Source organism: Pseudarthrobacter oxydans (assembly GCF_030812335.1).
GTDB lineage: Bacteria > Actinomycetota > Actinomycetes > Actinomycetales > Micrococcaceae > Arthrobacter > Arthrobacter oxydans_B.
The window spans coordinates 1-57671 of record NZ_JAUSSN010000006.1 but is presented as its reverse complement, the minus strand read 5'-3'; the positions used below and the strand labels follow the sequence as shown (position 1 = coordinate 57671).

44 protein-coding genes and 3 tRNA genes (1 of these 47 running past the window's edge) are annotated in these 57671 nt (G+C 67.1%); 8 read left to right on the top strand and 39 right to left on the bottom strand.

Annotation, left to right across the window (positions count from 1 at the left end):
- From J2W14_RS11320 to J2W14_RS11275, 10 genes are all read right to left on the bottom strand, one after another.
- Positions 1-2399: the 5' portion of a fibronectin type III domain-containing protein gene (locus J2W14_RS11320; RefSeq protein ID WP_307462465.1), read on the bottom strand. It extends 148 nt beyond the left edge of the window; only the first 2399 of its 2547 coding nucleotides appear in the window; it begins with the start codon at positions 2397-2399; its stop codon lies beyond the left edge, outside the window.
- A gap of 262 nt (positions 2400-2661) precedes the next feature.
- Positions 2662-4179 carry a glycosyltransferase gene (locus J2W14_RS11315; RefSeq protein WP_307462463.1) on the bottom strand — a complete coding sequence of 506 codons (1518 nt, stop codon included), beginning with the start codon at positions 4177-4179 and terminating at the stop codon, positions 2662-2664.
- A 16-nt stretch (positions 4180-4195) separates the two neighbouring features.
- Positions 4196-5989, bottom strand: coding sequence for a glycosyltransferase (locus tag J2W14_RS11310; protein WP_307462461.1), 1794 nt, complete (start codon positions 5987-5989; stop codon positions 4196-4198).
- A gap of 187 nt (positions 5990-6176) precedes the next feature.
- The gene (gene wecC, locus J2W14_RS11305; RefSeq protein WP_307462460.1) at positions 6177-7451 is read right to left on the bottom strand and encodes a UDP-N-acetyl-D-mannosamine dehydrogenase; all 1275 of its coding nucleotides are present in this window, start codon (positions 7449-7451) and stop codon (positions 6177-6179) included.
- Positions 7438-9345 carry a glycosyltransferase family protein gene (locus tag J2W14_RS11300; RefSeq protein ID WP_307462459.1) on the bottom strand — a complete coding sequence of 636 codons (1908 nt, stop codon included), beginning with the start codon at positions 9343-9345 and terminating at the stop codon, positions 7438-7440. The genes wecC and J2W14_RS11300 overlap by 14 nt, the downstream gene beginning before the upstream one ends.
- Positions 9345-10232 carry an ABC transporter ATP-binding protein gene (locus J2W14_RS11295; protein ID WP_307462457.1) on the bottom strand — a complete coding sequence of 296 codons (888 nt, stop codon included), beginning with the start codon at positions 10230-10232 and terminating at the stop codon, positions 9345-9347. Before J2W14_RS11295 ends, J2W14_RS11300 begins: the two co-directional genes overlap by 1 nt.
- Positions 10219-11106 (bottom strand): ABC transporter permease, encoded by an 888-nt coding sequence (locus J2W14_RS11290; RefSeq protein WP_307462455.1) that lies wholly within the window; start codon positions 11104-11106, stop codon positions 10219-10221. Before J2W14_RS11290 ends, J2W14_RS11295 begins: the two co-directional genes overlap by 14 nt.
- Positions 11106-12857, bottom strand: coding sequence for a glycosyltransferase family 4 protein (locus tag J2W14_RS11285; protein ID WP_307462454.1), 1752 nt, complete (start codon positions 12855-12857; stop codon positions 11106-11108). The genes J2W14_RS11290 and J2W14_RS11285 overlap by 1 nt, the downstream gene beginning before the upstream one ends.
- The gene (locus J2W14_RS11280; RefSeq protein ID WP_307462453.1) at positions 12854-14116 is read right to left on the bottom strand and encodes a glycosyltransferase family 4 protein; all 1263 of its coding nucleotides are present in this window, start codon (positions 14114-14116) and stop codon (positions 12854-12856) included. Before J2W14_RS11280 ends, J2W14_RS11285 begins: the two co-directional genes overlap by 4 nt.
- Positions 14117-14124: 8 nt before the next feature.
- Positions 14125-14658, bottom strand: coding sequence for a hypothetical protein (locus J2W14_RS11275; protein WP_307462451.1), 534 nt, complete (start codon positions 14656-14658; stop codon positions 14125-14127).
- Positions 14659-14969: 311 nt separating this feature from the next.
- On the opposite strand from J2W14_RS11275, the gene J2W14_RS11270 reads away from it, so the two are divergent.
- Entirely contained in the window at positions 14970-15473 is a 504-nt protein-coding gene (locus J2W14_RS11270; protein ID WP_307462449.1) for a DUF3515 family protein, read from the top strand.
- Between the two features lie 4 nt (positions 15474-15477).
- Here J2W14_RS11270 and J2W14_RS11265 read toward each other — a convergent pair whose 3' ends face one another.
- The 4 genes from J2W14_RS11265 to murA are packed head-to-tail and all read right to left on the bottom strand — an operon-like array spanning position 15478 to position 19805.
- Positions 15478-16623 (bottom strand): D-alanine--D-alanine ligase family protein, encoded by a 1146-nt coding sequence (locus tag J2W14_RS11265; protein ID WP_307462448.1) that lies wholly within the window; start codon positions 16621-16623, stop codon positions 15478-15480.
- 2 nt (positions 16624-16625) lie between these two features.
- Positions 16626-17678 carry an NAD(P)H-dependent glycerol-3-phosphate dehydrogenase gene (locus J2W14_RS11260; RefSeq protein WP_307462446.1) on the bottom strand — a complete coding sequence of 351 codons (1053 nt, stop codon included), beginning with the start codon at positions 17676-17678 and terminating at the stop codon, positions 16626-16628.
- Positions 17675-18469 carry a lysophospholipid acyltransferase family protein gene (locus tag J2W14_RS11255; RefSeq protein WP_307462445.1) on the bottom strand — a complete coding sequence of 265 codons (795 nt, stop codon included), beginning with the start codon at positions 18467-18469 and terminating at the stop codon, positions 17675-17677. Before J2W14_RS11255 ends, J2W14_RS11260 begins: the two co-directional genes overlap by 4 nt.
- A gap of 10 nt (positions 18470-18479) precedes the next feature.
- Positions 18480-19805, bottom strand: coding sequence for a UDP-N-acetylglucosamine 1-carboxyvinyltransferase (murA, locus tag J2W14_RS11250; RefSeq protein ID WP_307462443.1), 1326 nt, complete (start codon positions 19803-19805; stop codon positions 18480-18482).
- A gap of 489 nt (positions 19806-20294) precedes the next feature.
- Here murA and J2W14_RS11245 point away from each other — a divergent pair, with 489 nt between their 5' ends.
- Positions 20295-22409, top strand: coding sequence for a PIG-L family deacetylase (locus J2W14_RS11245; RefSeq protein WP_307462441.1), 2115 nt, complete (start codon positions 20295-20297; stop codon positions 22407-22409).
- Positions 22410-22509: 100 nt separating this feature from the next.
- Here the strand turns inward: J2W14_RS11245 and leuD are convergent, their stop codons facing one another.
- Together leuD and leuC are read right to left on the bottom strand one after the other, a co-directional pair.
- On the bottom strand, positions 22510-23112 hold the full coding sequence (gene leuD, locus J2W14_RS11240; RefSeq protein WP_307462439.1) for a 3-isopropylmalate dehydratase small subunit: 603 nt from the start codon (positions 23110-23112) through the stop codon (positions 22510-22512).
- Between the two features lie 9 nt (positions 23113-23121).
- Complete coding sequence (leuC, locus tag J2W14_RS11235; RefSeq protein WP_307462438.1) at positions 23122-24576, bottom strand: 3-isopropylmalate dehydratase large subunit; 1455 nt, start codon at positions 24574-24576, stop codon at positions 23122-23124.
- Positions 24577-24700: 124 nt separating this feature from the next.
- Here leuC and J2W14_RS11230 point away from each other — a divergent pair, with 124 nt between their 5' ends.
- Positions 24701-25420 (top strand): IclR family transcriptional regulator, encoded by a 720-nt coding sequence (locus tag J2W14_RS11230; RefSeq protein ID WP_124092291.1) that lies wholly within the window; start codon positions 24701-24703, stop codon positions 25418-25420.
- A 17-nt stretch (positions 25421-25437) separates the two neighbouring features.
- Positions 25438-25974, top strand: a complete 537-nt coding sequence (locus tag J2W14_RS11225) for a DUF1697 domain-containing protein (protein WP_307462437.1) — start codon at positions 25438-25440, stop codon at positions 25972-25974.
- Positions 25975-26085: 111 nt separating this feature from the next.
- On the opposite strand, the gene J2W14_RS11220 is transcribed toward J2W14_RS11225, so the two are convergent.
- From J2W14_RS11220 to J2W14_RS11110, 23 genes are all read right to left on the bottom strand, one after another.
- Entirely contained in the window at positions 26086-27702 is a 1617-nt protein-coding gene (locus J2W14_RS11220; RefSeq protein WP_307462436.1) for a GTPase, read from the bottom strand.
- On the bottom strand, positions 27699-29444 hold the full coding sequence (locus J2W14_RS11215) for a dynamin family protein (protein WP_307462435.1): 1746 nt from the start codon (positions 29442-29444) through the stop codon (positions 27699-27701). Before J2W14_RS11215 ends, J2W14_RS11220 begins: the two co-directional genes overlap by 4 nt.
- A 96-nt stretch (positions 29445-29540) precedes the next feature.
- Positions 29541-29613: transfer RNA gene (locus tag J2W14_RS11210), tRNA-Glu, on the bottom strand.
- A gap of 130 nt (positions 29614-29743) precedes the next feature.
- Positions 29744-29815 (bottom strand) — tRNA-Gln (locus J2W14_RS11205).
- A 158-nt stretch (positions 29816-29973) separates the two neighbouring features.
- Positions 29974-30720, bottom strand: a complete 747-nt coding sequence (locus tag J2W14_RS11200) for an HAD family hydrolase (protein ID WP_307462434.1) — start codon at positions 30718-30720, stop codon at positions 29974-29976.
- A gap of 2 nt (positions 30721-30722) precedes the next feature.
- Complete coding sequence (gene gltX / locus J2W14_RS11195; RefSeq protein ID WP_307462433.1) at positions 30723-32255, bottom strand: glutamate--tRNA ligase; 1533 nt, start codon at positions 32253-32255, stop codon at positions 30723-30725.
- Positions 32256-32290: 35 nt separating this feature from the next.
- Positions 32291-32530 carry a hypothetical protein gene (locus tag J2W14_RS11190; RefSeq protein WP_307462431.1) on the bottom strand — a complete coding sequence of 80 codons (240 nt, stop codon included), beginning with the start codon at positions 32528-32530 and terminating at the stop codon, positions 32291-32293.
- A gap of 12 nt (positions 32531-32542) precedes the next feature.
- On the bottom strand, positions 32543-33319 hold the full coding sequence (locus J2W14_RS11185) for a fumarylacetoacetate hydrolase family protein (protein WP_307462429.1): 777 nt from the start codon (positions 33317-33319) through the stop codon (positions 32543-32545).
- Positions 33320-33346: 27 nt separating this feature from the next.
- Positions 33347-34120 (bottom strand): MBL fold metallo-hydrolase, encoded by a 774-nt coding sequence (locus J2W14_RS11180; RefSeq protein WP_307462827.1) that lies wholly within the window; start codon positions 34118-34120, stop codon positions 33347-33349.
- Between the two features lie 66 nt (positions 34121-34186).
- Positions 34187-34561: a DUF1304 family protein gene (locus J2W14_RS11175; RefSeq protein ID WP_307462428.1), complete on the bottom strand. Its 375-nt coding sequence runs from the start codon at positions 34559-34561 to the stop codon at positions 34187-34189.
- 173 nt (positions 34562-34734) lie between these two features.
- Positions 34735-35847 (bottom strand): branched-chain amino acid aminotransferase, encoded by a 1113-nt coding sequence (locus J2W14_RS11170; protein ID WP_307462426.1) that lies wholly within the window; start codon positions 35845-35847, stop codon positions 34735-34737.
- 124 nt (positions 35848-35971) lie between these two features.
- Positions 35972-37024: a 3-isopropylmalate dehydrogenase gene (locus tag J2W14_RS11165; protein ID WP_307462425.1), complete on the bottom strand. Its 1053-nt coding sequence runs from the start codon at positions 37022-37024 to the stop codon at positions 35972-35974.
- Positions 37025-37109: 85 nt separating this feature from the next.
- Positions 37110-37871, bottom strand: a complete 762-nt coding sequence (locus tag J2W14_RS11160; protein ID WP_307462424.1) for a class F sortase — start codon at positions 37869-37871, stop codon at positions 37110-37112.
- Positions 37872-37967: 96 nt separating this feature from the next.
- Positions 37968-38612: a hypothetical protein gene (locus tag J2W14_RS11155; RefSeq protein WP_307462422.1), complete on the bottom strand. Its 645-nt coding sequence runs from the start codon at positions 38610-38612 to the stop codon at positions 37968-37970.
- A gap of 475 nt (positions 38613-39087) precedes the next feature.
- The gene (gene metG, locus J2W14_RS11150; RefSeq protein WP_307462421.1) at positions 39088-40647 is read right to left on the bottom strand and encodes a methionine--tRNA ligase; all 1560 of its coding nucleotides are present in this window, start codon (positions 40645-40647) and stop codon (positions 39088-39090) included.
- A gap of 9 nt (positions 40648-40656) precedes the next feature.
- Positions 40657-41424, bottom strand: a complete 768-nt coding sequence (locus J2W14_RS11145) for an ABC transporter ATP-binding protein (RefSeq protein WP_370871262.1) — start codon at positions 41422-41424, stop codon at positions 40657-40659.
- Entirely contained in the window at positions 41421-44210 is a 2790-nt protein-coding gene (locus J2W14_RS11140; protein ID WP_307462419.1) for an ABC transporter permease, read from the bottom strand. The genes J2W14_RS11145 and J2W14_RS11140 overlap by 4 nt, the downstream gene beginning before the upstream one ends.
- Positions 44211-44412: 202 nt before the next feature.
- Positions 44413-46008, bottom strand: coding sequence for a phosphoglycerate dehydrogenase (gene serA, locus J2W14_RS11135; RefSeq protein ID WP_307462417.1), 1596 nt, complete (start codon positions 46006-46008; stop codon positions 44413-44415).
- A 126-nt stretch (positions 46009-46134) separates the two neighbouring features.
- Positions 46135-47160 carry a ketol-acid reductoisomerase gene (gene ilvC, locus J2W14_RS11130; RefSeq protein WP_307462416.1) on the bottom strand — a complete coding sequence of 342 codons (1026 nt, stop codon included), beginning with the start codon at positions 47158-47160 and terminating at the stop codon, positions 46135-46137.
- A gap of 78 nt (positions 47161-47238) precedes the next feature.
- A complete protein-coding gene (gene ilvN, locus J2W14_RS11125) occupies positions 47239-47751 on the bottom strand; it encodes an acetolactate synthase small subunit (RefSeq protein ID WP_307462414.1) in 513 nt (170 codons plus the stop codon).
- 2 nt (positions 47752-47753) lie between these two features.
- A complete protein-coding gene (locus J2W14_RS11120; RefSeq protein WP_307462412.1) occupies positions 47754-49652 on the bottom strand; it encodes an acetolactate synthase large subunit in 1899 nt (632 codons plus the stop codon).
- 406 nt (positions 49653-50058) lie between these two features.
- Positions 50059-51780: a dihydroxy-acid dehydratase gene (gene ilvD, locus J2W14_RS11115; RefSeq protein WP_307462411.1), complete on the bottom strand. Its 1722-nt coding sequence runs from the start codon at positions 51778-51780 to the stop codon at positions 50059-50061.
- Between the two features lie 129 nt (positions 51781-51909).
- The gene (locus tag J2W14_RS11110) at positions 51910-52848 is read right to left on the bottom strand and encodes a LysR family transcriptional regulator (RefSeq protein WP_307462408.1); all 939 of its coding nucleotides are present in this window, start codon (positions 52846-52848) and stop codon (positions 51910-51912) included.
- A gap of 104 nt (positions 52849-52952) precedes the next feature.
- On the opposite strand from J2W14_RS11110, the gene J2W14_RS11105 reads away from it, so the two are divergent.
- The 4 genes from J2W14_RS11105 to J2W14_RS11090 all read left to right on the top strand — a co-directional run bounded on the left by J2W14_RS11105 (position 52953) and on the right by J2W14_RS11090 (position 57319).
- Positions 52953-54035 (top strand): sunset domain-containing protein, encoded by a 1083-nt coding sequence (locus J2W14_RS11105; protein WP_307462404.1) that lies wholly within the window; start codon positions 52953-52955, stop codon positions 54033-54035.
- A 48-nt stretch (positions 54036-54083) separates the two neighbouring features.
- The gene (locus J2W14_RS11100) at positions 54084-55238 is read left to right on the top strand and encodes a PQQ-dependent sugar dehydrogenase (protein ID WP_370871260.1); all 1155 of its coding nucleotides are present in this window, start codon (positions 54084-54086) and stop codon (positions 55236-55238) included.
- Between the two features lie 116 nt (positions 55239-55354).
- Positions 55355-55430, top strand: a tRNA-Lys gene (locus J2W14_RS11095).
- A gap of 194 nt (positions 55431-55624) precedes the next feature.
- Positions 55625-57319 (top strand): family 16 glycosylhydrolase, encoded by a 1695-nt coding sequence (locus tag J2W14_RS11090; protein ID WP_307462400.1) that lies wholly within the window; start codon positions 55625-55627, stop codon positions 57317-57319.
- Positions 57320-57671: the final 352 nt, after the last annotated feature.

Here is a 57671-nt window from a genome sequence, read left to right as displayed (position 1 = left end):
GCCGACTTGTTGTCCACACCCGGTGCGAGGGTCGCAAAACCGTTCCAGCTGTCGAGGTGCGCGTTGATCCGTTTCTCCGCAGTGGCCGCCATGCTCGGGAAGTCCTCCCAGTAGTCATTTCCCAGGGGATCGACGAGTCCGAAGGCCGTGAAGACGTCGTACGGGGCGTTGGACGGCTTCTGCCACTTGCTCGAATTGAGGTCGCCGGTCATCACGACCGGTAGGCCAGCGGTGTTTTCCTGCTTGATGACGCTGACAATAGCGTCCGCCTGTTGCTTCCGGAGGTCATAGAATCCGTCGGCTTTGCTGGTGGAAAGGTGCGTGTCGCCGAAGAAGAAGAGTTTTCCCGTGGATTTCTGCTTGGCAATGGCCCAGGCGAAAAACCGGGGATTTTCCGGGACGCTGGCGAGCGGAAGTGCTTTGCTGCCCGTCCTGACGAGCTCGACGGTCGCCGCGTTGTAGAAGATCCGGGTCCCCTGGGAAGCTCCCTGGTCTGCATAGACGCAATTGGTGGGGGTTGTGGGGTCGATGCAGTTATTCCGCTTGGTGTTGCTGAGCGCGTAGTTGGCTCCGGTGTTGTTGAGTCGCTGCTGAAGATCCTCGAACTGCGACAGCCCGCCTGCCTGGCCCGGCTCATTCAGCCAGCCCTGGGAGGCCTCCTGCGCGCCAATAATGTCCGGCATCCGTGACTTGATGTTGTTGACGACGGCGGTGCGCCGCTCGGACCACGGAAGGGCATTGGTGGTGGTGTCGCTTTCGGCACTGCAGTTTGCACACATTACGTTGTAGCTTGCCACCGTCAACGGGTTGCTGAGGGCGGGCGGGGCTGGCGGTTCTGCCTTCGTGGTCAGGTTAAGCACCGGGGTGTAAGCGCTGAGGCTGGTTCCGGCCTCGTCAATCACCCTGACCTGGAAGTAGTAGGCGGTGAGCGCGTTCAGCCCACGGAGTTCCGCAGTGTTGGTCCCGTAATAGCGGTGCCATGCGGCATCGGACATATCAGCCTTGGTTGCGACTGCGAGCCGGTATCCCGGCGCGTTGGGGACAGGGTTCCAGCTCAGGTCCACTGTCCGGTGGGTTGAAGTCCCGGTGAAACCCGTGGGGGTCGTAGGGGCTGCTGGGACCGTTGGGGAAACAGGCGGCGTGGTGAACGTGACAGCCGGGGAATAGGAAGTGAGGTTCTCCCCCGCAGTACCAATGACCCTGACCCTGGCGAAATAGACCGTCGTGGGAGTCAGCCCGGTCATGACACCGGAGACCTCCGTGAAGCGCTTATAGACCGAGTCGCTCATGTCGGACTTGCTGTAAACCTGCACCCGGTATCCCGGAGCACTGGCCACGGGGTTCCAGGACACTGCGAGGGCGTCCGGACCCGTAGCCGTTGCCTGCAGCCCTGTCGGCACCGTGTAGGCGGCCGCGGGCGCGGCGGCAGTAGTTGCGGTGATCGCTGCGGAGTACGCCGTGAGGGATACCAGTCCGTCGGCAGTGATCCCGCGCACCCGGAACTTGTACTGCGTGCTGTTCACCAGATCGGGTATCACCACAGCCGACTCGGTGAACCGGTAATACACGGAATCACTCATGTCCGCTTTCGTGTACACCTGCACCCGGTACCGCGGCAGATTCGCCGACTTGTCCCAGGACAGACTCACCGTCGTATCCGTCTGCGCCGTGCTCTTCAATCCCGTCGGCACGGTGTAGGCAGGCGCAGCTGTGGTGGACGCGGTGATTGCCGCGGAGTACGCCGTGAGGGATACCAGTCCGTCGGCACTGATCCCGCGCACCCGGAACTTGTACTGCGTGCTCTTCACAAGACCGGGTATCACCACAGCCGACTCGGTGAACCGGTAATACACGGAATCACTCATGTCCGCTTTCGTGTACACCTGCACCCGGTACCGCGGCACGTTCGCCGACTTGTCCCAGGACAAACTCACCGTCGTGTCCGTCTGCCCCGTGGACTTCAATCCCGTCGGCACCGCATAGGTCGGCGCAGTGTAGACCGGTGCGGCCGCAGTCGTTGCGGTGACCGCCGCGGAGTATGCCGTCAGTGATATCAGCCCGTCGGCAGTGATCCCGCGCACCCGGAACTTGTACTGCGTGCTCTTCACCAGATCGGGTATCACCACCGCCGACTCGGTGAACCGGTAGTACACGGAATCACTCATGTCCGCTTTCGTGTACACCTGCACCCGGTACCGTGGCACATTTGCCGACTTGTCCCAGGACAAACTCACCGTCGCGTCCGTCTGCCCCGTGCTCTTCAATCCGGTCGGCACAGCGTACGCAGGATCGTAGGCAACGGATGCGGGGGCGACCGCGAGGCTGGCGAGGAGCAGGAGCGCTGTGAGTACCGCGGTAGCGGACTTCCGAAGCCCGTGGGTCAAGCCTTTGGTCTGCATCCGACACCCTTAAATAGGGGATCACCGTCACCGGAATTCTGTTCCGAAGCGATCCATCGTCCAACTTCCGGCGACGATTCAGAAAGAACCTGGCAGGTACTTTCTAACCAACCGTCGGCAGGCAGCGAGATGATGGTATCGACCCAAGGCCCAGAGGAGACGCAGGGTAGGCGCAAATTTGGCGCAGGCTAGTGTGAGGGCAGGCCGGCCGCCGTCCGGCCATCACGGACGGCGGCGCCGGCCAGCCGCGGGCCGTTAGTGCCTAGCTGGAGACCTTTGCAGCAGGAGTGACCGGCATGGCCCACAGCTTTCGTTCTATCGCATCCCGCATGGCGGCGCCCCACTTCGAGACGACCATCGCGTCATTGAAGGCATGAGCCCGGGCGACGGCCGCGCGGCGCATGTCTTTGAGATCTTCCTCGCCCATGGTGCTGAGTTGACGGATCCGCTCCGACATCGCCGAGATATCGCCCGCCTTCACGAGGAACCCGTTGACGCCGTCCTGGATGATGTCAGCAGGACCATACGGAACGTCATAGGAGATGGGGATGCATCCGGCACTCATGGCCTCGATCAGGACGAGCCCCTGCCCTTCGAGTTTGCTGGTCAGGAGAGTGAATGAAGCACGTTCGAATTCCTGCCGGGCATCGATGGAGTAACCCCGCAAGGCGACGTGGTCCCCCATGCCGATCGAGTCGATCAGCTTCGCAAGCGCGGCCTGTTCCGAGCCTTGGCCGTAGATCTCCAGCAGGTACCCGACGTCAGAGGACTTTCGCGCCTCTGCCACGGCGCGGATGGCGTGGTCAAGTCTCTTGCGGCCGGTCAGGCTCCCCAGGATGATGCCCAACTCAGGAGTGTGGCCCTCTTCCGGGTCCGACACCGCGGGAAGTGATCTGCTGTTCGGGATAACGCAGGTGTTCCGGGGATTATCGAAGACCAGGTCCACGTCCTTCTTCTGGCTTTCGGTCAGGAAGACCACGGCGTCGAAGGAACTCAGACGCTCGAACACATACCGCCGGGTCGGGCTGAGCTCCCCGTACGGGGGAAGGGCGCCGCTGGCCATGTGGGAGTTGTGCACCAAGTGCATGGTGACGACGTTGTCTCGACGGTACCGGGTCATGAAATTGGCGGTCGACTTGCTGTCAACAATCATGAAGGATTCGCGGCCTTCGACCACGCAGTCGAGCCAGAAAAGGTAGAGCGGCCAGATCTGGTTCCACGAGGCCACGGGACGGCCGTCGAAACCGCACAGGGTTACCAGCCGCCCGCCTTCAACTCCCCTGACGGAGACGTCCCGGCGGTCGGAGGCCACGACGGTTCCATCCGACCGGAAATAGTCCACTTGGAGGACCGTCTTCCCGTCGGAGCCATAGCGGACCCGGCGGCGGAGGACCCCGCCGCTGGCTTCGTCCGTGGCCTCCTCCTCCGCGCCGATCGCCGAAAACTCGCCGACGACGTTCTTGCCGGGTTTCGACGACGCCAACTGGCTCTCCGTGAGCTGGCCCAGTTCATCCCAGAGGTTCCGCAGCCGCAGCCCCGGTATCAGCTCACCGGCGGCTTCGAGCTCGCAACGGATATCGCCGTAGTCCAGTGACCAGGCAAAAGTCAGGACATCCACGGGCACACCGGCTTCCTGCATAAACGCCCGCGAACGGTGCAGGAGGGCATTCGTCATGCCGCCGTACTCCGTGGGTATCCCCCAGGTGATGGCACAGTGGTACCCCGCGGGCAGGGTCGGAAGGCCGCGGGCCTGGTCGTCGCGCACGTCCTGCTGATTCATAACGATCTCCGAAAACTCAGACTGCATTGGCTGTGGATGTTGAGGGTGCGGGTGCGGGCCTCAACGGGCGAAGGCTTAGGTTGCCGTGCACGGTTCCATAGACATCCATGGGACTCGGGACCGGGGCCCGGAAGGGCAGCCGGGACGACACGCGGCGGCCCAGCAGTTGGGTCTCGAGGGTGGCGTCGACGACATATTCGCTCAGGGCCTGCATGACGTCCGGGCCGAAGCGGAAGACGCTGGAAAATTCGCCCTCGGCTGTGTGTCCGGTCACCTCGCCGGACGCCCTGAAGAAGGACTCGGTGCCCCGGATTCTCAGTCGGCACAGGAAACGCGGCGTATCCGCGTCGAGGCTATCGCTCTCGGCGGTCAGCCGGGCGGTTACCCGCAACTCGAGGGCCCCGTCCGACCAAGTTCCCCAGACGGTGTCCGTGACTGCCACTTGGAGTTCCGGGGCGGGGATGGCCTTGCTGGCCGCCGCGGCCGTCAATGCTTCGGACCACATGGAGACCACGGGGGCGTCGGAGAAGTCGACGGCCCTGGAAATCGCGGCTTCCCGCATGGTGGCCTTTTGTTCGGCCGGCAACCCCAGAAATGCTGCCACGCACTCGGCCAGTGCCTGCTCATTCCCGTATTCAACGATGTAGCCGTTGACGCCGTGCGTGATGATCGACGACGGGCCGTAGTGGATGTCGTAGGCGATGGGCACACAGCCGGCGGACATGCTCTCCAGAATCACCAGGCCAAAGGATTCGGACGAACTCGTCAGCAGCGAAAAAGAGGATTCGCCGAACACCCTGGCCGGCGAATGGGTGTGGCCCTTGAGCTGGACCAAGGAGGAAACGCCCAGCCGCTGGATGAGGCTTTCCAACCTGGCGCCCTCGTCCCCCTCGCCGTAGATGCCCAGGGTAGCGGTTGTCTGAAGGCGGTGGTTCACGTCGGTGACCGCCCGGATGGCGTGATCTATCTGCTTGAGGGGCCGCAACTGGGCCAGCAACACACCGGCCGTCGGGTCGCGGTCGCCTTCCACGGGCTGGACGGGCAGCGCTCGGCTGTTGGGTATGACATGGATGTTGCCGATGTCCCCGACGCGTGCCCTGATGTCCTCTGCCTGCATCCGGGTCAGGATTGCCACGCCGTCGAAGTTGTCGAAGCGGGGCACGACCACGTCGCCGGAACCCGAGAGCGGCGAGGCCGGCCCGTCTACCGCGGTGGCGAGGTGGGAATCATGGACCATCAGAAAGACGGTCGCCGACGGCCGCCGGTAGGTCTTCATGAACGTCGCGGCGTGCTTGTTATCCACGATGAAGAACGAGTCGTGGCCGTCAGTCAAGTGATCCAGCCAGGACCGGTACATTTCCCACGATGAACGCCACTGCTCCACCGGCAGACCCTGGGCATTGCAGAGAGTGAGCGACCTGCCCCCGTGCTGGCCCGGGGTATCGACATCGTTGCGGTCCGAAAGGAAGAGAGATCCGTCCTCACGCAGGTAGTCCGTCTGCAGCAGCGTCGTGCCGTCAGCAGCAAATCTCTGGGTCCGCCCGCTCGGGCCGCCTTCCACCGAGGTGACGGGCGTTCCCGTCTCGCCGAGCGGAGTGAAGCCGGTAAGTTCCTCCGCCGGGAGAACGGGAGCGTCTCCGGCAAGGGAGGCAAGGTCTTCCCAAATGTTGCGAAGAGTGACCCCGCCGGTCAGTTTCCCCTGTTCGGTGAGTGTCTTCCGGATGTCCGGGTAGTCGCGGAAATTGTCGAAGGTGAGAATTTCCACCGGCGCCCCGCCCTCGGCGGCGAAGGCCCGGGAGCGGTGCAGCATGGAGTTTGTCCTACCGCCGTGCACCACAGGCACGCTCCAGGTGACGGCAAAATGCTTGCCGGCGGGCAGCCGCGATGATGTGTCACTTCGGTTATGCATTAATCTCCCCTGGGCCGGCCGCCGTGAGCGGCCCGACCCTCATCATTCGTTTACTTACAAAGCGCCGTTGACGCCTGCGCCGACTGCTTCAGCGCCAGAAACCGCGGGTGTCGATGATCTTCTTGCCCTCAAGGCTCGACGGTTCAATCTCACGGAACTTGTCGTGATCGACCAATAGCACCACGACGTCGGCCGCCTCGATCGCCTTGTCGGTTTCCGTCAGCCGGACGTTGGCACACTCAGCCAACTCCTTCGGCAGCTGATTCTTGTGCGGCGCCGCGACAAGAATATCCGCATCGGGCTGCAACGTTGCCACCCGCCGGACGATCTCCACCGCCGGTGACTCCCGGACGTCATCAATGTTGGCTTTGAAGGCCAGGCCCAGGCACGCAATCACCGGACGGCTGATACCGCTGGCAGCCTTCCGGACCTGTTCCACTACGTGGCCGGGCTTGCGGTCGTTGACTTCGCGGGCTGTACGGATCAGGACGGAGTTATCTGGGTCCGCGGCCACAATGAACCAGGGGTCCACGGCAATGCAGTGGCCGCCGACGCCGGGTCCGGGCTGAAGAATGTTGACCCGGGGATGGTGGTTGGCCAGCCGGATGAGCTCCCAGACGTCGATGTCCAGACTTTCGCTGATGACGGACAGTTCGTTCGCGAACGCGATATTCACGTCGCGGTAGGCGTTCTCCACCAGTTTTGACATCTCGGCCGTCGCAGCGTCCGTAAGGTGGATTTCGCCCTGGCAGAACACCCCGTACAGCGCAGCCGCGGCCTCGGCAGCCTCCGCAGTGAGGCCGCCCACCACACGGTCGTTCGTTACCAGCTCGACCATGATCCGGCCCGGCAGCACCCGTTCGGGACAGTGCGCCACCAGAAGGGCAGGCTGGCCGTCCCGGCCGTCAAGGCTCAGGTCCGGGCGGATCCCGAGAATCAGTTCCGCGAGCCGGCGGGTGCTCCCGGGCGGTGAGGTCGACTCCAGAATCACCAGCTCGCCGCCGCTCAGCTGGGGCGCGATGGCCCGGGCGGCGGCGGCGATGTAGGACATGTCCGCGGACTTGTCGGCATTGAACGGCGTCGGCACGGCAACGATGTAGGCATCCGCGCTGGGAGTTTCGCGTTGGGCCCGAAGCCTTCCCTGGCTGACCGCGCCCGCGACGTGGATGCCCAGGTCAGGTTCCACAAACGGCACGTCACCGTTGTTGACGGCGTCCACGGTGTCCTGGTTCAGATCGACCCCGATGACCTCCAGACCGTTGGTGGCCAGGATGGCTGCCGTGGGCAGCCCGATGTAGCCCAGGCCGACGACGGCGACCGTCCTGATGCCCGTCCCGGTCTCGGCGGTTCTAGATGTCAACATGTCCATGTAGCTTTCCGTAGAATTTAATGTCGCCCGAAGCAAGCAGCTCGGCATCCTCCACCTGCCAAGTGTGTCCGTCTCCCGTGCGTACCTGGAAGTAGTTGAAGCGGTCCGACGAATAGATGACCTTACCTGCGGCATGGACGGCGCGGAGAAATCCGGTGTCCTCGCCGACCGTGACGGGCTGGAACGGATGGTCGGTGAAGACGTCCCGGCGGGCCATAATGGTCGGTCCCATCACGAAGTCCGTGAACCGGTGCTCCCTGGCTGCGAACCTCAGGATGGCGGCGTTGGACGTCTCGAGGTGCATGTAGTGTGCCTGCTTACCCACAACGTCCGCACCCGAGTACGACAACGCGTGCAGCTGGTCACTCAGGTAGTGCGGGCCGTAATGGTCGTCGTCGTCCATCTTGGTGAGGACCTCGCCACCGGACGCGGCGACGCACCTGTTCAGGCACTCCCCCAGCGAAACCTCCCGCGACGCCTCCAGGAGCACCACGTTCCGGAGCCCGGACTGGCCGGAGAGCTCCGCCAGCCGTTCGGTGGAGAGTCGGAAGCCGTGGGTGAGCAGCACCAGTTCCGGTTCCACGCCGTGCTGTCCTGCGAGGGTTCGGAAGACACGCTCAAGGTTCTGCGGCCTGATGGTGGGCAACAACACCGAAAGCGACGGCCGCCGCACGCCGGCTTGTAGGCGAGGGAGTGCGTGCTGCAGGACGGTCTCCGCCCGGTGGGCGTAGGTGTGGCCCGCCCAGATGGTGCGCTGGGCCAGGTGCGCGGTGCGGTCGTTCAGCTCCGGGTTGGAGACCAGCGCGCGGGTCAGGTGTTCGGCATCCTTGCGGGTGGCGGCGACGGGCACCGCCGCGGGGGTGAAGAACTGCTCCATGGCCAGGCTGGGCGCGGTCACGACAGGCGTGCCGGATGCCGTGATCTCAAAGATCCGGCGGGCACACATGCTGGGCGAGTCAACCACCGAATTGACGTTGAGGAAGACCTTGTACGCCTTGTACGCGGACAGCGTCTGCGGGTAGCTCAGCGAACCGACAACGCGCGTATCCAGCGGCGCCGGGAACTGGTACTCGGCGTTGCCGCCGAGCTGGCGCGAGAAGATTTCCAGGCCCGTCCGCATCCTGGCGGACGCGTCCAGCGCGCCGCCGAGGAGGAAGTCCATCTGGGCCCTGCGCTCGGGATACTTGTGGGCAAAGTACATCCCCGCGAAGGCAACATCCCTGCTGTGCCGGCCGTGTCCGGGCCTGACCGGGTTATGGATGGCGGGCTGGGCGGCGAACGGAAGGGAACTGACTCGGTCGTGGCCCAGATCCACCCGGTACTGCGGAATGCGGCCCGAATCGGAGGTGAACACCCGGTCAAAGAGCCGGGCGGCGGGGAGGAAGTCGTCATAGTGGGGCGGGTCTTCCTTGTTCCAGAAGACGGTCGCGATGCCCTGCTCCCGGCACCAGCCGACGAGTTCGCGGAACTCGGCACTCGGACCGTTCGGGCCTGCCAGTTTGCCGCGCCACAGTCCGCTGTTCCCCGCCCACGCCGATTCCACGAACAGCAGGTCGACAGCGGCGGCTGCCAGGTCGGTGCGCCAGGTGTGCGGATGGACCGGGACGGTGGACCATTCGTAGCCGAAGGCCAGCGCCGAAAAATCGTCCAGGATGACTGCTGCACGCACATCCGGCCGGGATGGCTGCTGCAGGGGCAGGATCGCCGGCAGGAGCGAGAGCCGCCGCTTGTGTCCGCGGCCGGTCCAGGCCGCCTCGACGCCCTGGACGTTGCGCGGCGCGGCGAAGCCCTGTTCAATCCGCCGGCGGGACCGCCAGGACTTGAACTGCGCCGGCCCGCCCCTCCGCAGATGCCACAGTCCTGTCCGGATCTCCCGGAGACCCGCCATCAGCCCCGGCTCCGGCGTGAGGACCGCCCGCGGACCTCGGTGGCCACGAGATTCGCCTTGGCCTCGTCGAGGATCCTGGTGGCCGAAATGTTGTTGCCCTTGGAGAGGTGACGGGTGAACTCCTGGTAGGCCTTGATGGCTGCCTCAGGATCACCGTCCATGATCAGGTCGCCCTTGTCGAGCCAGATCACCCGGGTGCACATGTCCTTGATCGTGTCCAGGCTGTGGCTGACCAGGAACACGCAGCCCGCCTGTTCACGGAGCTCATCCATCCGCAGCTTGCTGCGGTCCGCGAACTGGGCATCACCGGTGTTGAGTGCCTCATCCACCAGGAGGATCTCCGGGTCGACGCTCGCCGCGATAGCAAAGCGCAGGCGGGATGCCATGCCTGAGGAGTAGGACTTCATCGGCAGGTGGATGGACTTCTCGAGTCCGGACAGTTCCACGATGCTGTTGAACTTCTCGTCCACCTCGGCCCGGCTCATGCCCATGGCGAGACACCCGAGGATCACGTTCTGGTCGCCGGACAGGTCCTGCACGAGAGCCGCATTGACGCCGAGCATGATGGGGGTGCTGGAGGCGAATACGGCGCCCTTGGACGGCTTGGACTGGCCGCTGATGATCTTCATCAGCGTGCTCTTGCCCGAGCCGTTCCGGCCGATGATGCCCACCGACTCGCCGCGCTCGACGACGAGCGACAGCCTGTTCAGGGCATGCACGGTCACCATGTTGGGTTTGCGGACCGCGCGGCGGAAGAGGCGCGGGGTTGCCTCTTCCGCGTCAGCGTCAGAAGCCGCGCTGGAGGCCACGCGGTACCGCATCTCCACGCTGTCCACCACCACGCAGGGGTGACCCTCGATGTAGAGCTCCTGGTCATCCGCGTCCATAGGATTCCTCCCCCTTCCAGAAGTAGACCAGGCCCACGCCCAGCGCCCCGAGGGCCCAGACAGCAAGAATGGCCCATGACTGCCACTGGGGAACCCTGGCGTAGAGGACACAGTCCCGGACGATGTCGATCACATTGAACAAGGGATTGAGCTTGATGACCGCCAGGACTTCGGGATGCGTGACGAACCGGTCGTAGGAAAAGAAGATGGCGGAACCGTACATCCAGGCCCGGAGCGCGAAGGGCAGCAGGTGCGTGACGTCGTGGACCCGGGAGATGATGCGGGCCAGGATGAGTCCCACCCCCAGGTTAAAGAGCGCCTGCAGCATGATGGCCGGTATCACCAGAATCCAGAGCCAGGTGATTTCCTCCGCGGGAGGCAGCACCACCACAATCAGCAGCATGGCGAGGATCAGAGGAACAGCCCTGAGCAGTTCCCGCACGTTGGCACCGATGGGTAGCGCCGCCCGCGGGAAGTTGAAGGCCTGGACCACGGATTTGTTGTTCCGGATCGAGCGTGCGCCGGACGTGATGGCGCCGGAGCTGTACTGGAACACAAAGATGCCCACGACCAGGTAGCCCACGAAGTTCTCGATCCCGCGGCTGGTGTTCAGCAGCAGCCCGAAGATCAGAAAGTAGGTCAGGCCGTTGAAGACAGGGTTCAGCAGCAGCCAGGCGCTGCCCAGCCGGTCCCGGCGCGTCCCGCTTTGAATGCGGGCACGGGCGTCGTAGAACATGAACTGCCTAAAGTCCCAGAGCCGGACGAGATAATCCAGGAACGATGGCCGCGAACCGACTCGGGTCAGCCGCCGCATGTCCACGGAGAGCGGCTGAACGGCCACCGTCTCCGGGTCTATTGCACTATCTGCGGACACTACTCGTTCTCCTCATGGTCATGGTGCAGCCCGGCGTAACGGGTGGTCAGGGCCTTGGCGTTGGCCGCCCAGGTCCTCCCGGCCAGCACCGCTGCACGGCCCGCCTGCCCCAACGCCGCCCTGTAGCCGGCGTCGGAGAGCAGCGTGGAGATCGCCTGGGCGAGCTCACGGGGGTCCTCGGCGGGGGCAAGAAGCCCGTTACCGCCGTCGTCTATTATCTCCCGAAGTGCGGGCAGGTCGCTCCCGACCACCGGTCGGGCACTCGCCAGGGCCTCGACGGGCTTGAGCGGAGTCACCGCCCGGGTCACGTCCAGGTCCTTGCGCGGGACCACAAAGACGTCGAGGGCCTGGTGGTAGAGCGGGGCCAGATCCCGCGGCACCCTGCCCGTAAATACTGCCCGGTCGGACAGCCCCAGGGCACTGATCTGATCCTCCAGGGCGGGCCGGGAGACACCGTCGCCGACGATCAGGAGGCGCAGCTGCGGGTAGTCCGGCGCGAGGAGCGCGAAGGCCCTCACGAGGTCATCCAGGCCTTCATAGGCGACAAGACTGCTGACGGTGCCGATGTAGAGTCCGTCCTCCGGCAGTCCCAGCTCGCGGCGTGCACCGGCCGGATCCAGCGGCGTCCGGAGGAAGGCCCCGCCCACCGCGTTGGGGGCGATGAGCACTTTCTCCCCGGGGATGCCCGCCGCCACGATATTGGCCTTCATGGCTTGGCCCAGCGTCACTACGAGGTCGGCGTCGTGCATGACGGCACTTTCCCGTTCCCGGAACAGCCGGTACTTTTCGCTGTCCCGGGCCTGGGGTCCGTGCGTGGCCGCCCACGTGTCCGCCAGCTGCCCGCGGACCTCGTAGACCCAGGGGATCCCCAGCGCCTCCGCCACGGCCCGGACCACCAGGCCGTTGACGAAGTGGGTGGTCGTGTGGAGGATGCCGGGCCTGAACTCCAGCGCCACTTTCAGCAGATCCTCGGCCTGTTGCTGCAGGCGCGCGTCCATGGTCGGCGCCAGCCGCGCCGGGAGCAGCCGGCGGTATTCGACGCCGTCCACGACGTCGCTGGCCCGGGCCAGGAGTTTTCCCACCTGCACGGGGTAGGCCAGCCGCGTGACGGCCAGCACGTCCCAGCCTGCCTCCTGCTGGGCCGCCATGACCGAGTGGGACCGCTGGGCGTAGCCGCTGGCGGTGTGGGGCAGGGAATTGGTCAGCAAATGCAGCACCCGGCCGGGTACGGGGGTGAACACCTGCCGGGGCAACGAGAGCCCGGCGCCGGCGTACACGGCTGCCTCGCCGGCCAGCCGTGCCTGCTGCTGCCGTCCCGCGCGGTTGGACCCCTCAAGGACGGCGGCGGCGCCGCTGAGGTCCCCGGCATACCAGAGCCTGCGGGCCTGCGCAGACTTGAGGCCGGGCGCATGGCCTGCACCGGCCAGCAGGAGGTCCGAGAGCTCCGGCAGATTGGCCACGAGCGCGATGTCCGCCAGCTTCCGGGCCTTTTCACCGGAGACGTTGCGGACTGCGGCGATCCGCAGGCGTCGTGAAACGTCGTCGGTGTCGCCGCGCGTGAGGGATGCGAGCAGCACGGGCACGGCTGCGGAGCCTTTGGGGGCCGCCGCGCAGGTCAGCCGGGCCAGGGGACGGACCACCGAGGACGGGACGCGCCGCGATGCTTGCAGGAAAAGCAGCACCGGATCGTCCGAGAGGTGCTGTCCAGCCGTGTGCGCGGCGAGTCGCAGGTTTCTTAGGGCCTGGATCATCGGGGGTCTACGGATGCCTTGCCCAGGAGCTCAGCGATGATGTCCACATACCGGCTGGCCAACAGCCCATACTCGGCATGGGTCTTGACCCACTGCCGGCTGTCCCCGTTGCGGACGAGCCGGCCCCGGTCGGCGGCCAGTTCGCGCCACAGCGCTGCCAGGGCCTCCGGGTCGCTGGCCACGATATCGCCGGCATCGGCGTCGGCAATGACGCGCGCCGCCTCGCCGCGCACCATGGCCGTCACGTGGCGGCCTACGGCCAGGACCTCATAGGTCTTGGACGGAACGGTGGTTTCGAAGGATTTCCAGTCGTCGCGGAGCGACACAAGGCACGTGTCCGCTGACGCGTAGCGCTCCATCATGGCCTCGCCGTGCAGCGGCGCGTGAAAAGTCACCGGCGCCTTCAACTCCCGGGCGAGCTTCTCAAGCGCCCGGCGCCGGGTCCCGTGTCCCACCATGTGCAGGTGCATCGAGTCGCCCACCAAGGCACTCGCCCGGATCGCCACCTCCAGCCGCTGGCTCTCGCCGTGGTTCCCGAGGTACAGGGCCTCAAAAACGGGCCGCTCCAGGTCCGGTGCATCGAGGACCGGGATGGCGTCCAGGTGCAGGCCGTTGCTGATGGTGGCCACCCTGCGGACTCCGCGTGAACGAAGGGTTTCAGCGAAACCCTCGGTCACGGTGACCACGAGGTCTGCCCGGTGCTGGACGAAATCAACGACGCGCTCCACGACGCTCTTGACGCTTCCCTGGACGATCCGGGCGTCGCGGGCAAGGTCAGGCCACGCATCCCGCATTTCGACAATCAGCGGTACTCTCCGCAACTTGGCGAGAGCGTACCCGGCAAGCAGGGACGGAAGGGCCGGCGCGGTGACAATGACGACGTCGGGCTTCCGGAGAAGCAGCCCGGCGGGCACGGAGAGCGCCGCCGAAAAGCACTGGTCCACCAGGCGGGCGACGCGGGAGTTGCCGTGACGCAGATACGGCACCCGGAGGATCTTCTCGGTGAATTGTCCGTCCTGCAGCACGAAGGGCCTGCCTGCCAGCCGCCGGGGCAGGGCACGGCGGCCGAAGGGGTAGTGCGCTACGGGCGTCACGACGTCGACGTCCCAGCCAGCACGGGAAAATTCCTTGATCATGGCGGTCCACCGGCGCTGGGGCGGACTGTGCTCGGGCCAGTACGAGTGCGTCAGCAACGTGACGCGCACCGGGGAGGTCTTGGGTTCAGGGCGGGCAGGGTCCAGCCCGGCGTGTTTTCGCATCCGGGTGATTACTCCCCGGCCTTGGGCGCGAAGCTGGCGCTCTTCCCGCCGAGGAACCTGAAGTACGCGAACCCGGCGGCGAGCAGGATCAGCACCGTGATCAGCTGGACCGCCAGCGGGCTGCCGGTGGCGACGGCCACCGCGGCCTGGATCTGAGCCTGCATGACTGCCGGCGGCTCGGCCGGCGGGGCAGCGGCGGCGGGTGCCGTCGACTGCAGGGGTTCGGGAGCGGGCGACGGCGTCTCCGTCGCCTCGGCCGGGACTGCCTCGGCTGCTGCGGTCCCGGTCGCGCGGGCCGGGGCTGGGGCTGGTCGGGGCGCGTCCGGCGGAGTGACCGCGCCGGGGGCGGCCGGAGCCGGAGCGACCGTTTCTGCGGCCGGCGATTCGGGGACGGCTGGCGGCTGCTCAACCACGGGGTCGGAGGGCGGCGCCACGGGAGGGGCCGTCTCGGAGGGAGCCGGCGAAGGCTCCGGCTCCGCCGTCGGCACCGGAAGCGCCGGCGTGGGCAACACAATTTCCGGCACCGGACCGGGTGAAGGCACATCCTCAGCCTGCGCGGCGGGGACCGCCGCCGACAGGGCGAGGGCCACCAGCAGTGCTGTCAGACCGGGGCGTGCAATTTTAAGTTTCAGGCTGCGCGACGTGATGGCCGTCCCTCCCCCAGTTACATGAGCTAAACGAGTGTGCGTGGTTCTGGCCAGAAAGGACGTCATTGCCGGCAGCGCCCCAGAGTTGCACGATTTCCCCAGTCTACTCGACTGCCGACTCGGGCCGTTCACCCAAGGTTCATCCGGCGTGCTGGCGAGCGCCCCACCGTGCTGCAGCGCGCGGCGGGCCGGGATAGGCTTAATCAATGCATCAGCTCCGATTCCCGGCTTCCGCACGTCCGCTCCGCCTTCTGGCCGTGGCGGCGTCCGCAGGGATTCTACTGAGCGCCTGCGCTCCGGTTGTCGACGTCGCGCCCGCCAAGGACGCGGCGAACGCCGCGTGTGCCCCCATGATGGTGGCGCTGCCGGACGCGATCGGCGAGGCAAAACTGCGGAAGACCAACAGCCAGGCCACCGCGGCGTGGGGCGACCCGTCCCTCGTCATCCTGCGCTGCGGGGTGAATGTTCCGGGGCCGACGACGGACCGCTGCGTCAGCGTGAACGGCGTTGACTGGGTCATCAAGGAGGGCGACCCGGTGTGGACCCTGACCACGTTCGGGCGCGAACCCGCCACGGAAATCCTGATGGACCCGGACAAGATCAGTTCCGCCACCGTGCTTGCGGACCTCGCCGCCGCCGCCGCGAAGGTGCCCGCGGGGCGGAACTGCGTGGGTCAGGCGGACCTGCAGAACCTGCCGCCGAGCCAGTAGGGCGCTAGCGCAGGCCGGTCTTGCGGTGCAGCGCCAGGTAGATCAGTTCATCGATCAGCGCCGCGTAGCCCAGGCCGGATGCCTTCCACATCTGCGGGTACATGCTCTTGGGCGTGAACCCGGGCATGGTGTTGATCTCGTTGATGATGAGTTCACCCTCGGGGGTGTAGAAGAAATCGACCCGGCTCAGGCCCTCGGCTCCGACGGCGTCGAAGGCGACGGCGGCCAGCTCGCGGACCCGGGCGGTGGCTTCGTCCGGGAGGTCGGCGGGGCAGCTGAGTGCTGCGGCGTCGTCCACGTACTTGGCGTTGAAGTCGTAGAACTCGTGCCCGCCGCCTGCCACGGAAATCTCTCCGGGCATGGACGTTCGGGGCGCGTCGGTCCCCCGTCCTTCCAGGACGGCGCATTCGATCTCGCGGCCGACGATGCCCGCCTCGATCACAAGTTTCGGATCATGTTCGCGGGCGGCCTCAATCGCGGCGTCCAGGCCTTCAAGCGAGTCCACCTTGGAAATGCCCATGGACGAACCCGCCCGCGCGGGCTTGACGAAGACCGGATAGCCGAGCTGGTCCACGCGCTTGCGGACGGTCTCGGGGTCGTTGCGCCACTGCCGGTCCGTCACGGCGATGTAGGGGCCCACGCGGAGCCCGGCGGATTCGAACACCACCTTCATGAAGTGCTTGTCCATGCCCACGGCTGACGCCAGCACGCCGGCGCCCACGTAACGGGTGTCGGAAAGTTCCAGGAAGCCCTGGACAGTGCCGTCCTCGCCAAACGGACCGTGCAGCAGCGGGAACACGACGTCCACGGCGCCGAGTTCCTGGGGAATCTCGTTCGGGGAGGCCACGATCAGCTGGTGTTCGCCGCCGATTTCGGTCAGCGCTACGGTCCGGGCCGAGGAGGCGACCTCGGGCAGGGAGGAGGCCGAGAGAGACCAGTCATGGGTGTCCCCGGAGGCCAGCACCCACTGGCCGGTTTTGGCGATCCCGATCGGGATCACCTCGTACTTCGTCTGGTCGATGGCGCCGAGGACCCCGGCGGCCGTCACGCAGCTCACCGCGTGTTCGCTGGAGCGGCCGCCGAACAGCACTGCCACCCGGGGCCGCGTCTGGGCGGATCGTCCCGTTGTGCTCACGTTTTCTTCAGTCACGCTCAGTAATCGCCTTCAGGTTTCAGGTCCCGGGACAGCAGGAGCGGCCCCAGTTGGTCGACGGACAGTTTTCCTGCCAGCACGGCTACGACCGCCGCGGTGATGGGCATCTCGACGCCGAGCTTGCCGGCCAGCTCCTGAACGGCCTGGGCGGATTTGATCCCTTCGGCCGTCTGCGTCATTTCGGCCGCGACCTCGTCCAGCGTCAGCCCTTTGCCCAGCAGCCGTCCGGCCGTGTGGTTCCGGGACAGCGGCGAGGAACAGGTGGCCACGAGGTCGCCGAGGCCGGCGAGGCCGGCCATCGTCTGCGCCTCGCCGCCCAGGGCCAGCGACAACCGGGAAGTCTCCGCGAGGCCGCGGGTGATGACCGATGCCTTGGTGTTGTCACCCATCTGCTTGCCTTCGCAAATGCCGACGGCCAGGGCAATGATGTTCTTGACGATGCCGCCGATTTCGACGCCGACAACATCGCCTGTGGTGTACGGGCGGAAGTACGGGGCGGTGCAGCTGCGGGCGATCCAGCCGGCCGCGATCGGGTCGGAGCAGGCCACAACCGAGGCGGTGGGTTCCTCCCGGGCGATCTCCATGGCCAGGTTGGGCCCGGACACCACAGCGATCCGGTTGACCGGAATGCCGAGCTCCTCGGAGATCACTTCGCTCATCCGGGCATCGGTGTGCAGCTCGAGTCCCTTCATCAGGGAAACCACCAGGGCGCCGGGCGCCAGCAGGTTCTTCCACTCGCGCAGTTGCGGCCGCAGGGTCTGGGCCGGAACGGCCAGGACCACGAGCTCAGCGCCGTCAAGGACCTCGGCGACATCGGTTGAAGCGGTGATACTGGGCGGAAGGGCAATCTCTTTGAGGTATTGCTCGTTCCGGTGCTTCAGGTTGATCTGGTCGACTACTTCACCGCGACGGCCCCAGAGCCGGATGTCGCGTTCGACCCCGGAGGCGGTGGCCGCGTCAGCGAGCACCTTCGCAAAAGTGGTCCCCCAGGATCCGGCGCCGAGTACAGCAACCCTCGTGGCCGACAGCCCCCGCGTTTGATCGAATGTCATTCGTCGCTATCCCCAAGTTTCTCTTCTGGTTTTGCTGAACCGCCTGTTTTTCCGCCTTGCTCAATGAAGCGGCCGTGGGTCGACTGGTTATGGGCCGCAGGGTCCCAGCGGACCAGCGGAGGCTGTCCCCCGCGGAGCGTGGCCAGGAGTTCCGTAATGGCCGCCATGATCACGTTGGTCGCCTCGGCGAGGGTGGCCTTGTCCAGTGGACGCCCGGCGAAGGCGCTCAGGTCCACCGGATCGCCCACCATCAGGCGCGATGTCTTCCGCGGAAAGAGGTGGAGCCGTTTGGCATAGCGCGGCAGGACCTCGTGCGCACCCCAGTGAGCGATCGGCACGACGGGGATTCCGCTTTGCAGCGCCATCCGCGCGGCACCGGTGTGGCCCTTCATCGGCCACAGCTCGGGGTCCCTGGTGAGCGTGCCCTCAGGGTAGATGATGATGGCTCCGCCCTCGTCCACCACTTCCTTGGCGATCTGCAGCGAGCGGTTGGCGCCTGCCGTCGAGCGTTCCACCGGGATCTGTTTGGTGGCGCGCAGCACGAATCCCAGCACGGGCACCTTGAAGAGTCCGGCCTTGGCCAGGAAGCGCGGCATCCGCTGCTGGTTGTAGAGCATGTGCGCCACCACCAGGGGATCAATTTCGGTGCAGTGATTGGGTGCGGCGATGAAGCCGCCGGCAGGCAGCTTCTCCAGGCCGATCCATTCCTTCCGCATCAGAAGGTTCATGACCGGACGGACAATCGCGGCCACAACAACAAATGTGATGTGGCTCTTGGCCGATTCCTTCACGTGGTACCCGCTACTCGGACGAAGTGATGTCGAAATCGGCGCCAAGGCCCGCGAGCTTCTCCGTGAAGCGCTCGTAGCCGCGGTTGATGATGTCGATGCCGGTGACCCGGGAGGTGCCGTTGGCAGCCAGCGCTGCGATCAGGTGGCTGAACCCGCCTCGCAGATCGGGTACGTCGATGTCGGTGCCGGTCAACTGGGAGGGCCCGGAAATCACGGCGGAATGCAGGAAGTTGCGCTGGCCGAACCGGCACGGCACACTGCCGAGGCATTCGCGGTGGACCTGGATGTTGGCGCCCATCCGGATCAGCGCCTCGGTGAAGCCGAAGCGGTTCTCGTACACGGTTTCGTGGACGATCGACACGCCTTCGGCCTGCGTCAGGGCAACGATGAGCGGCTGCTGCCAGTCCGTCATGAAGCCGGGGTGCACGTCCGTTTCCAGGACCAGCGGGTTGAGCTTGCCGCCCTTGTGATAGAAGCGGATGCCGTCGTCGCCGATGTCCATCCCGCCGCCGACCTTGCGGTAGGTGTTGAGGAAGGTCATCATGTCGCGCTGCGTGGCGCCCTCGACGAAGATGTCGCCGCGCGTCACCAGCGCCGCGGACGCCCACGACGCCGACTCGTTGCGGTCCGAGAGGGCGCGGTGGTTGTAGCCGCCGAGGTCCGGGACACCCTCGATCCGGATGGTGCGGTCGGTCTGGACGCTGATGATCGCGCCCATCTTCTGCAGCACAGCGATGAGGTCGACGATCTCCGGCTCCGTGGCCGCGCCGGAGAGCTCGGTAATGCCTTCGGCCCTCGTGGCGCTCAGCAGCACCTGCTCGGTGGCGCCGACGGAGGGGTACGGCAACGAGATTTTGGCGCCCTTGAGGCCGCCGGGCGCGGAGATGTGGATGCCGCCGGGACGCTTCTCCACGACGGCACCGAACTGCCGCAGCACGTTCAGGTGGTAGTCGATCGGGCGGTCACCGATCTTGCAGCCTCCCAGGTCGGGGATAAATGCCTCGCCGATCGCGTGGATCAAGGGACCGCACAGCAGGATCGGGATCCGGGAATCACCGGCGTGCGCATCGATCGCCGTATGGGACGCCGTTTTCGCGTTGGTCGGGTCGAGCGTCAGATCCCCGGTGACGGGGTCCTTCTCGACCGTGACGCCGTGAAGCTGAAGCAGGCTGGTGACAACCTCGACGTCCTTGATTTCAGGGACGTTGCGCAGCACGGATGGCTCGTTGCCCAGCAGGGCGGCCACCATGGCCTTCGGGACCAGGTTTTTGGCCCCCCGCACGGTGACGCGGCCAGTCAGCGGGACGCCTCCGCGGATTGTCAGAACACTACTCATATACCGGTTTCCTCACGACTACTCGCCCCCAAATCCTTAGAAAGGCTCCAGCTAAGCATAGGAGCTTGCGTTACCGATCTGAAATACAGGGCGCGCCGGGTCGTCGTCGCCGCCGCCGCGGCCGCCGTCGAAATCAAAGCGTCTGCTGTTCCGCGCTACCTGCTTCCCCCTGTCCCGGGGCCGAGTAGCCGGCGGCAAAAGACGGGTGCTGCCGCGGACTAATCGAGTAGCCGCCCTCGTGGTGTGAGGTGCCACACGGCCACCATCCTCGACAGTAAGGGCTCGTGTGGGAGCTGGCGGCAACGGGCAGCTCGGTTGTCACCAGGAGCAATTGCTTGATGACCAGTGAGGGTGAGTCAAATGCCGTTTTCCCGGCTTCGTCAATGGTCCCTAGTCCTGCTTGCGTCAGCGCTGGTCGCCGCGCTCACCGGGACAGTGGCGACCGCACCCAATGCTGCTGCTGCTCCCGGCTGCCCTGCGGGAACTGCGATGAACATCGTCGCCCATCAGGATGATGACCTGATATTTCAGAGCCCCTGGCTCCTCTCGGCCATCCGCGACGGGTTGTGCGTGCGCACTGTTTATCTCACGGCCGGTGACGCCAATGACGACGCGGACTACTGGAGCGCGCGCGAGGACGGGGTGAAGGCCGCCTACGCCCATCTGGCGGGGACCGGCGACTCCTGGACGACTGCGGATGCCGGGATCGCCGGGCACCCGATCCCGGTGGCAACCCTGGACGGGGCGTCGCGGCTCTCGCTGGCCTTCATGCGGCTGCCGGACGGTTACCGCGACGGAAGAGGCGGGTCCAACTACGGTTACCAGAGTCTGCAGAAGCTCTACAGCGGCGCGATCAGCACGATCACTGCCGTCAACGGCTCCTCCTCGTACACGCTCCCGGCGCTTCAGGACACCCTGCTCGCGTTGATGAACAGCTACCAGCCGGACCGGATTTCCACGCTGGACTTCGCCGGCAGCTTCGGCGACGGAGACCACAGCGACCACCACGCCGTCGCCTACCTCGTGCTCGGCGCGCACCAGAAGTACACCACACCCCACTCGATTACCGGTTACCAGGGCTACGGCACCTCCCAGCGCCCGTCCAATGTGGCCGATCCCGATCTGACGGCCAAGACCGATGCCTTCCTGGTCTACGCCCAGCATGACTCCAAGACCTGCACCACGGTCGATGAATGCGCCGACAATTCGATCGGCAAATGGCTGTCCCGGTCCTACACCGTCGCTCCGACTGCAGCGGCGCCGGCTGCCGGCCCGGACCCCGCCAACGTTGCGGCCTCGGCGTCGGTCACCGCCAGCTCCCAGAACACGACGTCGGGCCAGACTGCGGTGAAGGCCGTGGACGGCGTCATCGCCGGCCACCCCATCGACGCCACCAGGGAATGGGCCACCGTCGGCGGCAAAGCCGGAAGCTATCTCAACCTCGCCTTCCCGTCCGCCGTCACCCTCAACCGGGTCGTGCTCTTCGACCGGCCCAACGCCAGCGACCAGATCACCGGCGGCACCCTGACCTTCTCCGACGGAACCACCGTCCCGGTACCGGCACTGGACAACGCCGGCCAGGCGACCAGCATCAGCTTCCCCGACCGCGCCACCACGAGCCTGCGGCTGACCGTCACGACCGTCAGCGGCACCACCAAGAACGTCGGACTCGCCGAACTGCAGGCCTTCCCCGGCACCGCGGCCCCCGCTCCCACCGCCAGCAACGTTGCGGCCTTGGCATCGGTCACGGCCAGTTCCCAGAACACGGCCTCGGGCCAGACCGCAGTGAAGGCGGTCGACGGAGTCATCGCAGGTCACCCGGTCGACGCCACCCGGGAATGGGCCACCGTCGGCGGCAAAGCCGGCAGCTACCTCAACCTCGCCTTCCCGTCCGCCGTCACCCTCAACCGGGTCGTGCTCTATGACCGGCCCAACGCCAGCGACCAAATCACCGGCGGCACCCTGACCTTCTCCGACGGAACCACCGTCCCGGTGCCGGCCCTGGACAACGCCGGACAGGCGACCGGCATCAGCTTCCCCGACACCGCCACGACAAGCCTGCGGCTGACCGTCACGACCGTCAGCAGCACCACCAAGAACGTCGGACTCGCCGAACTCCAGGCCTACCCAGGCACAGCGGCGCCCGCGCCGGCCCCGGCTCCCGCACCCGCCCCCGCTCCCACCGCCAGCAACGTCGCGGCCTCGGCATCGGTCACGGCCAGTTCCCAGAACACGACCTCGGGCCAGACCGCCGTGAAGGCGGTCGACGGCGTCATCGCCGGCTACCCGGTCGACGCCACCCGGGAATGGGCGACCGTCGGCGGCAAAGCCGGCAGCTACCTCGACCTCGCCTTCCCCGCCGCCGTCACCCTGAACCGGGTCGTGCTCTACGACCGGCCCAACAGCAACGACCAGGTCACCGGCGGCACCCTGACCTTCTCCGACGGAAGCACCGTCGCGGTCCCCGCTCTGGACAATGCAGGGCAGGCAACCACCATCAGCTTCACCGGCCGCGCCACCACCAGCGTGCGGCTGACCGTCACCACCGTCAGCGGCACCACCAGAAACGTCGGGCTCGCCGAATTCCAGGCCTACGCGAATTGACGCCGACCGCCGTCGAAAACAAAGCAACGCGGGGATCCTTCCATGGTGTGTGACAACCATGGAAGGATCCCCGCGCTGCAGTGAAGGTGGGGCGGGCCGGTCAGGACAGTCTGGCCGGCAGGGTCTTGGGCATGAACGCCGGCCGGGTGGCCTCGAACGCGGTGATGTCTTCCTCGTGCTTGAGGGTCAGGCCAATGTCGTCCAGGCCCTCGAGCAGGCGCCAGCGGGTGTAGTCGTCAATCTCAAACGGTGCCACGATGTTGCCGCACTGGACCGTCTTGGAGAGGAGGTCCACGGTGACCGCCGTGCCCGGGGCGTTCTCCAGTTCCTTCCAGATGAGCTCGATGTCATCCTGGGCCAGTTCCGCGGCGAGCAGGCCCTGCTTGCCGGAGTTTCCCCGGAAGATGTCGGCGAAGCGTGAGGACAGCACGGTCTTGAATCCGTAGTCCTTGAGCGCCCAGACGGCGTGCTCGCGGGACGATCCGGTGCCGAAGTCGGGTCCGGCCACCAGGACGGAGCCCGCGTTGAACGGCTCCTGGTTCAGGATGAACGCCGGGTCCTTGCGCCAGGCCGCAAAGAGCGCGTCCTCGAAACCGGTGCGCGTGATGCGCTTGAGGTACACGGCCGGGATGATCTGGTCCGTGTCGACATTGCTTTGGCGCAGCGGGACGCCGATGCCGGTGTGGGTGGTGAACTTTTCCATGGCGATCTCCTAGGCGGCGTCGGTGCGGATGGCGGCGGACTCGGGCGCGGGGTCCAGGTCCGACGGCGAGCTCAGCGTGCCGCGCACCGCCGTCGCCGCTGCCACCACCGGGGAGACCAAGTGGGTGCGCCCGCCTTTGCCCTGGCGGCCCTCAAAGTTGCGGTTGGAGGTGGACGCGCAGCGCTCCCCCGGTTCCAGCTGGTCCGGGTTCATGCCCAGGCACATGGAGCAGCCGGCGAAGCGCCATTCGGCGCCGAAGTCCTTGAAGACCTTGTCCAGGCCCTCGGCCTCGGCCTCGAGGCGGACGCGGGCGGAGCCGGGAACCACCAGCATCCGGATGTTGGGGTCCTTGGTGCGGCCGCGGATGATGTCCGCGGCGGCACGGAGGTCCTCCATCCGGGAGTTGGTGCAGGAGCCCAGGAAGACCGTGTCCACCCGGATGTCCTTCATCGGGGTGCCGGCTTCGAGGCCCATGTACTGCAGCGCGCGTTCCGCCGCGGCCTTGGCGTTCTCGTCGCCGAAGTCCTCGGGCGAGGGCACCCTGGCGGACAGGGACACGCCCTGGCCGGGGTTGGTTCCCCAGGTCACGAAGGGTTCCAGCATGTCGGCGTCGAGGTCCACCTGGACATCGAACGTCGCGTCGTCCTCGGAGCGCAGGGTGTTCCAGTACTCGACGGCGGCATCCCACTCGGCGCCCTGTGGCGCATGCGGGCGGCCGAACATGTAGTCGTAGGTGGTCTGGTCCGGGGCGACGAGTCCGGCGCGGGCGCCGGCTTCGATGGACATGTTGCAGATGGTCATCCGGGCTTCCATGGACAGCGCCCGGATCGCGGAGCCGCGGTACTCCAGCACGTAGCCCTGGCCTCCGCCGGTGCCGATCTTGGCGATCACGGCCAAGATGATGTCCTTGGCGGAAACACCGGGACGCAGGGTGCCCTCGACGTTGATGGCCATGGTTTTGAAAGGCTTCAGCGACAGCGTCTGGGTGGCCATGACGTGCTCCACCTCGGAGGTGCCGATGCCCATCGCCAGGGCGCCGAACGCGCCGTGGGTGGAGGTGTGCGAGTCGCCGCAGACCACGGTCATGCCGGGCTGGGTGAGGCCCAGCTGCGGGCCCACGACGTGGACGATCCCCTGTTCGGCGTCGCCGAGCGAATGGAGGCGGACACCGAATTCCTGGCAGTTGTTGCGCAGCGTCTGGATCTGCGTGCGGCTGGTGAGGTCGGCAATGGGCTTGTCGATGTCCAGCGTCGGAGTGTTGTGGTCCTCGGTGGCAATGGTGAGGTCCGGCCGGCGCAGCGGGCGCCCGGCCAGCCGCAGTCCCTCAAAGGCCTGCGGCGAGGTCACCTCGTGCACCAGGTGGAGGTCGATGAAAAGAAGGTCGGGCTGGGCATTGGCTCCTTCGCCGTCGCCTTTGCGCACCACGTGCGCGTCCCAGACTTTCTCGGCCAGTGTCTTTGCCACGGCCTGCTCCCTTCACTGCGGTGTCCGTACTTGCCGGCTTGTTCTCTCCACTGAATCAGCACTCCCGCGTAATGCGCCAGCGAGTTGACTTGCATCTCAGATAATGAGACGGCAATATCATTACATGGACAATTCTAGTGGAGTCGGTGTCATCGATAAAGCGGCCCATGTGCTTGACGCACTTGAGGCTGGCCCTACCACCCTGGCGCAGCTTGTTGCGGCCACGGGATTGGCGAGGCCGACCGTGCACCGGCTGGCGCTGGCGCTGGTCCACCACCGGCTGGTCAGCCGCGACATCCAGGGCCGATTTGTCCTGGGCAGCCGCCTCGTGGAGCTCGCCTCCGCGGCCGGCGAGGACCGCCTGATCGCCTCCGCCGGACCGGTCCTGATGCAGTTGCGCGATGCCACCGGCGAAAGCGCCCAGATCTTCCGCCGGCAGGGTGACTGGCGGGTCTGTGTGGCGTCCGCCGAGCGGCCCATCGGCCTGCGCGACACCATTCCGGTCGGCACCCAGTTGTCCATGAAGGCCGGCTCCGCCGCCCAGGTGCTGCTGGCCTGGGAGGACCACGACCGGCTCCTGGAAGGCCTCCAGTCCGCCCGCTTCACGCCCACCGTCCTCGCCGGAGTAAGACGGCGGGGCTGGGGCCAGAGCCTCGGCGAACGCGAGCCGGGGGTCGCCTCCGTGTCGGCCCCCGTGCGCGGTCCCTCCGGCCGGGTCATCGCCGCGGTGTCGATCTCCGGTCCGATCGAGCGCCTGACCCGCCAGCCCGGCCGGCTGCACGCCGAAGTGGTCTGCAACGCGGCCCGCGTGCTGACCGAGGCGCTGCGCAAAACCAACGATTAGCGGCATAGGCTGTCCGCATGAGCAGTTATGCGGTGTTCCTGCGCGGGGTCAACGTTGCCGGCATCACCATCAGAATGGCCGATCTGAAGGCAGCCCTGACGTCCCGTCCGTTTTCGGACGTGAAGACGCTGCTCGCCAGTGGAAATGTTGTGCTGACCAGCGAGCTGTCCCCCGCCGGCGTGAAGAAGGAATTCGAAGCCTGTCTCCGGGAGTCCTTCGGCTATGACGCGTGGGTGGTGGTCCTGGCCGCGGACCGGGTGGGCGAACTGGTGGCGGCGTGCCCCTACCCCGCGGACGACGCGTCCACCCACACCTACCTCACGCTCGGCTCGGACGCCGACGTGCTGGCCGGGCTGTATGACGCCGGCAGCGCCCTGGACGGCGCGCAGGTGACCATGCTGGGTCCGGAGGCCCTGGCCTGGCTGGCGCCCGCCGGCGGCACGCTGGACAGTCCGTTCAGCAAGCTGTCCTCGAAGCCGAAGTACAAGGCGTCCACCACCACCCGCAACCTGCGCACCATGATCAAGGTCCGTGACGCCGCGGCGCAACTGTAAGCGCCCCCCACGGCAGCCGAAGCGCTGCTGTTGGCGCAGCACCACGGCAGACCGGCGCGGGCGTAGGCGCACGGTGGCCTGGCCTGGCTGCGCGGCACGGGCGGGGAACGGTCAGCGCGCCGCCGCCTGCAGGGCCCTGTGGAAGGATGCCAGCCGGCTGACCTCAAGCTCCACCGGCTCTACCACATAATCCTCCGCCACGGCCGCGACGGACGCCTTGAGCCGCTTCCGCGCCGCCGCGCCCCGGGCGCGGGCAGCGGCTCCTGCGATGACCTTCGCGAGGATGGCCAGGACGATCCCGAACAGTGCGCCGCCGGCGATCATCACGGTCGGCACAGGCCAGCCCTGGACCAGCGGGACCTCCGGGACGGGGAGCTGGAAATAGCCCAGCGCGGCGAGCACGCCGAGCCAGGCGAAACCGCCCAGGGCCGTCAGCAGCGCCAGCCACTGCACGGTGTTGAACGGCGTCCACCACCAGGCCTTGCCCGCGGCCTTCAGATCCGTGGCCGCGATGGCCTGGTCCAGCGCATCGGGCAGCTGCTCGCGGCCCTCCCGGGCGGCGCCGCGGATGACGGCCCGCCAGGGGCCGGGGGCGCCGTCGGAAGCGGCATCGGCAAATTCCCGGACGGCGGCATCCGTGCGGGCCCGCTCCGGGGCGCCTGCGGGGGGCAGCGAGGTGCGGTTCAGGTCGGGCCGGGATCCCTCCCGGCGCAGATTGAGCCGGCGCAGCGGGTCGGGCCGGAAGCGGACCAGCCAGCGGGTCACGGGCCAGCCGGTGCGGCGGGTCGACTCCAGCTGGTACGACCGGACGACGGCTTCCGCGACGAGCGGGACGTTGGCCGCGACCGCCAGTTCTTCGGCCAGCCGGGTCTTTGACCCCGCTTTGACCCCGGCCGGCTCCCCCGCTCCGGATGCCTCGGCGAGCCGGGCGCAGGCCCGCGTGACATCGGCGCCGAGGCGCTGGGACTGGGCCTGCCGCTGCGTTGCCACCTGCCGGATGGCGTCCCGGACCTTGTCCACGCCGGTTCCCACCACGGCGGAGGCGCCAATGACCTGCACTTTGCCCAGCCCGTCCCGCGCCAGGATGGCTTTCAGGGACTCCAGCACCGGGGGAATATCCCGGTCCGGAAGCCGGTCTATCTGGTTCAGCACCACCAGGGTTACGGCGCCGTGGGAGGCCAGCGGAGCGAGGAAATCGTTGTGCACCGCGGCGTCGGCGTACTTTTGCGGATCGAGCACCCAGACCAGGACGTCGACGAGTCCCACCATCCGCTCCACGATCTCGCGGTTGGCCGCCCGGGTGGAGTCGAAGTCGGGGAGATCCAGGAGGATCAGGCCCGTGCCGTCGTCGGCGAAACCGGGTACCGGGCTGGCGTGGTGCCGGTTGCGCACTTCCAGCCAGTCCAGCAGCTCGTCGCTGCCCTCGGCGCCCCAGATGCCGGCGAGCGGCTCGGAGGTCGTTGGCCGCCGGGCGGCCGCCGTCGCGATGTCCTCGCCGCTGACGGCGTTGAACAGGGACGACTTGCCGCTGCCGGTGGCCCCGAAGAATCCGACGACGGTGTGGTCCGCGGACAGGGAGCGCCGCGAACTGGCCCGGTCCAGCACCTGGAGCACACCGTCCAGGACGTCGTCCGGGAGCGCCCCGCCGGCCAGTTCGCGGGCCTCGTTCAGGGCCTCAAGCCGGCGGTCCAGACGGGAGGCCTCGGCGGCGGCGCCATGGCGGCTCACGCGGAGGCCGCCAGACGGCGCAGCGCCGCGGCATGGGCGGCGAGCACCGCCGGCGCGACCCCGCCGGAGACCTCGAGCCGGGCCAGGAAGCGCTGTTGTTCGTCCCGGAGCAGGCTCTGGCAGCGGGTGTGGAGATCCTCGCGGGCCGTCCTGGCCAGCCGGCGCACGGCGTCCTCACCGAACACCGCTTCCAGCAGCCGCTGCCCGGCGACAGCGGTTCCACCGGCGACGCCGACCTCCAGCCCGGTGAGTCCGGCGGTCATGGAGAAGACCACGATCATCAGGGCCGCACCGAGGCCGTTGATGCCAAAGGACAACCAGCGTGCCTGGGTCCGCTTTCCCTGGCCCTCGGTCCGGATCAGCTCCATGAGGCTCCCCTGCCAGGCCCGGATCTCGGCGGCAGCCTTCTCGGCGAAACCGTCGGAGGTTCCGGAGAGGTCGTCGCTGCCCAGCAGTTGGCGGCCGGCCGGATCGGAGCGCCAGCGGCCGTCCGTATCCTCGGCGGCGTTGGCGGCCTCATCGATAATGACGGCCTGCAGGCCGGTTTCGATCGCCGTCTCCACCCGTACCGCCGGTGCCGGTTCGCCCCGGAAGAAGGCGCCGACCCGGTCGCGGAAGCGGCCAACGTTCTGCTCCAAGGCCCGGAAGAACTCGCCGGTGCCCACAAAATCCTGCCATCGGGCCAGGACCTCGCCCCGCAGCAGGGCGCCGTCACGGGTGGCCTCCAGGATTCTGGCCACGGCGTCCCGGTAGGCGTCCCGGGCGTCCCCGGCGAGGACGTCGGCGGCGTGTTCCTGGTCTTCGGCGGCCTGCGCCACCGCCTCGACACGGCTCCCCAGGGCCTTGACGGTCCCGTTCAGCGTCCGGCGGGCGATGTCGGCGCGTCCGGCGGCGTCCGCGGCGAGTTCCTGCAGCCAGAGCCGCAGCGGATCCACGGCGGCGGGCGGGAGCATCCCCAGGTGGTCCAGGGCCGCCTCGGGGACGACGAACAGGCGGGCCCCGCCCAGGCCCTCCCTGCTGAGCATCGACCGGAGGTCGGCGCTGACCTCGGCTTCGGCGGCCGCCGGCACGCGGTCCAGGACCACGGCGACCGTGATGTCCCGGGAAGCCGCATCCAGCAGCAGGCGCCACGGAACGGCGTCGGCGTAGCGGTTGGCGGTGGTGACGAACACCCACAGGTCGGCGGCAGCCAGCAACTGGCCGGCCAGCTTGCGGTTGTCGGCGGAAACCGAGTCGACGTCGGGAGCGTCCAGCAGCGCGATTCCCTGCGGCACCGCTGCATCGGCGACCAGCACCAGGGAGGTGATGGCGGCAGGGTCAGGAGTGGGACCGGCCTGGCTGGCGGGCAGCGCCTCGCGGTTCACCGTGCCGCGGATCCGGCTCAGGCTCGGCAGGACCCGCTGGTCCTCGAACCAGCGTCCGTCGGCGGGGTGGTGCAGCAGGATGGGCTGGCGCGTGGTGGGCCGGATGGCACCGGCGCGGGTGACGGCGTGCCCGACGAGCCCGTTGACGAGGGTCGACTTTCCGGCGCCGGTGGAACCGCCCACGACGGCCAGCAGGGGTGCGTCCAGGCTCCGGTAGCGCGGCAGGATGTAGTCCTCGAGCTGGGCAAGGGCGTTGCGGATGTCCCGCCGGGCCTCGGCCGAGCCGGGCAGGGCCAGGGGCAGGGCGGCGGCAGCCAGGTCGCGGTGGACGGCTTCCAGCAGTTCAACGGCCTGGCCGGTAATTTCATCGGGGCTCACCGCAACATCATGCCAGTTCCGGGTCCTGCCGGTTGGGCGCCGCGGTGCGGACAACGAAAAACGGCCCCGGGCTGGTGCCCGGGACCGTCTTATTTGTGACCCCAGCGGGATTCGAACCCGCGTTACCGCCGTGAGAGGGCAGCGTACTAGGCCGCTATACGATGGGGCCGCGTACTCTCCAGAACGGCATTCCTGCCATTCGCGCTAAGCGATTATTTCATACACTCAGCAAGTGTTTCAAATCGGCAAACCGATCTAAAACCCCTGATCAGCCGCGGAAATCCGCGGATTATTCAGAGCTGGGATACCAGGACTCGAACCTAGAATGACGGTACCAGAAACCGTAGTGTTGCCAATTACACCATATCCCAATGGAACTTTCGGGCCGGATCCGTGGGTCTAAACCCGCGCTCCCGGCGCCTCAGCACGAGTAATTACTTTACCCGAGAGTTTTCGTCTGCACAAATCGGGCCGTCCTGCCCCCGCGGATGAGTGTCCTGCATCACAGCCGCGGGGGTCCGTTCCGCCGTTACGCCAGCAGCTCCAGCAGGGAACCGATCTCGCGGCCGGCAAACCCCGGGGCCGGTTCCCCGCCGCGGTTCAGCCAGACGCCCAGGAGGCCTGCCGCCGTCGAGCCGTCAGCATCGAGGAGGCGGTTGTCCCCCACGTAGAGCGTTTCGCCGGCGCCGGTGCCGAGCCGGCGGACGCCCTCCAGGTAGATGGCCGGATCCGGCTTCGCCGCACCGACGGTGTCCGTGCCGACCAGCACACTGATGCGCGCCAGCCCGGCGGCGTCCAGCTTGACTCGCTGGTAGTCGTGGACATTGTTGCTCACGGCGCCGTAGGGGATGCCGGCGGTATCCAGCGCGTCCAGCATCGGGGTGACGTCGTCGAAGGCGCGGATGTAGCCGTGCTGCCGGCTGGCGTAGGAACTGACCCAGTGGTGGGCCTGCTCGCCCTCCGCCAGCTCCACGCCGAAGTGCCCCAGGGCGGCCCGGCCGCGGAGCAGGCGCTGTTCGTTGAAGCTCAGTTCACCGGCCAGGTACCGGTCGTAGAAATGGGTGGTCTCGCGCGTGAAAATCCGCCCGAACTTCTCCCACCCGGCCTGGTCAAGGCCGGGCAGGAGATGTTCGCTGACGTCGCGGAGCGCCGCCGTCATGGCGAACTCAAGGTCCACGAGCGTGTCATCGATGTCGAACAGCACGCCGCGGATGCCGTCCAGTCCGGCGGCCAGAACACTGGTCCTGACGTTGTTCTGCGCTGAGGGCGAGCTCATCATCAGCCGCGGAAGGCGCGCAGCCGCGCCAGGGACGAGTCCTTGCCCAGAATCACCATGGATTCGAACAGCGGCGGCGAGATCCGGCGGCCGGAGATGGCCGTGCGGACCGGGCCGAAGGCCAGCCGCGGCTTGACGCCGAGGCCCTCCACCAGAGCCTCCTTGAGCGCGGCCTGGATGCTCTCGGCATTCCAGTCGGCCAGCGGCTCCAGGGCCGCCAGGGCGGCGTCGAGCACCTCCGTGAGGTTCTCCGGAAGCCCCTTGCGGGCGTCGTCGGCGACGTCGATCGCGTCGTCGGCCTTGAACAGGAAGGCGAGCAGCTCGGGGGCCTCGCCCAGCAGCGAGATGCGTTCCTGGATCAGCGGGGCCGCCTCGGTGAGGATCTCCTCCTGGCGCGCGGTCAGGGTGTCGCCGACAAACCCGGCGGTGCGCAGGTACGGGACCAGACGGCCGCGGAAGTCCTCGGCGCCGAGCATCCGGATGTGCGTGCCGTTGATGGCCTCGGCCTTCTTGATGTCGAAGCGGGCCGGGTTGGCGAGCACGTCATTGACGTCGAAGTGCTCGATCAGCTGGTCCACCGTGAAGATGTCCTCATCGGCGGAGAGGCTCCAGCCGAGCAGCGAGAGGTAGTTGAGCAGGCCCTCCGGGATGAAGCCGCGGTCCCGGAGCAGGAACAGGTTGGACTGCGGGTCGCGCTTGGAGAGCTTCTTGTTGCCCTCGCCCATGACGTACGGCAGGTGGCCGAAGACCGGCAGGTAGCTGGCGACGCCGATGTCCATCAGCGCGCGGATCAGCACCACCTGGCGGGGCGTGGACGAGAGCAGGTCCTCGCCGCGGAGCACGTGGGTGATGCCCATCAGCGCGTCGTCGACGGGGTTGACCAGGGTGTACAGCGGGGATCCGTCGGCGCGGACGATGACGTAGTCCGGGATGCTGCCGGCCTTGAAGGTGATGTCGCCGCGGACCATGTCGGTGAAGGTGACGTCCTCATCCGGCATCCGCACCCGGAGCACCGGCTGGCGGCCCTCGGCCTTGAACGCGGCCAGCTGCTCCGCGGAAAGCTCGCGGTCGAAGTTGTCATAGCCGAGCTTGGGGTCGCGGCCGGCGGCGCGGTGCCGCGCCTCGACTTCGTCCGGGGAGGAGTAGCACTCGTAGGCGTAGCCGGCCTCGATCAGCTTGGCGACGACGTCCTTGTACAGGTCCAGGCGCTGTGACTGGCGGTACGGCTCGTGCGGTCCGCCGACCTCCACACCTTCCTCCCAGGTGATGCCGAGCCACTTGAGGGCCTCGAGCAGCTGCTGGTAGCTCTCCTCCGAGTCCCGCGCCGCGTCCGTGTCCTCGATGCGGAACACGAAGGTGCCCTTCGTGTGGCGGGCGTGGGCCCAGTTGAACAGGGCGGTGCGGATCAGGCCGACGTGCGGGGTGCCGGTGGGCGACGGGCAGAACCGGACACGGACCGGGGTGTCGGCGGTGACTTCGCTGGTCACACTGGGGGCGGAGCTGGAGACGGCGTCGGGCGCAGAGGGAGTAGTCATAGTGACTCCAACTTTACCGCCTGCCGCCAGACGCTCTACCGCCTGCGGCCGCGCGCCGGTTGCGGGCGGGACAGCGCCTTCACCAGGTAATACCCGGCCAGCACCAGGCCTGCCGCGAGGAAGGCCAGCGCCAGCCAGAGCGGCCCGTCCAGCCAGTTGACGGCGCGTGCCGCCATCGAGAACGTGCCGATCGAGCCCAGGGCGAAGAGCACGAAAGAACGGCGGCTCCGGGGACGCTGCAGGGCACGAATCAACCCGCGAATCAACATCTGCATTTTTCGCTCCGCCTAGCGGCGGACGACCGGGTTGGAGAGCCGGCCGATGCCCTCGATCTCGACCTCGAAGCGGTCACCGGCCTGGACCAGTCCGACGCCGGCCGGGGTGCCGGTCATGATGACGTCGCCCGGCAGCAGGGTGAAGGCCTGCGAGACGATGGAGACGAGCTCACGGACGCCCCGGATCATCTGGCTGGTGCTTCCGTCCTGGCGCAGCTCGCCGTTGAGGCGGCCCTGGATCTGCAGGTCCTCGGTGTTCAGCTCGGTCTCGATCCACGGCCCCAGCGGTGCGGAGGTGTCGAAGCCCTTGGCCCGGGCCCACTGCAGGTCCGTCTTCTGGACGTCGCGGGCGGTGAGGTCGTTGCCGCAGGTGTAGCCGAAGATGACGTCGTCGACGCGCTCCTCGGGGACGTCCTTGCAGATCCGGCCGATCACGACGCACAGCTCGGCTTCAAAGGACACCTCCTCGGAGAACTCCGGCAGGACGATCGGATCGTTGGGCCCGATCACGGAGGTGTTGGGCTTGAGGAAGAGCAGCGGCTGCTTGGGCACGTCGTTGCCGAGTTCCCGGGCGTGTTCCACGAAGTTGCGGCCGACGCCGATGACCTTGCTGCGCGGGATGATCGGGGCGAGCAGCCGCACATCCTCCAGCTTGTGCCGCGCGGCGGTGCGTTCCACGCCGTGGAAGAAGGGGTCGCCGTTGATGACAGTGACTTCCTCACTGCCTGGCTCACCTTCAACAATGCCGTAGAGGGGATCAGAATCGACTACAAACCGGGCGATACGCATGGCTCCTAGCGTACCGTCTCCGGCGGGCTAGGACGTGCTGCTGTCCAGGCGCAGGTAGTGCAGCTGGGCGGCCACGGAGAGTTCCGCCGCGGGCCGCACGGCGGGATCGACGGCGGCATACACGGCGTCGGCCACGTCGGCCACCTCGGCGCCGGACCCCAGGTTCTCGAGGGCGGAGCGGATTTGCCCGAGGCGGTCCTGGCGGTGGTCCCGGTAGGCCCGGACGATCGTGTCCAGGGCGGGCAGCATCGGTCCGTGGGCCGGGAGGACCGTTGCGGGGCCCAGGGATTCCAGCCGGTCCAGCGAGGCCAGGTAGTCGCCCAGGGTGCCGTCGGGATAGTCCAGGACCGTGGTTCCCAGGCCCAGGATCGTGTCGCCGGTGAGGACGGAGCCCCGGGCGCCGTCCTGCGGCAGGTGGAAGCAGACCGAGTCGGAGGTGTGGCCCGGTGTCGCCAGGACGCGGATCTCGGCTCCGGCGGCGTGGATGACCTCGCCGTCCACCAGGGGGCTGCCCCCGTGGCAGTGCGCGGGATCCTTGGCGCGCACGGGCGCTCCGGTCAGTTCGGCGAACCTGGCGGCTGCGGCGGTGTGGTCCGCGTGCCGGTGCGTGATCAGGATGAGCTCGACAGCGCCGGCCTGGGCCAGTTCGCGCAGGTGCGGCTCATCCAGCGGGCCGGGATCCACGACGACGGTGCCGGCCGCCCCGGGGGCCGCAATCACATAGGAATTGGTCCCGTGCAGGCTCATCGGCCCCGGGTTGGGGGCCAGCCTGAAGCGGGTCAGCTCTGTGCTGCGCACCATGGCGCGGGGGTCGTCAGGGATCACAGTTCCATCTTCCCACCGAACCGTCACCGGCACGAGCGGCCGTCACAGGATCAGCAGCGCGGCGATGACCGCCGGCAGGAGGGCCTCGGCGATGGCGCTGGCCCACAGCCGCCGCTCCGAAAGCACCAGGATGATGCCCAGCAGCACGTGGCCCAGGCTCGTGAAGAGCAGCAGGACCCGCCCGGCGGCCGGCTCCGCCCCCGTCAGCATGAGGGCGCCGATGATCGCGCCCACTCCCCAGATCATGTTGTAGAACCCCAGGTTGAACGTCCACATCCGGACCGCGTCCGTGTCCTCGGGTTTGATCAGGAACAGCCTGTGGAGGCGCTGGTCCCGGAAGAAAAAGGACTCGAGGATTCCCACGAGGATCAGCACGACCCCGAAAATGACACCCAGAACCTGAATAAGTCCAGTCATGCGCCGTATTGTGCCCCTGCGTCCGGGGCGGGGCTAGGGGCTTGCGGCCGGTCCCACCGGGTCTCCTCCCGGGCTTTTGCCCGGCCGTTTGTTCGGCCGTAACGACGACGGCGGCCCCGCACCGGAAGGTGGGAGCCGCCGTCGGACGCCGCCGCTGACGGAGGCGCTGCCTCTTAGGCGAGGCGGGTCAGCCAGCCGTGGGTGTCCTCGATGGTTCCGGTCTGGATGCCCAGCAGCTGCTCGCGGATGGCCATGGTGGTCTCCCCCGCCTTCGCGTCCTCGGAGCCGATGAACTCGGTGTCGTCCTTGAGCACGCCGATCGGGGTGATCACGGCGGCGGTGCCGCAGGCGAAGACCTCGGCGATCTCGCCGGAGGCCACGCCGTCGCGCCATTCAGCCAGGGTGATCTTGCGTTCGGTGACCTCGCGGCCCATGTCCTTGGCAACCTGGATGACGGACATCCTGGTGATGCCCTCCAGGATGGTTCCGCTCAGTGCGGGGGTCACGAGCGAGCCGTCCTTCATCACGAAGAAGACGTTCATGCCGCCGAGCTCTTCCACGGCGTTGTCGTTGAACTGGTCGAGGAAGAGCACCTGCTTGCAGCCGTGGGCCTCGGCTTCCTGCTGCGCGATCAGGGAGGCGGCGTAGTTACCGCCGCACTTCGCCGCGCCGGTGCCGCCGCGGCCGGCGCGGGCGTACTCGCGCGAGATCCAGATGGAGACCGGCTTGAGCTCGCCGCCGAAGTAGTTCCCGGCCGGGGACGCGATGACGCGGAAGGACACTTCGCGGGCGGCGCGGACACCGAGGAAGGCTTCGGTGGCGATCATGAACGGCCGCAGGTACAGGGCTTCGCCGTCGCCGGAGGGGACCCAGTCCTTGTCCGCCGAGACGAGTTCGCGGATGGCGCCGAGGAAATACTCCTCCGGGAGCTCGGGGAGGGCCAGACGGCGGGCCGACTTGTTCAGGCGGGCGGCGTTGGCCTCGGGGCGGAACGTCCAGATCGAGCCGTCGGCGTGGCGGTAGGCCTTGAGTCCTTCGAAGATTTCCTGGCCGTAGTGGAGCACCGCGGCCGAGGGGTCCAGGGAGATGGGGCCGTAGGCCTCCACCCGGGCATCGCGCCAGCCGCCCTTGCCCTCGGCGTCGACGCTGTAGTCGACGATGGCCGTGTGGTCGGTGAAGTAGTTGCCGAAACCCGGGTTCGCCAGGATGGCAGCACGTTCTTCAGCGGATTTCGGGGTGGCCGAAAGATGCTGGGTGAATTCGACGCCATGGGCAGTCTGAGTCATGGTTCCTCCACGGTCGGCTGCCTGGCGAATGACGTGGTTCAGCGTCGGACCACGGCAGCATGTTGGTGATTCGAAACAAGCTTACGCCCGTTGGCGGGGCCGGCTGCCCGCCCCGCTGACGGGCTTAGAGGGCGGCGGCGATGGCGTCGCCGATTGCACTGGTGCTGCGGGCCGCGGTGCCTCGGCCCGCGACGTCGGCGATTACGGCCGCTTCGATCTTGCGGGCGGCGGCGCCGTAGCCGAGGTGGTCCAGGAGGAGCGCGGCGGAGAGGATGGCCGCCGTCGGATCCGCCTTCTGCTGGCCGGCGATGTCCGGTGCCGAGCCGTGGACCGGTTCGAACATGGACGGCGCGGTGCGTTCCATGTTGATGTTTCCGGACGCGGCGAGGCCGATGCCTCCGGTGACCGCTGCGGCGAGGTCGGTGATGATGTCGCCGAAGAGGTTGTCCGTGACGATCACGTCGAACCGCGCAGGGTCGGTGACCATAAAGATCGTGGCGGCATCGATGTGCAGGTAGTCGTGGGTGACCTCGGGGAACTCCTGGGCCACAGCCTCCACGGTGCGCTTCCAGAGGTGGCCGGCGAAGACCAGGACGTTGTGCTTGTGCACCAGGGTGAGCTTCTTGCGCGGGCGGTCGTTGGCGCGGCGGAAGGCATCCCGGACCACGCGTTCGACGCCGTGGGCCGTGTTGAGCGAGACCTCGGTGGCCACCTCGTGCGGGGTACCGGCGCGCAGCGTGCCGCCGTTGCCGACGTAGGGGCCCTCGGTGCCTTCGCGGACCACGATGAAGTCAATGTCGCCGGGGTTCGCGAGCGGGCTGGCGACGCCCGGGTAGAGGCGGGATGGGCGCAGGTTGACGAAGTGGTCCAGGCTGAAGCGCAGCTTGAGCAGCAGCTCACGCTCGATGATGCCGGAGGGGATCCGGGTGTCGCCCGGGGCTGCCCCGACCGCACCGAAGAGAATGGCGTCGCGGGTGCGGAGATCGGCGAGGGTCTCCTCCGGCAGGGTCTCCCCTGTCTCGAGCCAGTGCTGCGCGCCGAGCCTGTAGTGGGTCTGGCGCAGGACAATGCCCTCGGCGGCGGCGGCCTTCTCAAGGACCTTCACGGCCTCGGCGGTGACCTCGGGGCCGATGCCGTCGCCGGGAATAACGGCCAGATCAATCGTGGATGCACTCATGTTTTCAGCGTAGCCAAGAGATCCACATGCTGGTCAAGTTGTCTCATTATTCGAACAGCAAAGTCTCCCGGTTACGGCACCATGGTCACGGGCCCCGGGCCGGCGTGGCGACCACCACGACGTTCTTTCCCCACGGGTCCTCCGTGTAGCAGCTGATCAGGACCAGACGGTTGGGGACGGCATCCCAGACGGGGCTGTCCTTCAGGGTGGACTTTGAGTAGGTCGTGACCGAGTCCACGGCGTAGCGGAGGACGCCCGTTTCCGTGGCCACGGTGAATTCCTGTCCCGGCGCGGCGGCCGAGCTCAAGTGGTTGAACGGTGCGTCCAGGCCTTCCCAGCTGTGGCCGATGACGTAGGTGGTGTTCTCGGAACCCACGCCCGGGGCGCCAAAGGGTGTGAGCCAGTAACCGTCCATCGTCTCCGGCGGCACAATGCTCCGGCTTTCAGTGGCGGAGTTCTCCGGTTCCAGGGGGTGAACGACGACATCCATGCCGGCTGCCGGGTAAATGATGCGTTGCGGGCTGGACGCCGCGGACTCCTGCGCCGCGGGCTCCGGAACCGCGGTCGGGGCGGGCTCCCCGGCCGGAACCAGCCCGGCGCTGCTGCCGCTCGTGCCGGTGGTGCCGGATGACGTCGGGCGTGTGTCCGGCGCAACCACGGACCCGGTTGCCGCCGGCTCCAGGCCGTAGGCCGGGACCGTGTTCCCCGGCCCGGATGCTGCGTAGATGAGCCAGGCGGTGATGATTCCCAGCACGCAGCCGGCCAGGATAAGCATGTCCCTCGCGCTGAGCACCAGCCCGCGGATACCGGGCACCCGGCCCCGGCGGATCTGACGGTGACTGCCCATGAGTGCTCCTGTTGACGTGCCCGCGCTGTGAAGACTGAAATTGCAGGACGGGTGCTGCTCCGCAGCACCCGTCCTCGTTACTGCTTTACCGCTTTGCTAGTTTTCGGTGCTCCTGGCGCGCCGTCCGCCCTGCCAAACCACCGTTGCCGCTCCCGCGGTGAACACTCCGGTCAGCGCCATCAGCCACACGGGAATGCCGGTGTCCGAGGTGCGGCCTGCCGCGGTCTGGACGTTGTAGCCGGCGTTCGTCTTTGTGGCGGCAGCTGCGGGTTTCGCAGCCGGAACAGCCGCCTTCGGAGCCAGGACCGCGGGCGCCGGCGTGTTAGCCGAGGCGGGAGTCGTGTCCGCTCCCGGGGCTTCCGCCTCCGGGTCCGGGGTCTCCACCTCCGGGTCCGGAGTTTCCACCTCCGGGTCCGGGGTTTCCACCTCCGGGTCCGGATCAGCCGGCGGGACAACAACGGCGACGCAGTTGTTGGCCAGCAGTGCGATATTGGCGGCGTCCAGGTTCTGGCCGTCGGGGTAAATGTCCCCGTCGTTGGCCGGCACGATGTCGAGCGTGTCGTCCGCGTGGGCCACCAGCGCGCTGAGGTTGATCGTCTCCGCAACGAAGGCGTTCCCTTCCGCGCTGGTTGCGTGGCAGATCGTGATCTTCTTCTCGTCCGCGGGAGCCGCGTTGGCAGTGACAGCGGCCGACATGAGCCCCAGCCCCACAACCCCCAGTGTGGCAATTGTTTTTCTCATTTGTCCGTCGCTCCGTCCAGTCAGATTTGAAACTGGCTTGACCGCGCGGAGTAACCGTCTTTCGAGACCCAAGAAAAATCAACTATTCGAGACCTCCAACAGCGAATTGAATGGTGACAGTTACTCCCCAGCAGTGTCGTCAGTTCGCTTGCTATCTCAGGCTAGGCGGGACATGCCCGCCGGGTCGTGAGTAGGAGGTACTTGTCTAATCGATGGACTAATACCCTGTTCCAGCCCGCGGTACTCAGTACTGGGGACATTAACTACCTGCTGGTAGCCTTTTGCGGCAGCCCGCCCTCCCCAGGGGGCTTCCGGCCCGGCTTGACTACTCGGATTAGCCCCAGGCGCCCGCGAGTACAACGCAAACGCTCCCCCACCCCGGTGAGGGTGAAGGAGCGGTTCGAGGTGAGACTTGGCGCCCATGTTGCGCAGCGGCATGGGCGCCAAGTCTCACCTCGGCGGACAGGCCGGCCGGTTATGCCTCGGCCGGCTCCTCGTACTTCGGGAAGACCGGGGCGGGGGCGGGCAGCGCCGTTCCGGCTGCGATCGGCGTGCCCAGGGCGGTGAACTCCCGCGCCTGCCCCTCCGGCTGGCCCAGGGTGTCCAGGATGGCCGCCGTCGCCGCCGGCATGACCGGCTGCGCGAGGATGGCGACGATCCGCAGCACCTCAAGCGTGACGTACAGGACGGTGTTCATGCGTTCGATGTCGGTCTTCCGCAGCACCCAGGGCGCCTGCTCGGCGAAGTACGCGTTCGTGTCGCCCAGGACAGTCCAGATCGCTTCCAGGGCGCGGCTGAACTCCTGCTTTTCGAAGGCGGCGCGGGAAATACCCAGCAGCCCGTTGGCCTGGCCCAGCAGCGCGGCGTCCTCGGCGGTGAAGCCCCCGGGGGCGGGGACGGCGCCGTCGCAGTTCTTCGCGACCATGGACAGCGAACGCTGGGCCAGGTTGCCGAAGTTGTTGGCCAGGTCCGCGTTCATCCGGCCCACGATCGCGTCGTGGCTGTAGGAGCCGTCCGCGCCGAAGGGAACCTCGCGGAGCAGGAAGAAACGCACTTGGTCCAGTCCGTACTGGGCGACCCAGTCCGCCGGCGCCACCACATTGCCGAGCGACTTGGACATCTTCACGCCCTGGTTGTGCAGGAACCCGTGGATCATGACGCGTTTGGGCAGTTCCAGCCCGGCCGACATCAGGAACGCCGGCCAGTAGACGGCATGGAACCGGGAGATGTCCTTGCCGATCACGTGGACGTCGGCCGGCCAGTACTTCCGGAACAGTTCGGATTCGGTGTCGGGAAAGCCGACGCCGGTCAGGTAGTTGGTCAGTGCGTCGACCCAGACGTACATCACGTGGTCCGGGTTCCCCGGGACGGGGACGCCCCAGTCGAAGGAGGTGCGGCTGATGGACAGGTCCTCGAGCCCTCCCTTGACGAAGCTGACGACCTCGTTGAAGCGGTTGTGCGGGGCTCCGAAGGACGGGTGGTCCGCGTAGAGGGCCAGCAGCCTGTCCTGGTAGGAGGAGAGCTTGAAGAAGTAGCTCTCCTCTTCGGTCCAGGTCACCTCGGTGCCGGTTTCGGATGCGTAGCGCAGCCCGTCGGCCTGCACCTCGGTCTCGTCCTCCACGAAGTACCGCTCGTCGCGGACCGAATACCAGCCGGCGTACTTGGAGAGGTAGATGTCCCCGTTGGCTTCCATCCGCTGCCAGAGCGCTTTGGCCGCCTCGTAGTGGTCCGGGTCCGTGGTGCGGATGAAGCGGCTCAGGGAGATGCCAAGGTCATCGCTCATCTGGCGGAAGGCGGCGGAGTTGCGGTCGGCCAGCTCCTTGACCGGGATGCCTTCCTTTTCCGCCGTCTGCTGCATCTTGAGGCCGTGCTCGTCCGTGCCCGTCATGAAGAAGACGTCGTAGCCGTCCAGGCGCTTGAAGCGCGCCATCGCATCGGTGGCGATGACCTCGTAGGCGTGGCCGATGTGCGGCACGCCGTTGGGGTAGCTGATGGCCGTGGTGATGTAGAACGGGGTCTTTTCAGAAGTTGTCACAGCTTTAACCTAGATCAGTTCGGTGAGGGTATCGCTCTGGCGGACAAGTTCGTGGTCATGTGAAGCCACCAGGACGGCGATTCCGTCCGAGGTGGTGTCCTTGAGGATGCTGATGATGCGGTTGGCCGAGGCCCGGTCCAGGCTGGCGGTCGGCTCGTCGACGATCAGCACCCGGGTGCCGAGGATCAGGGCCCGGGCGATCGCCACGCGCTGGCGTTCACCGCCGGACAGCTGGGCCGGGCGGTGGCGCATGCGCCGGCCCAGGCCGACGAGGTCCAGGAGGTCCTTGGCCATGTCGCGGCGCTGGTCCACCTCGCCGTCGGGCACAGCGGGCAGCAGCACGTTCTCGAGCGCGCTCATTCCGTCGATCAGGGCACCGCCCTGGTCGACGTAGCCGATCAGGGCACGGCGGCGGTCGGCGATTTCGTCGTCGCCCATCGTCTCGAGCGAATCGCCCTCCCAGAACACCCGGCCCGACGTCGGCAGGGTCAGCCCCGCGCCGACCGTCAGGATGCTGGTCTTGCCCGAGCCGCTGCGGCCGGCGACGCAGTGCATCTCGCCGGCGTGCAGCGTCAGGTTGAAGTCATCCACCACGTTGACGGCTTCTGCCCCGCCCTTGCCGCCGCCGTAGTGGATCGTGATGCTGCTGAGCTCCAGCGGTGTGGCGTGGTCCGCAGCCTTCACGATCGTGTTGGCGCGCGTCTGGTGGCCACCGCGGCGGGTGCTCGCCGTCATCCGCTCGTGATCCTCACGGTCAAGGTTCAGGTCGTTGTTCATCGGACCACTTTCGTTGCAATTGGAATCCAGCAAAGTACAGCCACGAGCCCGGCGACGGCGGCCCAGAGCGCAGCATAGGGGGCGAGGAGGAGACCCACGCCCAGGGCGCCGAGGACGCCCAGCGGCAGCGCGACGGTCCCCACCATGGCATTTTCGAAGAAGCGGACCTGGCCCAGCATGTCCGGGTTCCAGCCCATCGCCTGCAGCGTGCCGAGGTACTGGCGCTTGGCCTGCAGCTCGAAACGGCCGGTGACCATTGTCAGCAACAGGCCGACCGCCACCCCGGACAGACCCAGAATGATGCTCGGCAGGGTGATGCTGGCAGCAGCCAGCCCGCTGAGCGCGCTCGCTCCGGCAGCCCGGGGAATGTCGATCAGCAGGGCGACCATGCCGCCGACCGCCGCAGCGAAGACGCCGACGGCGACGGCCAGGGAAATGGTATTGAACTTGTTGGTGCTCAGCTGCCGGTTGGCGAAGGTCAGCGGGGAGTCCACGGCGATGAGCCGTTCGTCGTGCTGCGGTTCCTGATCCACCACGTCGCGGTGGCGCAGCTGCTGGGCGGCGAAGAAGGCCGCCCCCGCGTAGAGCACCAGCACGGAGGCCGAGACGATCGCCGTGGCCGGGTTCCAGCTGAGCAGGCTCAGGACGATTCCGGCAACGGCCAGCAGGGCCGCCCCGACACCAAATTCGGCCAGCACCCAGGACCGGATCCGTGCCTGGGTCCACCCCATGGCGCGCAGGGTCCCGGCCTCGCTGCGGCGCTTGCGGACGTAGCTGACGGTGGAGGCACCGGTCAGCAGGGCCGCACCGATAAGGGTCAGGAACAGCAGGGTCAGATTGGTGCCGGTGAGCGACCCGGAGACGGCGTCCGCGGCGTCCTGGCGGACCCACGACTGCTGCACGGTGCCGAGCGGGGATTCCTTGCCGGCGTCATCCTTGGAGTAGCCGGGGACGAAGATGCTGGCGTCCTCGCGGGCTGAGCCGGCCACAATGGTTGCCTGCAGGCCCATGTCCCGGATCTCGTTGGCGAGCTGCTCCACCTCGGGCTGCGCCTCTTTCCAGCTGCCGGGCACTTTGGCCCGGACCCGGACGGCGTCGATCACGGAGGCGTTGTCCTCGTAGCCGCGGGCGGCGGCGAGGCCGTAGTAGTCGGTGATGGCGCCGGCGGACTGGCTGGCCAGGCCCGTGGCGCTCAGGGAGGGCTTGAGCTCGGTGTTCTCGACGTCGTTGCCGGACGCGTCCTTGGTCAGCGTGAACGGCGTGGGGTCATAGCCGCCCAGGGGCAGGCGGTTGACGTCGCCGGCCACGTCCTTGACCTGTTCGGCGTCGAACGTGCCGTAGACCATGGCGAGCGGCGTGGCGAGCTTCTGGCCGGTCTCGAGGTCTTCGCGGTAGGCGCGCTCATCCACGGGCTTGCGCTGTGTCTGGTCCACGGGGACGCCGTTGGCGGCTTTCTCCGGGAGGCGGTTCACGGTGACCCACTCGCCGGGGATGGCGCTCTTGTCCACGGCGCCGTTGCCGGCGGTCGCGCCGTCCTGGTACTTGGGGGCGGAGGCGAAGTCGGTGCTCCAGGTCGCAGGGTTGTAGAGGCCCTGGCTGAAGCCTCCGGTGTCGCCGAGCAGCTGTGCCAGGTCCTTGGACCCGGGCCAGGCCAGGGCGAACGGGGACTTGGAGACGAACGGCAGGTAGTCCTTGTCCAGCGAGCGGGTCACGGTCCCGACGTCCTTGACGACGTTGCCGGAACCGTCGATTTCCTCGATCTTGACCGAGTACTCGAGGTCCAGGGAGGTGCCCGAGCGGACAATCAGCGGAATGGCCTGCGAGTCTTCGGTCAGCTGGCCGTCGCGCTTGGCCTGCTGGTACTGGCTCATCAGCGGGGCCCAGTACTTGAGCTTGACGCCGAGGAAGTCGGGGCCTTCCTTGAGTTCGTCCATGCTGATGCCGGTGGTGAAGAGGCTTTCGAAGTGGCGGCCGATCGCGCTGGCGCTGCGGGCGTCGGCGGGCGGGGCCTTCTCCAGCGGGGCGAGGAAGTCTCCGGCGGGCCCGAGCAGGGCACGCTCGGCGACGGGGTCGACGGCGACGACGGATTCCGTCACCTGCGGGGCGAGCGGCAGGGACACGGAAAGGTTGAAGAGGCTGTGCTCGGAGCCTCCGGCCGGGGCCGGGAACTTGACCCCGGTCTCCCCCTCCGGGCCCGCGATGCGGACGTTCTTGCCGCCCTCGACCTGCTCTTCAATGAGCTGGGCCTTGCCGAGGGACCCTTCGGCCATGGTCTTGAACAGGGTGTGGTCGGACTGGCCGTCGGAGCTGACGGCGCTGGCGGTGAGCCGGTAGTTCTTCGGGGTGTCGGACAGGACCGATTCCGCGGCCGGCCATTTGACCGGATCAGTGGCGCTGGGGTCCCCGGCGGTGCCGACGAGTCCGGCGTTGTAGCCGAGGTAGTCGGTGGCATCCAGGCGCGGGGACTCAAGGTTCTGTGTGACCCGGGAGACGAGGCTGATGGGGGCCGCCACGGAGGTGCCGGAGAGCTTGCGGAGGGAGTCCAGCTGGTCGAAGCTGATTCCGCCCTGACCGGTGGCGATGTCCGGCTGCATGAGCCCGCCGTTGTCGTCGGCCCTGGCCTGGACAAGGATGTCGTAGAGCCCGCGCGAGTTCTGGTCGACGGTCCGGTTCAGAGCGGCCTGCGACTGACCCTGCACGAGGACCGAAAGGCACATGGCCGCGATCAAAATGGACGCGGTCAGCAGAAGCACTCGGCTTCTGATGAACCTCTGGACGGCGTTCATTGGGCTCCTGAAAGCTGGATTGCGTGCGCACACCGAAGTTCATTCCATGCGGAAGTGAAGGCGTCCCCTGCCGGGTGTGCAAAGAAAAGGCCGGGCTGCCGGCCGGATCCGAAATTCGGACGTAGCCATTGTACGCAGACCGGCCATGTTCCCGCGGACACCGGCGGCGGCCTGGCCGCCGCCGGTGTCCGCGGTGAAGACATCAGTCCTCGAGGTCGACCTCGCGCACCATGTCGGCGCCGATTCCGGCCTTGATGGCGTCCAGGACCTGCTGCGGGACGGAGCTGTCGATGGTCAGCAGGGCGAGCACCTGGCCGCCCTCGTCCTGCCGGGCGACCTGCATGCCGGCGATGTTGATGTTGTTCATGCCCAGAATGTGGCCAATGGTGCCGATCACGCCGGGGCGGTCCGAGTAGGCGACCACCACGAGGTGTTCGCTGATCGGGATCTCCACCTCGAAGCCGTTGATCCCGACGAGCTTCTGGACCTGCTTGGGCCCCGTCAGGGTGCCCGCGACGGAGATCTGCGTGCCGTCGCTGAGGGCGCCCCGGAGGGTCAGGACGTTGCGGTAGGACTCGGTGTCCGGCGTCGTGATCAGGCGGACGTTGATGCCGCGCTGCTCGGCGATCACCGGGGCGTTGACGTAGGAGACCTGCTCGGTCACGATGTCGGCAAAGATGCCCTTCAGCGCGGCGAGTTCGAGCACCTTGACGTCGAGGGAGGAGATTTCCCCGGCGACCTCGACGTCGAACTGGGTCAGCGAGGCGTGCGTCATGGCGGTGAAGATGCGGCCCAGCTTCTCCATCAGCGGGATGCCCGGGCGGACGTCCGGGGCGATCACGCCGCCGGCGACGTTGACCGCGTCGGGAACGAGTTCCCCGGCCAGGGCCAGGCGGACGGACTTGGCGACCGAGACACCGGCCTTTTCCTGCGCTTCGTCCGTGGACGCGCCCAGGTGCGGGGTGACCACGACGTTGTCGAGCTTGAAGAACGGCAGGTCGGTGCTGGGTTCCTTGACGAAGACGTCGACGCCGGCTCCGGCGATTTCGCCGGACTCCAGCGCGGTGTAGAGCGCCTCCTCGTCGACGAGGCCGCCGCGGGCGACGTTGACGACGTACGCGGTGCTCTTCATCTTCTTGAAGGACTCGGCGCCGAGCATGCCGACGGTCTCCGGCGTCTTGGGCATGTGGATGCTGATGAAGTCCGACTGCGCGAGCAGCTCGTCCAGGGTCACCAGCTGGACACCGAGCTGGGCGGCGCGGGCCGAGGTGACGTAAGGGTCGTAGGCGAGGATCTTCGTGTCGAAGCCCTTCAGGCGGGCGGCGACCAGCGCGCCGATCCGGCCCAGGCCGATGATGCCGATCTTCTTCTCGAAGAGTTCGATGCCGGTGTACTTGGAGCGCTTCCACTCGCCGTCCTTGAGCGCGGCGCTGGCCTGCGGGATGTGCCGGGCGAGGCTCAGGATGTGGCCGACAGTGAGTTCAGCGGCGGAGACGATGTTCGAGGTGGGGGCGTTCACCACCATGACACCGGCCCGGGTGGCGGCTTTGATGTCGACGTTGTCGAGGCCGACGCCTGCGCGGGCGATCACCTTGAGGTTCTTCGCGGCGGCGATGGCTTCGGCGTCAAGCTGGGTGGCGGAGCGGACCAGGATGGCGTCGACGTCGGCGATCGCAGAGAGCAGCTGGGAACGGTCGGCGCCGTCGGTCTGCCGGATTTCAAAGTCCGGGCCAAGGGCCTCGATCGTGGCGGGCGAAAGTTCCTCAGCGAGGAGTACTACAGGTTTGGTGCTTGTCACCGGTGACCTCTTTAGCTCTCTTGTATATCAGGTGGGGATTTTGGTGCAACGGGTGGTGCGGGTGGTGCCCTGCAGCAGGGAAGCCGGACCCCAATAATGGTGTCCGGCTTCCCTGCCGGTCAGTGCCTAGCGGGCGACTGAGCCTTCGGTGTAGTCGTCTTCGTTCTTGATCCAGGAGAACAGCTTGCGCAATTCGCGGCCGGTGGCCTCGATCGGGTGGTCCTCACCCTTCTTGCGCAGCGCCTTGAACTCGGGGGCTCCGGCGTCCTGGTCGTCGATGAAGCGCTTGGCGAAGGTGCCGTCCTGGATGTCCTTGAGGACAGCCTTCATGTTTTCCTTCACGTCCGGGGTGATCACGCGCGGGCCGGAGACGTAGTCGCCGTACTCGGCAGTGTCGGAGACGCTCCAGCGCTGCTTGGCGATGCCGCCTTCGACCATGAGGTCAACGATGAGCTTGAGCTCGTGCAGCACCTCGAAGTAGGCAACCTCGGGCTTGTAGCCGGCCTCGGTGAGGACCTCGAAGCCGTACTGGACCAGCTGGGAGGCGCCGCCGCAGAGGACAGCCTGCTCGCCGAACAGGTCCGTTTCGGTCTCTTCGGTGAAGGTGGTCTCGATGACGCCTGCACGGGTGCCACCGATGGCCTTGGCATAGGACAGGGCCAGTTCCCTGGCCTTGCCGGACGGGTTCTGCTCGACGGCGATCAGGTCCGGCACGCCGCGGCCGGCTTCGAACTCGCGGCGGACGATGTGGCCCGGGCCCTTGGGGGCAACGAGGGCGACGTCGACGTCTGCCGGGGGCTTGATGTAGCCGTAGCGGATGTTGAAGCCGTGGCCAAAGAAAAGGGCATCGCCCGGCTGGAGGTTCGGGGCGATGTCCTCGGCGTACACGTGGCGCTGGACCTGGTCCGGGGTGAGGACCATGATCAGGTCGGCTTCGGCGACGGCGTCCGCGACGTTCAGGACACGCAGCCCTTCGGCCTCGGCCTTGGCACGGGACTTGGAGCCTTCCTTGAGGCCGACGCGGACGTCAACGCCGGAATCGCGCAGGCTGAGGGCGTGGGCGTGGCCCTGGGAGCCGTAACCGATGACGGCGACGGTGCGGCCCTGGATGATCGACAGGTCGGCGTCGTCGTCGTAGAACATTTCAGTCACTGGGGTGTCTCCTTTTGTGGATTCTTGGGTGGTGCTTGTCGGTGAAACTTGTCTATAGCTGGTGTCTTACGCTGTGTCTTACGCGGAGCGTAGGGCCCTGTCGCTCATGGAGCGGGATCCCCGCCCAACGGCCAGGGTGCCGGACTGCACGATTTCGCGGACGCCGAAAGGCTCAAGCACTGAGAGCAGCGCCGTGAGCTTTTCGGGGTGGCCCGTTGCCTCAATGACAACCGACTCTGTGGAGACGTCGACCACTGATGCGCGGAACAGGTCTGCAGCCTGGGTGACCTGCAGCCGTGTTCCGGCATCCGCACGTACCTTGACCAGGATGTGGTCACGCTGTACGGAAGATTCGGCGGTGAGCTCAACGATCTTGATCACGTTGACCAGCTTGTTCAGCTGTTTGGTGATCTGTTCGATCAGCTCACCGTCGGCGTCGACGACGACGGTCATCCGGGACATGCCCGGAACTTCCGTCGGCCCGACGGCCAGGGAGTTGATGTTGAAGGCCCGGCGGGCGAAGAGGCTGGCGACGCGGGTCAGCACACCGGGCTTGTCTTCGACCAGAACGGACAGTGTGTGGCGGGTCATGTTCAGTCCTCCTCTTCCCATTCCGGGGTCATGTTGCGGGCAACCTGGATCTGGTCGTTGCTGACTCCGGAGGGGACCATCGGCCACACCATGGAGTTGGGGCTCACGACGAAATCGATGACCACGGGGCGGTCATTGATCTCCAGGGCCTTCTGGATGGTGGCGTCGATGTCCTCGTCGCGGTCGCAGCGGAACGAGGCGCAGCCGTAGGCGTCCGCCAGCTTGACGAAGTCCGGGATCCGGACGGTGTCGTGGCCGGTGTTGAGGTCGGTGTTGGAGTAGCGGCCCTCGTAGAACAGGGTCTGCCACTGCCGCACCATCCCCAGCGAGGAGTTGTTGATGATGGCAACCTTGATCGGGATCTTGTTGATCGCGCACGTCGCCAGTTCCTGGTTGGTCATCTGGAAGCAGCCGTCGCCGTCGATGGCCCAGACCACGCGGTCCGGGTTGCCCACCTTGGCGCCCATGGCGGCCGGTACGGCGTAGCCCATGGTGCCGGCCCCGCCGGAGTTCAGCCAGGCATGCGGGCGTTCGTACTTGATGAACTGTGCGGCCCACATCTGGTGCTGTCCCACGCCGGCGACGTAGACGCCTTCGGGCCCGGTGAGGGCACCGATGCGTTCGATCACGCGCTGCGGGGCGCTGAGGCCGTCGTCGGGTTCGGTCCAGCCCAGCGGGTATGTCTCCTTGAGGTTGTTCAGGAAGGCCCACCAGTTGGTGTAGTCCGGGGTGCCGGAGACGGCGAACACGGCGCGCAGGGCCTCGCTGAGTTCCGGAATGATCTCCTTGACCGAGCCCACGATCGGGACGTCGGCCGTGCGGTTCTTGGAGATCTCGGCCGGGTCGATGTCCGCATGGATGACCTTGGCGTTCGGGGCGAAGGTCTTCAGGACGCCCGTCACGCGGTCATCGAAGCGGGCACCGAGCGTGATCAGCAGGTCCGACTGCTGCAGCGCGGTCACGGCCGAGACCGTGCCGTGCATGCCCGGCATCCCGACATGCTGCGGGTGCGAGTCCGGGAAGACGCCGCGGGCCATCAGGGTGGTGACCACGGGGGCGCCGGAGAGTTCAGCGAGCTCCAGCAGTTCCGCCGAGGCGTGCGCCTTGACGACGCCGCCGCCCACATAGAGCACGGGCTTGCTGGCTGCCGCGATGAGCCGGGCGGCCTCGCGGACCTGCTTGTTGTGGCCGCGGAGCACCGGGTGGTAGCCGGGCAGGTCGATCTTCGGCGGCCAGGAGAAGGTCATCTGACCCTGCTGGGCGTCCTTGGCGACGTCGACCAGGACGGGGCCCGGGCGGCCGGTCGAGGCCAGGTGGAAGGCCTCGGCCATGACGTGCGGGATGTCGTTGGCGTCGGTCACCAGGAAGGAGTGCTTCGTGATCGGCATGGTGATGCCGACGATGTCCGCTTCCTGGAAGGCATCGGTGCCGATGACTCCACTGGCGACCTGGCCGGTGATGGCCACCATCGGCACGGAGTCCATGTGGGCATCCATGATGGCGGTGACGAGGTTGGTGGCACCCGGACCCGAGGTGGCGATGCAGACGCCCACCCGTCCGGTGACCATGGCGTAGCCTTGCGCGGCGTGGCCGGCTCCCTGTTCGTGACGGACCAGAATGTGGTTCATTCGGGAAGCCATCAAGGGGTCGTAGGTGGGCAGGATCGCGCCACCGGGCAAACCAAAAATATCGTCCACGCCGAGTTCTTCGAGCGAGCGGACGATTGCTTGTGAACCGGTCATCACCGTCGGGGGTACGACGTTGTTCGGTCCAAGGACAGGAGAGACGGCAGCAGTGTCGACGCCGGCGTCAGCCGTACGCTCGACGCGTTCCGAAGCCTTGTGGGCTCCAGCGGACTTAGTGGCCATCAGCGAGGGGCTGATCGGCGATCCTTTGCTCATCGGACTCTTCCTTAGTGGATCTTCGGTTGGATCTTCGGTGATCGGGGTACTGCTGGTGCTGCGTGGTGCTGGTGAACCGGTGGTGCGGAAATAAAAAAACCCCTCAGCCTGGCGGCTCTTCGAGGGGTTTGCGCGTGACGGTTCGTTACCAGTCGGGCTATGGAGCCACGCGCTTGGTAAGGACGACGGAGACACCTGCAGTGGCGCCGACGGTAACGAATGCGATCATGCGTTCAGTTTTCCCTCTTAGTGAGACGTGTGTCAACGAGCCTGCGCCCTGTCTCACTATTTGGACTTCATTGTCCACAGTCTGAACGCCAGCCCAAATGGCTCGCAGTTAATGACCATTATGACCGCTCATACCGGCAGCACGAGCGAGCCAGTTGGTTCAGCAGTTCAGTCTCGGCTACCCGCAATATGCGCCGGTGGAGGCGCTGTGGACGAGCTTGGCGTACTTGGCGAGCACACCCTTGGTGAACTTGGCCGGGAGCGGCTCCCAGCCGACCTTGCGGGAGTCGAGCTCCGCCTCGTCGACCAGGAGGTCGAAGCTGCGGGCGGCGATGTCCACGCGGATCCGGTCGCCGTCCTGGACGAAGGCGATGGGGCCGCCGTCGACGGCTTCCGGGGCAACGTGGCCGATGCACAGGCCAGTGGTGCCGCCGGAGAAGCGGCCGTCGGTCAGCAGCAGCACGTCCTTGCCCAGGCCGGCACCCTTGATGGCGCCGGTAATGGCGAGCATTTCGCGCATGCCCGGTCCGCCCTTGGGGCCCTCGTAGCGGATGACGACGACGTCCCCGGCCTTGATCTGGCCCTTGTCGAGCGCGTCCAGGGCACCCTGCTCGCGTTCGAAGACGCGGGCGGTGCCCTCGAAGACGTCGGCGTCGAAGCCGGCGCTCTTCACGACGGCACCTTCGGGGGCCATCGTGCCGTGCAGGATGGTGATGCCGCCGGTCTTGTGGATCGGGTTGTCCATGGCGCGGAGGATCTTGCCGTCCAGGTCCGGCGGGTTAATCGCCGCGAGGTTCTCCGCGACGGTCTTGCCCGTGACGGTCAGGCAGTCCCCGTGCAGCAGGCCGGCGTCGAGCAGCGCCCGCATGATGACCGGGACGCCGCCGATCTTGTCGACGTCGGTCATGACGTAGCGGCCGAACGGCTTCAGGTCACCCAGGTGCGGGATCCTGTCGCCGATGCGGTTGAAGTCGTCCAGGGTCAGCTCGACCTCGGCCTCGCGGGCGATGGCGAGCAGGTGCAGTACGGCGTTGGTGGAGCCGCCGAAGGCCATGGTCACGGCGATCGCGTTTTCGAACGCCTTCTTGGTCATGATGTCCCGGGCGGTGATGCCCTTGCGCAGGAGGTTGACCACCGCCTCACCGGACTTCCGGGCAAACTCGTCGCGGCGGCGGTCGGCCGAGGGCGGTGCGGCCGAGCCGGGCAGGGACATGCCCAGCGCTTCGCCGATGCACGCCATGGTGTTGGCGGTATACATGCCGCCACAGGCGCCTTCACCCGGGCAGATCGCCTTTTCGATGCGCGTCAGGTCTTCGAGGCTCATCTTGCCGGCGGCACAGGCGCCCACGGCTTCGAAGGCGTCGATGAGGGTGACTTCCTTTTCGGAGCCGTCCTCCAGCTTGACCCAGCCGGGCATGATGGAGCCGGCGTAGAGGAAGACGGCGGCGAGGTCCAGGCGGGCGGCGGCCATGAGCATGCCGGGCAGGGACTTGTCGCAGCCGGCCAGCAGCACGGAGCCGTCGATGCGCTCGGCCTGCATGACGGTTTCCACGGAGTCGGCGATGACCTCGCGGGACACCAGCGAGAAGTGCATCCCCTCGTGGCCCATGGAGATGCCGTCCGAGACGGAGATGGTGCCGAACTGCATCGGGAAACCGCCGCCGGCGTGCACGCCTTCCTTGGCGCCCTGGGCAAGCCGGTTCAGGGAGAGGTTGCAAGGAGTGATTTCATTCCAGGAGCTGGCCACACCAATCTGCGGCTTGGCGAAGTCGTCGTCGCCCATGCCGACCGCCCGGAACATCCCGCGCGCGGGCGCGGCGTGGATTCCGTCGGTAACAACCCGGCTGCGGGGCTTGATGTCCGGTTTGGTGTCTGTCGCTGTTTGGGTGTCCTCACTCATGGGTCAAAGTCTAGGGCTCCGTTGCGGGGCCCAACGACCCGGAATGGAGCATTAAGCGCAAAACCGGGAATGTTTCGACCAAATGGTGGACTTCCGTCTCACTTGATGGACCCATCGCTGCGAAGCGGCTCAATTGAGGTGGGCGGCGTCACGCAGTTCCGGTGCTTCGGCGACGGACTGCGCTTCGGCTTTGAGCAGGGTGAGCACCTGCTGGATGGTGGTCCGGGCCGCCACATCGGGGCGGGCGAGCGCGACGATGCTGCGGCTGGCCTTGACCCCGGCCAGCGGGCGCAGCACGAAGCCGCGGCCCTGGTTTTTGAGGGCCGTGTAGCGCGGCAGCAGGCTGAGCCCGTGCCCGGCGCTGACCAGGGCCTCGAGGACCCGGAGGTCGGGGAAGGTCTGCGCGCGGACCGCCGGGGAATCGGCCTGCACCTCGATCTGGCGGAGCACGGTGTCGAAGGGGAACCCCTCGGGAACTCCCATCCATGGGAAGCCTATGACGTCTTCGGCCCGCAGCGTCGCCTTTCCGGCGAGCGCATGGCCCTCGGGGATGGCGACGTCGAGCGGCTCGTCGAGGAGCGGCACGACCGTCAGTCCCAGCCGGGCGAAGACGTCCGGCCCGTCGACGCTGTGTGCCAGCACGATGTCATAGTCGGATGTCAGGCCCGCGAATCCGGCCACGTTGGGGTCCTCGAAATGGGCCTGGAAGCGGAGGCCATCGATGGATTTGACGCGGTGCAGGAGTCCGGGGAGGAACATCTCGGCGGCACTGGGGAAGAACGCGGCCTTGACATGGGTCTGCCAGCCGCGCCGGTAGGTGTCGATGGTGGCCTCCGCGCGGGCCATGGCAGTGGAAACCTCGGCGGCCGCCACTGCCATCGCGAGTCCGGCCTCGGTGAGGCGCACCCCCCGGCCCGACTTCTCCACCAGGACAACCCCCAGCTCTTCCTGCAGGGTCTTGAGCTGCTGCGAGACGGCGGAGGGCGTGACGTTCATGGCCTCCGCCGTGGCGCCGACCGTGCCCCGGTCGGCGAGCTCGCGGAGAATACGCAGTCTCTTGAAATCCATGAAATGAGGCTACAGGGCGGCGACATGGAGGCTGGACAGCCCCCTTCGGGCAGACGTACCGTCAAGCGACGGCAACCTTGCCTCATGGACAGAAAGGCTCTGCTATGGATTGGATTATCTGGCTCGTCGTCATCGTGGCGATTGTCGCCATCGTCTGGTGGCTACTCAACCGCAACAGCTCCCGCAGCAGCTCCGGCTCCGCGGGAAGCGGGACTGCCACCCACGATTCCGGCGCTCCCCATCCGCACGACGTCGACCACGGCGCCTCCCACCGCGGCGCCCTCTCCGGCGGCGGGTCAGCCGCTTCCGCGTCTGCAGCCGGCCTTGCCTGGATGCCCACGGCTGCCGGTTTCAACCAGGCCGAACCCGAAGCCGAACCGGAACCCAAACCCGACGCCGGCGCGACCGCCGAGGATGCAGCGGCCGCTGAGGCGCGCGCCGCGGCGCGCGCAGCTGCGGCGCGCCCTGCCCCGACCGCCGCCGCTGAACCCGCCGCTGAGCCCGCGGCGGAACCCGACGAAGCTGCAGCGGAGGCGGCCCCGGCCGGGGCTAGCCCCGAATGGGAAACCCAGTGGTCCGAGACCCCGCCGGCTGAGCCGCATGCCGAGCTCCATCAGAAGCCGGGCGCCGGCAGCCATGGCGACCACACGGCGGCCGCCGCGGCGGCAGCGGCAGGCGGCGCGACAGCAGCAGGCGTTCCGGTGCACCACCCTGAATACACCGAGCCCCACGCCCCCACCCTGCCCGGCGCCGAATCCGCCGCGGCGGAAACTGACGCGGAGGCTGGCCTGGACGCTAGGGCCGTAGGCGGGGCTTCCGTGCCCGCGCCGCCGCCGGCAGAGGAGCCCGCACAGGAGCCGGTGCAGGCTCCGGCTGAACCCGGCCCCGCCCAGGCCGAGACCCGGCAGGCAGCCGTGTCCTCGGCGGCGTCCGAGACGGCTGTGGGCCACACCGCGGAACCCGCCGGCCATCTCGCCGTCGACCAGCCGTATGGCGAGGGATCGGCAGCACCGGCGCCTGACGGCAGCGGACCCGAGGGTTTTACGGTCAAGGGCGACGCCTCCTCGATGGTCTACCACGACGAGACCAGCCCCGCCTTCGAGGAGACCCGGGCCGAGGTCTGGTTCCTCTCCGCCGCGCATGCCGAGGCGGCGGGTTTCCGGCCACCTCGGCGGACGCGGCAGTAGCCCTGTGGACGGGCTGCAGGGAACCGGGGAACGGGTCCCGGTGTACTGATGACGGGGACGAGAGCAGGGCGGTGGGCGGGCCTTCCGTTGGCCGCCGCCATTCTGCTGAGCGGCTGCACCCCGGGTGACGGCGGCGGCAGCACCACACCCGCCACGGCTCCCCCGGCCGGCGGAGGCACCGTGTCCCCGGGCCCGGAGGGGTCCTCCCCCGCCGGGACCCCGCCGGGCGTCGACCAGCCGACGGTTGTTGGGAAGATCGACGCCGAACTACAGGTGCCGTGGTCCACGGTCTTCCTTCCGGACGGCACAGCCGTCATTTCCGAACGCGAGACCGCCCGGCTCCGGAGCATCGCGCCCGGCTCTGGCAACGGGAGTGCCGGCACGATTGGCAAGGTGCCCGACGTCGACGCCGACCGCGAGGGCGGGCTGTTGGGGCTTGCTCTGTCCCCGGACTTCGCGAGGGACCGGTACCTCTACGCTTACTTCACCTCCGCGGGTGACAACCGGATCGCACGGTTCCGCCTCGAGGAGCGTGCCGGAAAGCTGGAGTTGGGGCCGTCGGAGGTCATCTTCTCCGGAATCCCCAAGGCCTCCACGCACAACGGCGGGCGGATCCGGTTTGGACCGGACGGCCTCCTGTACGTCGGCACCGGCGATTCGCAGCGCCGCGGGCAGCCCCAGGACGTGAACGCCCTCGGCGGCAAGATCCTGCGCCTCACACCAGAGGGACGCCCTGCACCGGGCAATCCGTTCGGCGACAACCCGGTGTACAGCCTGGGCCACCGTAACGTCCAGGGGCTCGCCTGGGACAGCGCCGGCCGGCTGTGGGCCAGCGAATTCGGGCCCGACGTCGACGACGAGTTGAACCTGATCGTGCCCGGCGGCAACTACGGCTGGCCGGAGGTCACCGGCGCCCCACACCGCGCCGGGTTCCTCGACGCGAAGGTGGTGTGGCCATCGACGTCGGAATCCTCTCCCAGCGGGCTTGAGACCGTCGGCGACACGGCCTACCTCGGCGCGCTCCGCGGCCAGCGGCTCTGGGCCGTTCCCCTGGATGGCGAATCCGCCGGTGATCCCGTGAGCTATTTCACACGAATGTACGGGCGGATCAGAAGCGTCTCGCTGGCTCCGGACGGCCGTCTGTGGGTGCTCAGCAACGATAGAAACCCTGATTTTGTGCTGGTTTTGCAGCTGCCGGAGTAGCTGCCGGACCTCCTTCCGGCCCGATTTCACACTCCGCCCAAACTCGTGTAGAGTTTCATGTCGTTGCGGAGAACAACGCGGGAACAAAAAGACCGCGGTGAACGAAAACAACAGATGCACCTCTAGCTCAACTGGCAGAGCAATTGACTCTTAATCAATGGGTTCCGGGTTCGAGTCCCGGGGGGTGCACCACCAAAGAAAACCCCGTCTTCATTGGCTGCTGGCCATGAGGGCGGGGTTTTGTTTTGCCCGCAAATCCCGCGAAGGGATATCTTCGGGTTGGGGATCCCGGCCCGCGGTGCCCGAATACTGGCGTGCGACTTTGGCTGAGGCGCCTGGGCGCGGTCACATAGGCATCCGCCGCAGGAGCCCCTATCATCTGTCGTATGCGTAAACAATTGTTCGCCCTTGGGGTGGTGGCATTGTTGCTGGCCGGCTGCTGGGCCCCCTCACCTCAACCGCCAGAAACGACGGCGGCGCCGGCCCCCACCTCAGCATCAGCCATGCCGACGCCTGCCACGTCAACGACAGGCTCGGCCGCGACAGATCTTAACTGGGGCACGCCGATCGCTGGCGACGAGTTCAACTACACCGGCGCACCGGACGCCGCCAAGTGGTCCGTGTACAACAGTGCCGGGCACGCGGGGAATGGTATTCGGAGTCCCCAGCAGGTTACGGTAGACGGCTCCAAAATGGTCATGACTGGGACACCGGACGGGACGACCGCTGGAATGAGCGCGAAGTTTGCAAGACAGAAGTACGGCCGGTGGGAGGTCCGCGCTGCGGGTTCGGGTGACAATGAGTATCATATGGTTTCGATCCTGTGGCCGGACAGTAGGAATTGGCCGTGTGACGGTGAGGTCAACTACGCGGAGACGATGGGTGACTGGAACCTCATCAAGTTTTTCCTCCACTATTCGTGCGATGACCGGCAGGTGTCAGCGTCCAAGGCTCTCGACGTCTCCCAGTTTCATAACTACGCGGTGGACTGGTCCCCGGAGGGGATGGTCGGTTACGTCGATGGGGTGAAGTGGTTTGAGAGCACCGACGCGGCGCACCAGCCCCCGGGTTCGATGCACCAGACGCTACAACTGGACTGGGTCCCGGACGACACGGCTGACGGCGCTGCGGAAATGCGTGTGGATTGGGTCCGCGTCTATGCGGCAGCCGGTCCTACTCCCGCTCCCCCGCCGCCGCAGTCCGGTGAGTCGTTTGAGTTCGCCGCCACCGGGGATATGAACCCTTCGGGTAACACGTCGGCCACGTCGCACAGTGGTAAGAACGCGGCTAGCATCATCGCCAGTCTCAACGACGGTTCGCTGGACAATTTCCTTGCGCTGGGCGATTTCCAGTATGAGAAGGGCACCTGTTCCGCGCTCGGGGCTTACGACCAGTTGTGGGGTCCGGCTAAAGCCAAGACGTACTGGACCGCTGGCCCGACTCATGATGTTGCACCAGGCGTGAATGACGACGTTGACCGGTACATGGATGGGCAGTGCGTGTCCACGGTGAAGAGTGCGACGAGCTCCGATCTGGGACGGTTCCAAGACGCTCTGGACTGGTATTCGTTCGACAAGGGAAACTGGCACATTCTTGTAGCGCCTTCGGCCGCATGGCGTCATGACGCTAAGCGGGCGGAGGCGATGACCTCGGAGATGGATGCTGACCTGAAGGCGGCTAAGGCCGATGGAAAGCATCTGGCGGTTATGTCCCATGATCCGTATTTCACCAGCGACACGTCGAGGCATACCCGCTTGTCTAAGGCGAAGCCGTGGATTGACGTTTTCTGGGCGAACCGCGTTCGTGTGTTGCTGTCCGGCTCACAGCACAATTATGAGCGGACCTGCCCGGTTAACAGCGCGGACCTGTGTGTTGAGGACGGGATGCAACATTTTCAGGTGTCCACTGGTGGAATGGGCCTCCGGGCGTTCACCAGCGACCCCTCCTATGTGCAGCGGAAGTTTAGCGACACATGGGGTCACCTACGGATGAGCCTCAAGGCTGACGGCTCTTATACGTGGGAATTCCGTCCCGTTTCTGGCGCAATGCAGACTGACAGTGGGTCTCGAGGCCCTGGCTAGTTCCTCGGTTCCGATCACCGCCGGTTCGGGCACGAATATTGATACCGTCACCATGCCCGGCGGCGACCACAGGCCGGTTGTCGATGACGAACACTTCGGAGACCCAGCCGGCAAGAGTGCGGACCTAGGCAGGGATCAAACTCGTCGATGATCAGGATCGCGCCGGGCCCGCCCGGATGGCGGTTGACAGAGGTGAACAGGTCATCCCGCACAGCGTCCGGTCCCGATCGGTAATCGAGAGCAGGCGTTGTATGCCTCCTCGCGGTGTAGGAACTCGGGCAGCATGCTGCCGGGGCGCCGGGGGTCCTCGTCTGATATACCCAGGTGGAGGTCGCTGAGGAGCCACCACCGC

Bases quoted from the DNA above. Each gene is read 5' to 3' on its own strand.
- J2W14_RS11295 (WP_307462457.1), bottom strand. From the start codon at position 10,232: ATGGACGCGGATGACCAGGAGCTCTACATCGAGGGTCACCCCTGCGTG.
- J2W14_RS11170 (WP_307462426.1), bottom strand. From the start codon at position 35,847: ATGACTCAGACTGCCCATGGCGTCGAATTCACCCAGCATCTTTCGGCC.
- J2W14_RS11110 (WP_307462408.1), bottom strand. From the start codon at position 52,848: ATGGATTTCAAGAGACTGCGTATTCTCCGCGAGCTCGCCGACCGGGGC.
- J2W14_RS11280 (WP_307462453.1), bottom strand. From the start codon at position 14,116: ATGCGAAAACACGCCGGGCTGGACCCTGCCCGCCCTGAACCCAAGACC.
- J2W14_RS11225 (WP_307462437.1), top strand. From the start codon at position 25,438: ATGAGCAGTTATGCGGTGTTCCTGCGCGGGGTCAACGTTGCCGGCATC.
- J2W14_RS11140 (WP_307462419.1), bottom strand. From the start codon at position 44,210: ATGAACGCCGTCCAGAGGTTCATCAGAAGCCGAGTGCTTCTGCTGACC.
- J2W14_RS11180 (WP_307462827.1), bottom strand. From the start codon at position 34,120: ATGGTGCGCAGCACAGAGCTGACCCGCTTCAGGCTGGCCCCCAACCCG.
- murA (WP_307462443.1), bottom strand. From the start codon at position 19,805: ATGAGTAGTGTTCTGACAATCCGCGGAGGCGTCCCGCTGACTGGCCGC.
- J2W14_RS11160 (WP_307462424.1), bottom strand. From the start codon at position 37,871: ATGGGCAGTCACCGTCAGATCCGCCGGGGCCGGGTGCCCGGTATCCGC.
- J2W14_RS11260 (WP_307462446.1), bottom strand. From the start codon at position 17,678: ATGACATTCGATCAAACGCGGGGGCTGTCGGCCACGAGGGTTGCTGTA.
- J2W14_RS11165 (WP_307462425.1), bottom strand. From the start codon at position 37,024: ATGAGTGCATCCACGATTGATCTGGCCGTTATTCCCGGCGACGGCATC.
- J2W14_RS11185 (WP_307462429.1), bottom strand. From the start codon at position 33,319: ATGCGTATCGCCCGGTTTGTAGTCGATTCTGATCCCCTCTACGGCATT.
- gltX (WP_307462433.1), bottom strand. From the start codon at position 32,255: ATGACTACTCCCTCTGCGCCCGACGCCGTCTCCAGCTCCGCCCCCAGT.
- wecC (WP_307462460.1), bottom strand. From the start codon at position 7,451: ATGTTGACATCTAGAACCGCCGAGACCGGGACGGGCATCAGGACGGTC.
- J2W14_RS11200 (WP_307462434.1), bottom strand. From the start codon at position 30,720: ATGAGCTCGCCCTCAGCGCAGAACAACGTCAGGACCAGTGTTCTGGCC.
- J2W14_RS11230 (WP_124092291.1), top strand. From the start codon at position 24,701: ATGGACAATTCTAGTGGAGTCGGTGTCATCGATAAAGCGGCCCATGTG.
- J2W14_RS11300 (WP_307462459.1), bottom strand. From the start codon at position 9,345: ATGGCGGGTCTCCGGGAGATCCGGACAGGACTGTGGCATCTGCGGAGG.
- J2W14_RS11270 (WP_307462449.1), top strand. From the start codon at position 14,970: ATGCATCAGCTCCGATTCCCGGCTTCCGCACGTCCGCTCCGCCTTCTG.
- J2W14_RS11285 (WP_307462454.1), bottom strand. From the start codon at position 12,857: ATGATCCAGGCCCTAAGAAACCTGCGACTCGCCGCGCACACGGCTGGA.
- ilvN (WP_307462414.1), bottom strand. From the start codon at position 47,751: ATGACCCGCCACACACTGTCCGTTCTGGTCGAAGACAAGCCCGGTGTG.
- J2W14_RS11090 (WP_307462400.1), top strand. From the start codon at position 55,625: ATGCGTAAACAATTGTTCGCCCTTGGGGTGGTGGCATTGTTGCTGGCC.
- J2W14_RS11190 (WP_307462431.1), bottom strand. From the start codon at position 32,530: ATGCAGATGTTGATTCGCGGGTTGATTCGTGCCCTGCAGCGTCCCCGG.
- J2W14_RS11105 (WP_307462404.1), top strand. From the start codon at position 52,953: ATGGATTGGATTATCTGGCTCGTCGTCATCGTGGCGATTGTCGCCATC.
- ilvD (WP_307462411.1), bottom strand. From the start codon at position 51,780: ATGAGTGAGGACACCCAAACAGCGACAGACACCAAACCGGACATCAAG.
- J2W14_RS11145 (WP_370871262.1), bottom strand. From the start codon at position 41,424: ATGAACAACGACCTGAACCTTGACCGTGAGGATCACGAGCGGATGACG.
- J2W14_RS11315 (WP_307462463.1), bottom strand. From the start codon at position 4,179: ATGAATCAGCAGGACGTGCGCGACGACCAGGCCCGCGGCCTTCCGACC.
- J2W14_RS11310 (WP_307462461.1), bottom strand. From the start codon at position 5,989: ATGCTGCACCGCTCCCGGGCCTTCGCCGCCGAGGGCGGGGCGCCGGTG.
- J2W14_RS11155 (WP_307462422.1), bottom strand. From the start codon at position 38,612: ATGAGAAAAACAATTGCCACACTGGGGGTTGTGGGGCTGGGGCTCATG.
- J2W14_RS11120 (WP_307462412.1), bottom strand. From the start codon at position 49,652: ATGAGCAAAGGATCGCCGATCAGCCCCTCGCTGATGGCCACTAAGTCC.
- leuD (WP_307462439.1), bottom strand. From the start codon at position 23,112: ATGGAAAAGTTCACCACCCACACCGGCATCGGCGTCCCGCTGCGCCAA.
- J2W14_RS11175 (WP_307462428.1), bottom strand. From the start codon at position 34,561: ATGACTGGACTTATTCAGGTTCTGGGTGTCATTTTCGGGGTCGTGCTG.
- J2W14_RS11245 (WP_307462441.1), top strand. From the start codon at position 20,295: ATGAACATCGTCGCCCATCAGGATGATGACCTGATATTTCAGAGCCCC.
- J2W14_RS11100 (WP_370871260.1), top strand. From the start codon at position 54,084: ATGACGGGGACGAGAGCAGGGCGGTGGGCGGGCCTTCCGTTGGCCGCC.